Origin of the sequence: Pseudomonas migulae (genome assembly GCF_024169315.1) — a bacterium.
In the GTDB taxonomy this organism is placed as follows: domain Bacteria; phylum Pseudomonadota; class Gammaproteobacteria; order Pseudomonadales; family Pseudomonadaceae; genus Aquipseudomonas; species Aquipseudomonas migulae_B.
The window spans coordinates 1,181,300-1,238,668 of record NZ_JALJWR010000001.1 but is presented as its reverse complement, the minus strand read 5'-3'; the positions used below and the strand labels follow the sequence as shown (position 1 = coordinate 1,238,668).

Annotated in this window: 49 protein-coding genes, 1 tRNA gene and 2 pseudogenes (2 of these 52 only partly in view); 27 read left to right on the top strand and 25 right to left on the bottom strand. The window is 59.2% G+C overall.

The annotated features are described in order from the left end of the window. Both J2Y86_RS05630 and J2Y86_RS05625 read right to left on the bottom strand, forming a co-directional pair. Nucleotides 1–475: the 5' portion of a response regulator gene (locus tag J2Y86_RS05630; RefSeq protein WP_017339266.1), read on the bottom strand. 158 nt of this gene lie to the left of the window's left edge; the window shows 475 of its 633 coding nt (coding positions 1–475); it begins with the start codon at nt 473–475; its stop codon lies beyond the left edge, outside the window. Between the two features lie 26 nt (nt 476–501). Next, nucleotides 502–1,863, bottom strand: coding sequence for a cache domain-containing protein (locus tag J2Y86_RS05625; protein WP_253428739.1), 1,362 nt, complete (start codon nt 1,861–1,863; stop codon nt 502–504). A 397-nt stretch (nt 1,864–2,260) separates the two neighbouring features. Between J2Y86_RS05625 and J2Y86_RS05620 the strand changes: the two genes are divergently transcribed. Then, nucleotides 2,261–4,318 (top strand): carbon starvation CstA family protein, encoded by a 2,058-nt coding sequence (locus tag J2Y86_RS05620; protein WP_253428738.1) that lies wholly within the window; start codon nt 2,261–2,263, stop codon nt 4,316–4,318. A 14-nt stretch (nt 4,319–4,332) separates the two neighbouring features. Continuing rightward, complete coding sequence (locus J2Y86_RS05615) at nt 4,333–4,530, top strand: YbdD/YjiX family protein (RefSeq protein ID WP_017339263.1); 198 nt, start codon at nt 4,333–4,335, stop codon at nt 4,528–4,530. A 208-nt stretch (nt 4,531–4,738) separates the two neighbouring features. Here the strand turns inward: J2Y86_RS05615 and J2Y86_RS05610 are convergent, their stop codons facing one another. Then, nucleotides 4,739–5,287, bottom strand: coding sequence for a hypothetical protein (locus tag J2Y86_RS05610; RefSeq protein WP_253428737.1), 549 nt, complete (start codon nt 5,285–5,287; stop codon nt 4,739–4,741). A gap of 200 nt (nt 5,288–5,487) precedes the next feature. After that, nucleotides 5,488–5,715 carry a DUF6555 family protein gene (locus J2Y86_RS05605; protein ID WP_367399712.1) on the bottom strand — a complete coding sequence of 76 codons (228 nt, stop codon included), beginning with the start codon at nt 5,713–5,715 and terminating at the stop codon, nt 5,488–5,490. Nucleotides 5,716–5,897: 182 nt separating this feature from the next. Between J2Y86_RS05605 and J2Y86_RS05600 the strand changes: the two genes are divergently transcribed. Beyond that, nucleotides 5,898–6,293, top strand: a complete 396-nt coding sequence (locus tag J2Y86_RS05600; RefSeq protein ID WP_253428735.1) for a hypothetical protein — start codon at nt 5,898–5,900, stop codon at nt 6,291–6,293. Between the two features lie 18 nt (nt 6,294–6,311). On the opposite strand, the gene J2Y86_RS05595 is transcribed toward J2Y86_RS05600, so the two are convergent. Together J2Y86_RS05595 and J2Y86_RS05590 are read right to left on the bottom strand one after the other, a co-directional pair. Beyond that, entirely contained in the window at nt 6,312–7,199 is an 888-nt protein-coding gene (locus J2Y86_RS05595; RefSeq protein ID WP_253428734.1) for a DUF2950 domain-containing protein, read from the bottom strand. 26 nt (nt 7,200–7,225) lie between these two features. Beyond that, entirely contained in the window at nt 7,226–8,680 is a 1,455-nt protein-coding gene (locus J2Y86_RS05590; RefSeq protein ID WP_253428733.1) for a DUF3300 domain-containing protein, read from the bottom strand. A gap of 213 nt (nt 8,681–8,893) precedes the next feature. On the opposite strand from J2Y86_RS05590, the gene J2Y86_RS05585 reads away from it, so the two are divergent. Next, the gene (locus J2Y86_RS05585; RefSeq protein ID WP_253428732.1) at nt 8,894–10,894 is read left to right on the top strand and encodes a peptidase U32 family protein; all 2,001 of its coding nucleotides are present in this window, start codon (nt 8,894–8,896) and stop codon (nt 10,892–10,894) included. Nucleotides 10,895–10,961: 67 nt separating this feature from the next. Here J2Y86_RS05585 and J2Y86_RS30340 read toward each other — a convergent pair. Further along, nucleotides 10,962–11,477: pseudogene (locus J2Y86_RS30340) on the bottom strand (methyl-accepting chemotaxis protein); the annotation flags it as partial. A 342-nt stretch (nt 11,478–11,819) separates the two neighbouring features. Then, nucleotides 11,820–12,575 (bottom strand): annotated as a pseudogene (locus J2Y86_RS30335) (cache domain-containing protein); the annotation flags it as partial. A 484-nt stretch (nt 12,576–13,059) separates the two neighbouring features. Here J2Y86_RS30335 and J2Y86_RS05575 point away from each other — a divergent pair. The 8 genes from J2Y86_RS05575 (at nt 13,060) to J2Y86_RS05540 (ending at nt 21,524) form a co-directional block, all read left to right on the top strand. Then, on the top strand, nt 13,060–14,271 hold the full coding sequence (locus J2Y86_RS05575; RefSeq protein ID WP_253440142.1) for an MFS transporter: 1,212 nt from the start codon (nt 13,060–13,062) through the stop codon (nt 14,269–14,271). A gap of 25 nt (nt 14,272–14,296) precedes the next feature. Next, nucleotides 14,297–15,214 (top strand): LysR family transcriptional regulator, encoded by a 918-nt coding sequence (locus tag J2Y86_RS05570; RefSeq protein ID WP_253428730.1) that lies wholly within the window; start codon nt 14,297–14,299, stop codon nt 15,212–15,214. 80 nt (nt 15,215–15,294) lie between these two features. Next, on the top strand, nt 15,295–16,002 hold the full coding sequence (locus tag J2Y86_RS05565; RefSeq protein ID WP_253428729.1) for a TetR/AcrR family transcriptional regulator: 708 nt from the start codon (nt 15,295–15,297) through the stop codon (nt 16,000–16,002). Nucleotides 16,003–16,308: 306 nt separating this feature from the next. Beyond that, nucleotides 16,309–16,791 (top strand): VOC family protein, encoded by a 483-nt coding sequence (locus tag J2Y86_RS05560; protein ID WP_253428728.1) that lies wholly within the window; start codon nt 16,309–16,311, stop codon nt 16,789–16,791. Next, nucleotides 16,788–18,008 (top strand): FAD binding domain-containing protein, encoded by a 1,221-nt coding sequence (locus J2Y86_RS05555; protein WP_253428727.1) that lies wholly within the window; start codon nt 16,788–16,790, stop codon nt 18,006–18,008. The genes J2Y86_RS05560 and J2Y86_RS05555 overlap by 4 nt, the downstream gene beginning before the upstream one ends. Before the next feature lie 30 nt (nt 18,009–18,038). Beyond that, nucleotides 18,039–18,401, top strand: coding sequence for a DUF485 domain-containing protein (locus tag J2Y86_RS05550; protein ID WP_253428726.1), 363 nt, complete (start codon nt 18,039–18,041; stop codon nt 18,399–18,401). Beyond that, nucleotides 18,398–20,053 (top strand): cation acetate symporter, encoded by a 1,656-nt coding sequence (locus J2Y86_RS05545; protein ID WP_253428725.1) that lies wholly within the window; start codon nt 18,398–18,400, stop codon nt 20,051–20,053. The genes J2Y86_RS05550 and J2Y86_RS05545 overlap by 4 nt, the downstream gene beginning before the upstream one ends. Nucleotides 20,054–20,186: 133 nt before the next feature. Beyond that, nucleotides 20,187–21,524, top strand: coding sequence for an OprD family porin (locus tag J2Y86_RS05540; RefSeq protein WP_253428724.1), 1,338 nt, complete (start codon nt 20,187–20,189; stop codon nt 21,522–21,524). 233 nt (nt 21,525–21,757) lie between these two features. Here J2Y86_RS05540 and J2Y86_RS05535 read toward each other — a convergent pair whose 3' ends face one another. The 3 genes from J2Y86_RS05535 to J2Y86_RS05525 are packed head-to-tail and all read right to left on the bottom strand — an operon-like array spanning nt 21,758 to nt 25,745. Next, entirely contained in the window at nt 21,758–24,013 is a 2,256-nt protein-coding gene (locus tag J2Y86_RS05535; protein WP_253428723.1) for a xanthine dehydrogenase family protein molybdopterin-binding subunit, read from the bottom strand. Then, nucleotides 24,010–24,474: a (2Fe-2S)-binding protein gene (locus J2Y86_RS05530; protein WP_367399711.1), complete on the bottom strand. Its 465-nt coding sequence runs from the start codon at nt 24,472–24,474 to the stop codon at nt 24,010–24,012. Before J2Y86_RS05530 ends, J2Y86_RS05535 begins: the two co-directional genes overlap by 4 nt. After that, complete coding sequence (locus J2Y86_RS05525) at nt 24,471–25,745, bottom strand: c-type cytochrome (protein ID WP_253428722.1); 1,275 nt, start codon at nt 25,743–25,745, stop codon at nt 24,471–24,473. The genes J2Y86_RS05530 and J2Y86_RS05525 overlap by 4 nt, the downstream gene beginning before the upstream one ends. Before the next feature lie 239 nt (nt 25,746–25,984). Here J2Y86_RS05525 and J2Y86_RS05520 point away from each other — a divergent pair, with 239 nt between their 5' ends. From J2Y86_RS05520 to J2Y86_RS05500, 5 genes are all read left to right on the top strand, one after another. After that, nucleotides 25,985–26,902 carry a LysR family transcriptional regulator gene (locus J2Y86_RS05520; protein WP_253428721.1) on the top strand — a complete coding sequence of 306 codons (918 nt, stop codon included), beginning with the start codon at nt 25,985–25,987 and terminating at the stop codon, nt 26,900–26,902. Between the two features lie 113 nt (nt 26,903–27,015). Continuing rightward, a complete protein-coding gene (locus J2Y86_RS05515; protein WP_253428720.1) occupies nt 27,016–27,660 on the top strand; it encodes a DsbA family oxidoreductase in 645 nt (214 codons plus the stop codon). Nucleotides 27,661–27,695: 35 nt separating this feature from the next. Beyond that, a complete protein-coding gene (locus tag J2Y86_RS05510) occupies nt 27,696–28,808 on the top strand; it encodes an alkene reductase (RefSeq protein WP_253428719.1) in 1,113 nt (370 codons plus the stop codon). Between the two features lie 38 nt (nt 28,809–28,846). Next, nucleotides 28,847–29,983: an FAD binding domain-containing protein gene (locus J2Y86_RS05505; RefSeq protein ID WP_253428718.1), complete on the top strand. Its 1,137-nt coding sequence runs from the start codon at nt 28,847–28,849 to the stop codon at nt 29,981–29,983. 117 nt (nt 29,984–30,100) lie between these two features. Beyond that, nucleotides 30,101–31,000 carry a LysR family transcriptional regulator gene (locus J2Y86_RS05500; RefSeq protein WP_253428717.1) on the top strand — a complete coding sequence of 300 codons (900 nt, stop codon included), beginning with the start codon at nt 30,101–30,103 and terminating at the stop codon, nt 30,998–31,000. A gap of 21 nt (nt 31,001–31,021) precedes the next feature. Here J2Y86_RS05500 and J2Y86_RS05495 read toward each other — a convergent pair whose 3' ends face one another. The 11 genes from J2Y86_RS05495 to J2Y86_RS05445 all read right to left on the bottom strand — a co-directional run bounded on the left by J2Y86_RS05495 (nt 31,022) and on the right by J2Y86_RS05445 (nt 44,856). Then, entirely contained in the window at nt 31,022–32,068 is a 1,047-nt protein-coding gene (locus J2Y86_RS05495; RefSeq protein ID WP_253428716.1) for an ABC transporter substrate-binding protein, read from the bottom strand. Between the two features lie 40 nt (nt 32,069–32,108). Next, nucleotides 32,109–33,161: an ABC transporter substrate-binding protein gene (locus J2Y86_RS05490; protein WP_095129331.1), complete on the bottom strand. Its 1,053-nt coding sequence runs from the start codon at nt 33,159–33,161 to the stop codon at nt 32,109–32,111. Between the two features lie 217 nt (nt 33,162–33,378). Beyond that, a complete protein-coding gene (locus J2Y86_RS05485; protein WP_253428715.1) occupies nt 33,379–35,142 on the bottom strand; it encodes an ABC transporter ATP-binding protein in 1,764 nt (587 codons plus the stop codon). A gap of 76 nt (nt 35,143–35,218) precedes the next feature. Beyond that, a complete protein-coding gene (locus J2Y86_RS05480; protein ID WP_253428714.1) occupies nt 35,219–35,818 on the bottom strand; it encodes a nitroreductase family protein in 600 nt (199 codons plus the stop codon). A 25-nt stretch (nt 35,819–35,843) separates the two neighbouring features. Beyond that, on the bottom strand, nt 35,844–37,712 hold the full coding sequence (locus tag J2Y86_RS05475) for an extracellular solute-binding protein (protein WP_253428713.1): 1,869 nt from the start codon (nt 37,710–37,712) through the stop codon (nt 35,844–35,846). 23 nt (nt 37,713–37,735) lie between these two features. Further along, a complete protein-coding gene (locus J2Y86_RS05470; RefSeq protein ID WP_253428712.1) occupies nt 37,736–39,337 on the bottom strand; it encodes an ABC transporter ATP-binding protein in 1,602 nt (533 codons plus the stop codon). After that, nucleotides 39,337–40,479: an ABC transporter permease gene (locus tag J2Y86_RS05465; protein ID WP_253428711.1), complete on the bottom strand. Its 1,143-nt coding sequence runs from the start codon at nt 40,477–40,479 to the stop codon at nt 39,337–39,339. Before J2Y86_RS05465 ends, J2Y86_RS05470 begins: the two co-directional genes overlap by 1 nt. Next, complete coding sequence (locus tag J2Y86_RS05460) at nt 40,479–41,540, bottom strand: microcin C ABC transporter permease YejB (protein ID WP_253428710.1); 1,062 nt, start codon at nt 41,538–41,540, stop codon at nt 40,479–40,481. The genes J2Y86_RS05465 and J2Y86_RS05460 overlap by 1 nt, the downstream gene beginning before the upstream one ends. 80 nt (nt 41,541–41,620) lie before the next feature. Then, complete coding sequence (locus J2Y86_RS05455) at nt 41,621–42,964, bottom strand: LLM class flavin-dependent oxidoreductase (protein ID WP_253428709.1); 1,344 nt, start codon at nt 42,962–42,964, stop codon at nt 41,621–41,623. Nucleotides 42,965–43,093: 129 nt separating this feature from the next. Next, nucleotides 43,094–43,768 carry a class II aldolase/adducin family protein gene (locus tag J2Y86_RS05450; RefSeq protein ID WP_253428708.1) on the bottom strand — a complete coding sequence of 225 codons (675 nt, stop codon included), beginning with the start codon at nt 43,766–43,768 and terminating at the stop codon, nt 43,094–43,096. Nucleotides 43,769–43,806: 38 nt separating this feature from the next. Further along, nucleotides 43,807–44,856 carry an ABC transporter substrate-binding protein gene (locus tag J2Y86_RS05445; RefSeq protein ID WP_253428707.1) on the bottom strand — a complete coding sequence of 350 codons (1,050 nt, stop codon included), beginning with the start codon at nt 44,854–44,856 and terminating at the stop codon, nt 43,807–43,809. Between the two features lie 632 nt (nt 44,857–45,488). Here J2Y86_RS05445 and J2Y86_RS05440 point away from each other — a divergent pair. The 8 genes from J2Y86_RS05440 (at nt 45,489) to J2Y86_RS05405 (ending at nt 54,657) form a co-directional block, all read left to right on the top strand. Further along, on the top strand, nt 45,489–47,906 hold the full coding sequence (locus J2Y86_RS05440) for a TonB-dependent receptor (RefSeq protein WP_253428706.1): 2,418 nt from the start codon (nt 45,489–45,491) through the stop codon (nt 47,904–47,906). A 239-nt stretch (nt 47,907–48,145) separates the two neighbouring features. After that, nucleotides 48,146–49,231 (top strand): sigma-54 interaction domain-containing protein, encoded by a 1,086-nt coding sequence (locus tag J2Y86_RS05435; protein WP_253428705.1) that lies wholly within the window; start codon nt 48,146–48,148, stop codon nt 49,229–49,231. An 86-nt stretch (nt 49,232–49,317) separates the two neighbouring features. Next, a complete protein-coding gene (locus J2Y86_RS05430; protein ID WP_253428704.1) occupies nt 49,318–50,130 on the top strand; it encodes an energy transducer TonB in 813 nt (270 codons plus the stop codon). An 85-nt stretch (nt 50,131–50,215) separates the two neighbouring features. Next, nucleotides 50,216–50,941, top strand: a complete 726-nt coding sequence (locus J2Y86_RS05425; RefSeq protein WP_253428703.1) for a MotA/TolQ/ExbB proton channel family protein — start codon at nt 50,216–50,218, stop codon at nt 50,939–50,941. A 1-nt stretch (nt 50,942) separates the two neighbouring features. Beyond that, nucleotides 50,943–51,344, top strand: a complete 402-nt coding sequence (locus tag J2Y86_RS05420) for an ExbD/TolR family protein (protein ID WP_019578566.1) — start codon at nt 50,943–50,945, stop codon at nt 51,342–51,344. 362 nt (nt 51,345–51,706) lie between these two features. Further along, nucleotides 51,707–52,363 (top strand): hypothetical protein, encoded by a 657-nt coding sequence (locus J2Y86_RS05415; RefSeq protein ID WP_253428702.1) that lies wholly within the window; start codon nt 51,707–51,709, stop codon nt 52,361–52,363. Between the two features lie 272 nt (nt 52,364–52,635). Beyond that, nucleotides 52,636–54,210: a phospholipase D family protein gene (locus J2Y86_RS05410; protein ID WP_253428701.1), complete on the top strand. Its 1,575-nt coding sequence runs from the start codon at nt 52,636–52,638 to the stop codon at nt 54,208–54,210. Nucleotides 54,211–54,258: 48 nt separating this feature from the next. Next, on the top strand, nt 54,259–54,657 hold the full coding sequence (locus tag J2Y86_RS05405; protein WP_253428700.1) for a DUF5329 domain-containing protein: 399 nt from the start codon (nt 54,259–54,261) through the stop codon (nt 54,655–54,657). Between the two features lie 197 nt (nt 54,658–54,854). On the opposite strand, the gene J2Y86_RS05400 is transcribed toward J2Y86_RS05405, so the two are convergent. Next, nucleotides 54,855–54,942, bottom strand: a tRNA-Ser gene (locus J2Y86_RS05400). A gap of 123 nt (nt 54,943–55,065) precedes the next feature. Here J2Y86_RS05400 and J2Y86_RS05395 point away from each other — a divergent pair. After that, the gene (locus tag J2Y86_RS05395; protein WP_017339210.1) at nt 55,066–55,737 is read left to right on the top strand and encodes a Bax inhibitor-1/YccA family protein; all 672 of its coding nucleotides are present in this window, start codon (nt 55,066–55,068) and stop codon (nt 55,735–55,737) included. A 65-nt stretch (nt 55,738–55,802) separates the two neighbouring features. On the opposite strand, the gene J2Y86_RS05390 is transcribed toward J2Y86_RS05395, so the two are convergent. After that, nucleotides 55,803–56,240, bottom strand: coding sequence for an Lrp/AsnC family transcriptional regulator (locus tag J2Y86_RS05390; RefSeq protein ID WP_008028095.1), 438 nt, complete (start codon nt 56,238–56,240; stop codon nt 55,803–55,805). A gap of 135 nt (nt 56,241–56,375) precedes the next feature. Here J2Y86_RS05390 and J2Y86_RS05385 point away from each other — a divergent pair, with 135 nt between their 5' ends. Beyond that, on the top strand, nt 56,376–57,269 hold the full coding sequence (locus J2Y86_RS05385; RefSeq protein WP_253440134.1) for a DMT family transporter: 894 nt from the start codon (nt 56,376–56,378) through the stop codon (nt 57,267–57,269). Here J2Y86_RS05385 and J2Y86_RS05380 read toward each other — a convergent pair whose 3' ends face one another. Further along, nucleotides 57,270–57,369 carry the end of an FUSC family protein gene (locus tag J2Y86_RS05380; protein WP_253440131.1) on the bottom strand. The gene runs 944 nt beyond the window's last position, so the window shows 100 of its 1,044 coding nt (coding positions 945–1,044); its start codon lies off the right edge, out of view; the stop codon is at nt 57,270–57,272.

The window sequence follows — 57,369 nt, the reverse complement described above, 5'->3', positions numbered from 1 at the left end:
TTTTGTACAACACCTGACTTTCACGCGGTGTCAGCTCGTTGTCGGTACTTTTATCGGCGATGAGCCGCTGGGCGATTTCAGCGCTGTAGAACGTCCCGCCGCTGGCAATGGCTTCGATGGCCGCAATGATTTCCCGTGACGGCGCATTCTTCAGCACATAGCCGCTGGCACCTGAACGTACGGACTCACTCACGTATTCGTAATTGTCGTACATGCTCAGCACCAGCACTTTAAGCGACGGGTACTGGCTGCGCAGCAACCGGGTCAGCTCCAGGCCGTTCATGTCCTTGAGGCTGATATCGACCAGCAACAGATCCGGCTGGCAACGCCCGACCATCTCGATGGCGTCCGCACCGTTTTCCGCTTCGCCGACCACTTCCAGCGGGGCCATGACAGACAGCAGCGCCTTGATCCCGTCGCGGACCAAAGAGTGATCGTCGACCAGGGCGACGCGGATCGGGGAGGGCAGGTTCATCACGGGCATTCACTCTTATTGTCAGGTCAGCGTTTTGCGCCGGGCATTTTCATCGGCAGCAGCACGTCCAGCTCACTTCTTCCCGGCATCGAGATCAGGTCGAACCGACCCCCGAAATGCTCGACACGCTCACGGATATTGCGCAGGCCAATCCCGGCTTGACGCCGTTCGACCTGGGCGACGTTGAAGCCGACGCCGTCATCGACCACCGTCAGGCGTATGGATTCTTCAGACCCGTGCAGGTTGATTGAAACGTTTTTCGCCTGTGCATGGCGTTCGATATTGGTCAGGCCTTCCTGCACGATGCGGAACAGCGAGACCGCCGCGCCGTCGACCAGATGGCAGTCGAATTCGTTATCGTTGTAAGTCACGGTCAGCCCGCTGCGCTGCTCGAATTCCTCGGCGAGTTGACCGATGGCCGCCGACAGGCCCAGGGTGTCGAGCAAGGATGAGCGCAGGTCGTGGGAGAGGCTGCGAACCTCGCCAATCGCTTCTCCCAGCCGCTCGGTGGCCTCTCTTAAAATACTCAAGCCTTTGTCCTGTCCGTTTTCCAGGACATGGCTGGCCAGTTCGAACTGGAACTTGATCGAGACCAGGACCTGGCTGATACCGTCGTGCAGTTCACGGGAAACCCGGGATCGTTCTTCCTCTTGCAAACTGACGATACGCTGGGTCAGGCGTTGCAGTTTTTTGTCGGCCAGACGGTGTTCGCTGACATTCAGTGTCATGCCACTGGCAAACACGAACAGCACGGCCACGAGCGCTACGGCGGCAATCGCCAGCATGGTTTTGCGAATGCCCATCGCCACTTCGTCGCGGGCCTGCTGGGTGGCGCGTTCAACGTCCTCAAGGTAAATGCCGGTGCCGAGCATCCAGCCCCAGCGATCGAGCATCACCACGTAGGCGAGTTTGTCGGTCACCTGGCCTGAGGAGGGTTTGTTCCAGGCATAGCGCTGAAAGCCCTCGCCGGATTGCGCACTCTTGAGCAAGGCCTGGATCACCGGCAGGCCGTGCGGGTCCTTCATGTCCCACAGATACTGCCCCACCAGATCCGATTGCCGCGCGTGCATCAGGCTGCGACCCTCGCGGTCGTAGACGAAGAAGTAGCCATTGATGCCAAAGCTGAGTTTGCGCAATTCTTCCAGTACCTGCTGCTGGGCGCGCGCGTCACCATGGCCATCGTCGTACAGCGGCGCGATCAGGCTTTGGGCCATTTCCACGTAGTTTTTCAGCTCGGCGCGCTTGCTGGCCAGAATGCTGTCTTCGATCAGCTGCGCCTGTTGATCCCCCAGTTGGCGGTTCAGGGAAATCACCAGCGCACAGATCACGGCGATCGCCAGCACCAGCGGCAGGATCCCGAGCGCGACGATTTTGTGTTTGAGCTGCATCTGGGCTCCTGTCCGGAACGGCGGAAAGCGAAGGCGGGCATCATATGCCAAAGCGATGCGCGTCCAGTAGCGCTGCTGGACGGAATGACCTGTGGTTGGGATGTCAGCGAGTTGAAAGTACAACCCCCTGTGGGAGCGGGCTTGCCCGCGAAAGCGGACTGACATTCACCATCGATGCTGATTGTTCCACCGCCATCGCGGGCGAGCCCGCTCCCACAGGCTCTTGCGTTTCGGCTGATGGATCAGCGGTCTCTACGTAGAACTACGTAGAGACCGCGTACGTAGTAACGCGGATTTATTTGTGGACGGCATGCGCGGATATTGGGCCAGCTCCGCACAGCGGACACAATTATAAAAATTACCGCCGCAGTCACTGGCTGTCGGCAGGAGACACGCTATGCCCCGTCTGGCTAAACACCTCGCCTGGTTTGCCGTGGCTGTTCTGGGAGCGTTTGCGCTGAGTGTCGTGGCCCTGCGCCGCGGCGAAGCGATCAACGCCCTCTGGATCGTAGTCGCAGCCGTCGCCATCTACCTCGTTGCTTATCGCTACTACAGCCTGTTCATCGCCAACAAGGTGATGCAACTCGACCCCAATCGAGCCACCCCCGCTGTCCTCAATAATGATGGTCTGGACTACGTTCCGACCAACAAACACGTGCTGTTCGGTCACCACTTCGCGGCCATCGCCGGCGCAGGTCCGCTGGTCGGTCCGGTTCTGGCGGCGCAAATGGGCTACTTGCCCGGCACGCTGTGGCTGATTGCCGGCGTGGTGCTGGCCGGTGCGGTTCAGGATTTCATGGTCCTGTTCATGTCCACCCGCCGCAACGGCCGCTCCCTGGGCGACATGGTCCGTGAAGAAATGGGCCGCATCCCTGGCACCATTGCGCTGTTTGGCTGCTTCCTGATCATGATCATCATCCTCGCGGTGCTGGCGCTGATCGTCGTAAAAGCCCTGGCCGAAAGCCCGTGGGGTATTTTCACCGTAATGGCGACCATCCCGATCGCGATGTTCATGGGCATCTACATGCGCTACATCCGTCCGGGTCGCATTGGCGAAATCTCGGTGATCGGTGTATTGCTGCTGCTCGGTTCGATCTGGCTCGGCGGACAAATCGCTGCTGATCCGGTCTGGGCCAAAGCCTTCACCTTCACCGGCATTCAAATCACCTGGATGCTGATCGGCTACGGTTTCGTCGCGGCAGTGTTGCCGGTGTGGCTGATCCTGGCGCCGCGTGACTACCTCTCCACGTTCCTGAAAATCGGCACCATCATCGCGTTGGCGATCGGCATCCTGATCACCATGCCCGATCTGAAGATGCCGGCACTGACCCAGTTCATCGACGGCACCGGCCCGGTGTGGAAGGGCGGTCTGTTCCCGTTCCTGTTCATCACCATCGCCTGTGGCGCGGTTTCGGGTTTCCATGCGCTGATTGCTTCCGGCACCACGCCGAAGTTGCTGGCGAGTGAAGGTCATGCCCGCTACATCGGTTACGGCGGCATGCTGATGGAGTCGTTCGTGGCCATCATGGCAATGGTTGCCGCGTCGGTGATCGAGCCGGGTGTGTATTTCGCCATGAACAGTCCGGCGGCCATTGTCGGCGCTGACGCTGTGTCGGTTGCCCAGACGGTCAGCAGCTGGGGTTTCCTGATTACCCCGGAAGCGCTGCAAGCGGTGGCCAAGGACATCGGTGAAACCACCATCCTCGCCCGTGCCGGCGGTGCGCCGACCCTGGCAGTCGGTATCGCGCAGATCCTGCACAACATTCTGCCGGGTGAAAACACCATGGCATTCTGGTACCACTTCGCGATCCTGTTCGAAGCGTTGTTCATCCTGACCGCAGTGGACGCCGGCACCCGTGCCGGGCGTTTCATGCTCCAGGACTTGCTCGGCTCCTTCGTACCGGCGCTGAAACGCACCGAATCCTGGACCGCCAACCTGATCGCGACCGCTGGTTGCGTGGCGATGTGGGGTTACCTGCTCTATCAAGGCGTGATCGATCCGCTGGGTGGCATCAACACCTTGTGGCCGCTGTTCGGTATCTCCAACCAGATGCTGGCCGGTATCGCGCTGATGCTGGCGACGGTAGTACTGATCAAAATGAAGCGTCAACGCTACGTCTGGGTGACCATGCTGCCTGCGGTCTGGTTGCTGATCTGCACCACCACCGCCGGCTTCATCAAGCTGTTCGACGCCAACCCGGCCATCGGCTTCCTCGCACTGGCCAAGAAATACAGCGACGCCTTGGCCAACGGTCAGGTACTCGCACCGGCCAAGAGCATCGAGCAGATGCAGCACGTGATCTACAACGCCTACACCAACGCGACGCTGACGGCGCTGTTCCTGCTGGTGGTCTTCAGCATCCTGTTCTTTGCGCTCAAGGTCGGTATCGCCGCTTGGGGTACCAAGGAACGCACGGATAAAGAAGCGCCATTCCAGGCCATACCGGACGCTTGATCGAGGAATGCAGCATGTTCAATGACCTGAGTCGCCTCGGTAAATACCTCGGTCAGGCCGCGCGCCTGATGGTCGGCATGCCCGACTACGACAACTACGTCGAGCACATGCAGAGCAAACACCCGGACAAACCGGTGATGAGTTACGAGGTGTTCTTCCGGGAACGCCAGGAAGCTCGTTACGGCAGCAAGGCCGGGCCGAAGTGCTGTTGACCCGGTTGTCGGGTTAACAGCAATACCTGTGGGAGCGGGCTTGCTCGCGAAAGCGGTGTGTCATTCAACATTAATGTCGACTGACACGACCTCTTCGCGGGCAAGCCCGCTCCCACATTTGTTTTGTGTCGATACTCTAGTTTAGTGAGTCAGAGATTCGGTTTGTCCAGAGCTGGACTCTCACGGGGTGAAAAGGCCCGGGGCAGATTCAGACTTCGTCCGGATCGTCGAGATAAGAGGCATTGCGCTCGATGATGTTCAAGTGAAAATCCATGTTGCCCCCTCCGCTGGCAGTAACATAATGACCCTCGCTCCATTTTTTGAATGTTTGACCAGTCAGCAGGTCTCCATGGGTGGTCTGGATCTGTAAGGTCAACTTGTCGGAACTGATGTCATCCAATGTAATTACTTTGCCGTAGTTGTCGAGAAGGTTGAAGTTGGTAGCGTCTTTATCTCCTGTCGCAGTAATGGCGTCATCTTCGTTCATGCCGAGGATTCTTCCGTAGTAGGCGCCTGGGGTGCGTATGTAAATATGGTAGTGGTTGCCGGTGCACCTGAAGTAGAATTTCAAAGTGATTTTAGGCTTTTTCTTTTTTGCAAAAAGATAGTTGGAGATGTCTATAGTTTCCTGGGAGCCGGTCCAAGGGTTGATATAGGAGTAGGTAACTTTTTTGCCATGGGTCAGTCGGGGAAAATCCAGGTGATCGATATCGGTGGACATTTCGGCAATGAAGGATTTTTGACGATTAGTGCTCATTTTATCTTCCTTGATAAAGTTTAAACTGTTGGTTTGTGCGCTCAGGTTGAAGTGCATGTCCTGGAATATAGAGATTCTAATGGAGGGCGTGTTTTTTAAATTAAGGCATGGTTTTTCAAAGTTTTTGAAAGGGTTACATTTTTTGATGTTTTAGTTTGTTATTGATTTTTATGGCGTGCAGGGAAGGGCGCTCAACGCGTTCACGGCAACTCTTCCCATTTGACGTAAGTCAAACCAGACTTTTCAGCATGTTCAAGCAACTTCGCGTGATTGTCCTGAGCGTTGTCTTCCCCATACAAAAGGCCCACGCCCGCGTGCAGGCACGCGTAGTACCAGGCATCTTCATCGGTCATGTGAATGTCCGGCTGGACAAACATTCGACGAGAGTCATTCAAGCAGTAAGTGATTTCAAAATGCCGAGAGCGCATCAGCCAATTCTCCAGGTGATGCGGCTCCGACATTAGTGGCTTAGTGCCAGTTCCCTTTCTTTTTGGGTCTTCTTGTTTTCTCTGCAAATGCGAGGGTTTTTGAGCCCTGAAAAAAAACGTTCCCGCTGCCATTGCCTAAGCTTCATCTACCCCTCCAAACCCGAATCATCCTGAGGTGCAACATGAGCCGGAAGACGTTGTACTGCATAGTCATCACCATTGCCCTGGGCGGTTGTGCCTCTGCGCCACAACAGGTCATCAAGCCCGTCACCCCGACAGCCGTGGCACTTGACGATGCTCAGATCCACAGCACGCTGATCGGCCACAAACTGAACAATATCGGCAAGACCGGATTGCCCTATTCATTGAGCTTCAATGCGGACGGTACCGAAATCTATACTCTGCAGGGGTTTTCTCCAGAAACGGAACGCTGGACAACCAAGGACGGTGTGATTTGTTTCACGTCCCCCAAAATCCGCAAAGAGTGCTATCGACTGATGAAGGACAACGACGATTACTGGCTGGTGTATCCGGTTTCCGGAAAGGTGCACTATCACTACACATTGACGCCTCAGTAGTTGAGCCGTTCGAGGTGTTTACTCTTGACCGGCAGGCACCTCCTTCCAGCTGTCATCCGGGTCAAAACGCTTCATTGACCGCGCCAGTTTCTCACCCTCGGCTCCCAGGTCTTTCTCGAACACCTCGCCTTCATGGCTGATCATGAAACTCATGACCCCGGTGTCAGTGTATTTCGCCGGCCAGGCAATCAGTGCAAAGCCACGGCTCATCTTGTCACCGATGAGGTAGCTGTAGGCACCGCCAGGTGCCGAAGGACCCTGACCTTCAAGAATCCGGAAGTGGTAACCGTGCCAGTCTTCGCCGGCAATGGCTTTGCCGAACGAGGCCCCCAACGGGCTGATCTGATCGCTATCGTCATCGGGCCAATAGAGACCGTCGTGCTTGCCGGCGGTGCTGACGATCTTCTGCGCATACTCGAGTGCGCCGTCACCGTCACGGTCCACTGACGAATAGTCCATCTGGGCGTCGTGATAAGTCCGTACGGATTGCAACGCCGCGAGTTCGTTGCGGCCAATTCGACGTGCACGGACTTCGGCTTGACCGGCCTTGATGTCGAACCGCCAACCGTTCTCGACTTTGACCATGGGTATCGGCAGTGTCCAGTGGTCGCTGCCGACCGACAGCAGCGCCTTGCGGTCGCTGGTTTTTTCAATGGAATGTTGCTCGTGGTATTGCTTCAAAAACGCATCCACATCACCGCGCTGAACACCTTCGCGGGGTATGAAACTGTGCCATTCATTACCTAGCAATTCTGTCAGGCGCGTCTGGTCGGCGTGTTCCGTACCCAGTGCTTCGACGAACGCTTGAGCGGCCTTTTCGGGCGTCGGAAAGGTCTGCTGTGCCATGACAACACAGGACCACGCCACGCCGGCAGCCATCGCCAATACCTGGGGGAACACAGCCATGAGTGACTTTTTTCGCGGATTGTTTTTCAACGACGGCCCCCTCGTTGACGCGCGGGTGGATTTGACGGCCGACTGATCTGGTGGCCGGCGGGTCGCGCAGCACTGGCGCGCTGGGCGGATACCTGGCTGGCCCGGCCACGGCTGGCTTGTGCATTGGACTGGGCCGGTGATCGTGCGCCGGCGAATGCATTGTTGCGGGCACTCCCCGCATTGGCGGATGGCCTGTTTTGCGCCGTGCGCTGTTCGCGCGGGTTCACCTGAGCGGTCGGGTTCCTCGGTTGCTGGCCCTCCCGAGTATTTCTGGCATTGCCCTGGTTCCTGTCAGACAACGTCTGTCTGTCCGAGCCTTGCAACCGATTGTTGGCCGAATTTGCAGACTGGGCTTCGCGCACCCGATCCCGGGCTTCGCGGTTGCTGGTGGCAGGTTGTTCGATGCCGTGCCTGTCCATGGACCCACGGGCTCGTTCACGCGCCTTGGCTCGCTCGGCATTATCCCCTCGATACGCTTCACGCTGATTGGCACCGTCCAGTTGTCGGCCGTACTGCTCGCGGCTTCTTTGGTCTCGATAGGGAACACCATCGCGATGGAGGGTGTTGTGCTGCCACTTGTTCTGGTTATTGGTGATCCGGTTGTTCACATTGATGTTGTTGTAGCGGTTGACGTCGATGTCGATGTCGTTGTTACCCCAGTCACATTCACCCCACAGCGCGCCGACGATCGCCACCCCGGTACCAAACGCCAGTCCGGCCATCAATGCCGAACCGGGGTAATAGGCGGGCGGAGGCGGGTAGTAGACAGGGGGTGACGCGGGATAGGACCAAGTCCCGTAGGCAGTGGTCGGGTTGTAACTGGGGACGTACACCACCTGTGGATCGGCGGGCTGAATGATGATGGTGGACGTGCTGCTGGCAGGCGCCGGGGCTGGAGCTGGAGCCGGAGTGGCGGGAGCCAGTGCCGCGACGGTCTGGACCGTCACGTTCTGATATTGATTGCTCTGCAGATTGCCTGCCACTTGCGCCTGATGACGCAGGCGTTGCACGGCGTCCATGACATCGTCGGGCTGTGCCAGGAAGGCATCGCCCAGACGTTGTACCCAAACCGCGTCCTGCCCCAGCGTTGCCAGCACCTGCGGGAAGGCGACCAGCGCCTGCACGCTCGGGTCCCAGGTCTGGCTCGCCACTTGTTTGACCGCCTCGTCACCCTTGGCGTCCGGATGTGATTTGGACCAGGTCACCGCCTCGGTGACTTCGCCGGGGTACGTGGCGCCCATCAGGACCTGTGCCAGCAGTGGGTCCGGGTAGAGCGCAATGGGCGCCAGCATTTGATCCAGCTGTTCCTGATTGAACACGGCATCTTTGGCGGCCGCCGTGACTGGCGCGGTTTCGGCACCGTTCGCGGTCGCATCCAATGGCTGCGCCAGGCAGGAATATCCGTTGAAAAACAGTGCTGCGGAAAGCGCGAAAAACAAAGGAATGCGCATTGGCCCTCCATGTGCTCAGGCAGGCTTGAACCAAATGGATCACTGTCAGGAAGGTTAAAGCCGATTTCGCAAGCCAGGCCTCAGCCTCAACGCTGCTCTCTAATGGTAGCAAACATATTTTTTTTGCCATTACCACTCGGTAGGCCACGGGGTGCCGGTCAAGAGTTTCGCCGCTACAATGCGTGCCTCGACCGTGACAACCAGATAATAAATATGTCTCTACCTAAACATCACCTGGAGCTGCTCAGTCCCGCCCGTGACGTGAGCATTGCCCGCGAGGCCATCCTGCATGGTGCCGACGCCGTGTATATCGGTGGCCCAAGCTTTGGCGCCCGCCACAACGCCTGCAATGAAGTGAGTGAAATCGCCGGGCTGGTGGAATTCGCCCGTCGTTACCACGCGCGGGTGTTCACCACCATCAACACGATCCTGCATGACAACGAGCTGGAGCCGGCCCGCAAGCTGATCCACGAACTGTACGATGCCGGTGTCGATGCGTTGATCGTCCAGGACCTGGGCGTGATGGAGCTGGATATCCCGCCGATCGAACTGCACGCCAGCACCCAGACCGACATCCGCACCCTGGCACGAGCCAAGTTCCTGGACCAGGCTGGCTTCTCCCAACTGGTACTCGCCCGCGAGCTGAACCTGCAAGAAATTCGCGCCATCGCCGACGAGACCGATGCAGCGATCGAGTTCTTCATTCACGGCGCGCTGTGTGTGGCGTTCTCCGGCCAGTGCAATATTTCCCACGCACAGAACGGCCGTAGCGCCAACCGTGGCGACTGCTCCCAGGCCTGTCGTTTGCCGTACACGCTCAAGGACGACCAGGGCCGCGTCGTTGCCTACGAAAAACACCTGCTGTCGATGAAGGACAACAACCAGAGCGCCAACATCCGCGCATTGGTGGAAGCCGGCGTTCGCTCATTCAAGATCGAGGGGCGCTACAAGGACATGGGCTATGTGAAAAACATCACGGCCTACTACCGCCAGCGCCTGGACGATGTTCTCGAAGATCGCCCGGACCTGGCCCGCGCTTCCAGTGGCCGCACGGCGCACTTCTTTGTGCCCGACCCGGACAAGACGTTCCACCGTGGCAGCACCGACTACTTCGTCAGCGAGCGCAAGATCGACATCGGCGCCTTCGACTCACCGACCTTTACCGGCTTGCCGGTGGGCGTGGTGGAGAAGGTTGGCAAGCGCGATTTGCAAGTGGTGACCTTCGAACCGTTGTCCAACGGCGATGGCCTCAATGTGCAGATCAAACGTGAGGTGGTGGGATTCCGCGCCAATATCGCCGAGCCCAAAGGAGAGTTCGACGAAGAGGGTCAGAAGCGTTATCGCTACCGCGTCGAGCCCAACGAGATGCCGGAAGGCATGTACAAGCTGCGGCCCAACCATCCACTGAGCCGCAACCTTGACCACAACTGGCAGCAAGCCCTGCAGAAGACTTCCGCCGAGCGACGTATCGGCCTGACCTGGGTCGCGCAACTCGACGAGCAGCGCCTGCAACTCACCGCCACCAGCGAGGAGGGCGTCAGCGCCAGCGTGTCCCTGGACGGCCCGTTCGGTCTGGCCAACAAGCCGGAGCAGGCCCTGGAGCAACTGCGTGACCTGCTCGGTCAACTGGGCACCACCGACTACCACGCCAGCGCCATTAAACTGGATGCACCCCAGGCGTTCTTCATCCCCAATTCGCAACTCAAGGCCTTGCGCCGCGAAGTGATCGAAGCGTTGACCGCGGCCCGTCTGCTGGCGCATCCACGGGGAGGTCGCAAGGCCGAAACCAACCCGCCGCCGGTGTACCCGGAATCGCACCTGTCGTTCCTGGCCAACGTCTACAACCAGAAGGCCCGCGACTTTTATCACCGTCATGGCGTGAAGCTGATCGACGCGGCCTTCGAGGCCCACGAGGAGACCGGCGAGGTACCGGTGATGATCACCAAGCACTGCCTGCGCTTCTCCTTCAACCTTTGCCCCAAGCAAGCCAAAGGCGTCACCGGTGTGCGCACCAAGGTCGCGCCGATGCAACTGGTGCACGGTGACGAGGTGCTGACGCTGAAGTTCGACTGCAAGCCTTGTGAGATGCACGTCATCGGCAAGATCAAGGGACACATCCTGGATCTGCCGCAACCGGGTAGCGTCATGGAGCCGATCGTCGGTCACATCAGCCCCGAAGACCTGCTCAAGACGATCCCTCGCGCGCCGCACTGAGCGTGACAGGTGAGCGCGCAGTCGTCCTGTTGCGCTCGCCTGGTCGCGTGGATGCGCAGGCCAGACTCTAAATACGAAACTGGGCAACCAGACGGCCCAGCCGATTGCCCAGATCGGTGAGGCTTCTGGAGGTTTGCGCGCCATCCTTGGCGTCCTCGGCGACCACGTCGGCCGCCTGTGAGATGTGAGTCATGCTGCGGTTCACTTCCTCGGCCACGGCATTTTGCTCTTCGGATGCGCTGGCGATCTGGGCGTTCATGTCGTTGATGGTCTCAATCAGCTGACTGATGGCATCCAGCGACATGCCGGCCTGGTTCGCCAGTTCCCCCGTTGTCCGGCCTGTTTCACTGGAGCGACGCATCGTGGTCATGGCGTCCTGGGTGCCTTTTTGCAGCAGGCTGATCATCCCGTGGATTTCCTGGGTGCTCTTTTGCGTACGGCTGGCCAGGGCGCGAACTTCGTCAGCCACCACTGCAAATCCACGACCCGCATCACCGGCCCGAGCTGCTTCTATGGCCGCGTTCAAAGCCAACAGGTTGGTTTGCTCGGCGATAGAACGAATGACGTCAACGACACCGGCAATCAATTGCACATCCTTGTTCAGGCTGTCCAAAGACGAGCTGCTTTGGCCGATTTCCTCAATCAACGAATGAATGCTTTCGATGCTCTTGTTGACGACATCCCTTGCCTGGCCACCGACATCGCTGGTTTCTCTTGCCGCATGCGAAGCGCCTTGGGCACTGACGGAAACCTGATGCGCGGCCGTGGACATTTCATGAATGGCGGTCGCCACCTGGTCCGTCTCCTGGTGCTGACGATCCATGGCCTGCTCCGACCGTTGTGCCTGGGCCGACATGTCTTCGACCAATGCGGTCAATTGCCCGGTCATCTCGGCGATCTGACGCACGAGGCTATGGATTTTCTCCACGAACACGTTGAACGAGTGGGCCAGATCGCCCAACTCATCCTTGCTTGAAACGGGCAAGCGATGCGTGAGGTCGCCATCTCCAGCGGCGATGTTGTCGAGGTTCTGTTTGATGGCCAGTACCGGTTTGACAATGCTGTTGCCGAGCCAAATGCCGATCAAGGCGACGAGCAGCAGCAAGCAAATGGTGAGCGTAAGGACGTACTGGGTGTACTGGCCGATTCGCTCATAACGCTCACTGGCGATGGCCTGCACCTGAACTTCAAGGTCGTCCAGATTCACTTGGGTGCCCACGATCAGGTCCCACTTATCCAGGTAAACGGTGTAACCCAGCTTGGGTGTGGGTTTCGGGCTGCTGGGCGTTTGCCAGTGGTACTTGAAAAAATGCGTACCCGTCCTGGCCGCTTTCACTAGCCCGCGAATGACATACACGCCGTTGGCATCCTTGCTATCAACAAAGCTTTTGCCGATGTCGGTGTTCAGGTTGGCGGAGAACACTCGGACAGACGAAGAGTCGTAGCCGTAAAAGTAGTTTTGTTTATCGAAACTGAGCGTCCGCAGAATCTTCACAGCCTGATCCCGAGCGTTGGAATCGCCGGATTTTGAAGCGTCGTATATCGGCTGAATCGCTGCCTGGGCAATTTCCATGTAGTGCGTTAGCGAAGTTTTGCGCTCATTGATCAAGAGATCTCGCGTCTGCTCAACCGCTTCGGCTGCCAGCTTTTGCAAAACCCAATAGATGCTGCCACTGATCACGGCAGCCAGCAATAGGCCAGGGATGATCGCCAGGAAAATCACTTTGCTACGAAGACTTAGCGTCACTGGGTTTCGCCTCACTCAAGAGATTTTATTGTTAGCCACCCATTTTTTTATCTCGACCAAGGTTGGCTCGACGTTGCTTGAAAGGTGGGGTGTTTTTTAGGTTGGGTCGGTCAAGCCCGGGGAAACGGCAGCTTCCCATGGGTTAGAAAAATCTTTTAATGATCGATCGATCAATAGTAGTCTACGCTCATCTCGAACAGCTTGTCGATGCTCGGGAAAAGGCGGTGAAAGAGCCCATCGATAAGCAGGGGCGATAGAGAAGTCGCCTGGTGTCCTTTGCGCCTGACGCAACATGACGTTGCGTCCCGCCCATATTCTCTCGAGGGGGAGCGCCGCCTATTTTGTGGGCCTGACAAACATCAATGCGGGTGACCTTTTCCTGGAGAGGCACCGCTGTCGAAACTCAGGAGTTTATGGAATGGGCGTTTCTACAAGCAGTACAGCAGCGACGATACAAAAAGCTTCAATGACCAGAGGGCTGGTGCTTCTGTTTGCGTTTTGTTGCGGAGCCATCGTGGCCAACATCTATTACGCACAACCGATCATCAGCTTGATCGCCCCGGATATCGGCATGTCGAATGGCAGCGCGAGCTTTATTGTTTCGCTGACTCAGATTGGTTATGCCTTCGGATTGTTTTTCCTGGTGCCCTTGGCGGACCTGGTAGAAAACCGCCGGCTGATGATCGCGACGATCGTGGTTACGATCTTCAGCCTGGTCGCCGCCGGTCTGGCCAAGCAGCCGAGCGTGTTTCTCGTCGTCTCGGCACTCATCGGTTTCAGCTCGGTCTCCGTGCAAATGCTGATCCCGTTGGCCGCGCACCTGGCACCGGAAGAGTCTCGCGGCCGGGTGGTGGGCGGGATCATGGGGGGCTTGCTGCTGGGGATTCTGCTTGCGCGGCCGCTGTCGAGCCTGGTGGCTGATCATTTCGGCTGGCGGGCAGTGTTCATCGGGGCGGCGGCCTTGATGCTCATCATCTCCATCGTGATCGCCATGACCATGCCCAAATGGCAGCCGGCCCATCGCGCTTCGTATGGCCAACTGCTGATGTCTCTTGGGCAACTGTTTTGCCGCGAGCCCGTACTGCGTCAGCGTGCGCTTTATCAAGGGCTGATGTTTGCAGCGTTCAGTCTGTTCTGGACCGCGGTGCCGCTGGTATTGAGCCGTGAGTTTGGCCTCACGCAAAGTCAGATTGCGATGTTCTCTCTGGTGGGCGCCATCGGTGCAGTCGCCGCACCTATCAGCGGTCGACTCGCTGATGCAGGGCACACTCGACGTGCCTCGCAGTTGGCCATGGTGCTGGGCGTAGTGAGCTTCCTTCCGGCCTTCATCAATCCCTTTTACGGTGTGATCGGGTTAGCGGTGACCGGTATAGCGCTGGATTTTGCCGTGCAGATGAACATGGTGCTGGGCCAACGAGCCGTCTACGCCTTGGGTGCCGCCAACAGAGGTCGTCTGAATGCGTTGTACATGATCAGTATCTTCATTGGCGGTGCATTCGGTTCCTCGGTGGCCAGTTCGCTTTATGAACACGCCAGCTGGTTGGCGATTGCGGCGGTGGGTAGCGCATTGTCACTGGTCGCTCTGATTGCCTTCTCGGTGGTTTCTCGTCGAGCCGGACAGGCTCAATGAGACTCCGGACCAGTCAAGGAGTGTCATGGACAAGCTGCTCGCATTGAAGATGTTCGTCCAGGCGGTGGATTCGAAAGGCTTTTCTTCTGCCGCTCGACAACTAGGCCTGGCGACGTCTTCCGTGACCCGGATGATCGATGGGCTTGAAGCGGAACTGGGGGCAGTTCTGCTTAACCGCTCCACGCGTCAAATCTCATTGTCAGATGCCGGGGCCGCCTACTACTTGAAAGCGCGGGAGGTATTGAGCGCTGTAGCCGAAGCGGATGCTTCGGTGACTGACCGTGGGGAAGTCCCCGCAGGGCATCTGCGTATTTCTGTCCCGGTGGCGTTTGGACGCCGTCTGATTGCGCCTCATATCGCTTCGCTGTTGAAGCGTTACCCGCAACTCGTATTGGACATGACGCTTTCTGACGACATTGTCGAGTTGCTGGGCGAGCGCGTCGATTTGTCGATCCGGTTGGGCTCGGCCGCCGCAATGGATGGTGTCGTCAGTCGTCCCATTGGCCATTTCAGGCGTCGGGTGGTTGCCAGTGCCGAGTACCTGAAAACCCGTGGCTACCCTGAACACCCAATGGATCTCTTGCAGCACGAATGCCTGCGCTTCAGTTACGGAACAAAGCAGCAGGTCTGGACTTTCATGAAGGGCGGTGAAGAGAGCCGAGTACCCGTTGAGGGACGCTTTAAAAGCAACAATGCGGAGGTTCTGCGTGAAGTCGCGCTGGCGGGCGGTGGGGTGGCGTTGTTACCTGACTGGCTTGTCAACGATGATATCGAGGGCGGCCAATTGACGTCGTTGTTCGAGTCGTTTGTTGTCAATCCGAACGATGCGAGTTCGGCCATCTCTGCGCTGTATCTTCCCAATCATCGTGGCTCTCGACGCGTCAATGCGTTTATCGATTTCATCAGCGAATTGCTGGGGCCTGAAGGCTTGCCCCAGAGCTGATCCCTCCATGTAGGCGGGGTTCATAGCCAGCGCATTCTTTTGTTTTGTATGATGCCTCGATGAAGCTCTAGTGAGGCGTTATGCAAGACTCAAAAAATGTAGACGAGAACGAGCCTGGACATTCAGCGGACTCAGCCAGCCTCGTCAAATCGACGACTCGACGCCTTTCGCCAGAGGTCAGGGAAAAGCAGATTGTGCAGAAAGCCATTGAGCATTTTGCGACGTGCGGATTCTCGGGGAGTACCCGTGAGCTGGCGCGACAACTCGATATTACCCAACCCTTGCTCTATCGATATTTTCCTAGCAAAGAGGCATTGATAGACCGTGTCTACGACGAGGTCTATCAGTGGGATACCGAGTGGGAGGCGATAATCAAGGATCGTTCGGAACCCCTTCAGCCTCGCCTGGTTCGTTTCTATACCTCATACGCAGGCGTGATTCTGCGGCGAGAATGGATTCGTATCTTCGTGTTTGCCGGGCTGACACGTGAAGGCATCAACGATCGGTATCTGGCTAAATTGCGTGAGCGAGTCTTCATTCCTGTCATTGCAGAAATTCGCCATGCTCATGGATTGGCGCCGTCCTCAGGTGAAACGATCAATGAAAAAGAGCTTGAGCTGATCTGGAGTTTGCATGCCAGCATTTTCTATATCGGCGTGCGCAAATGGATTTACGATCTTCCAGTGACTGAGGACATTGATGCGCAGATCGAGCAGATGGTCGATGCGTTCCTTAACGGCAGTCCCCATGTCCTGCAGCAACTCGATAACGACCTCGGCGAGAATTGATCGGCTTCGATTCGAACGAGTTATGCTCCCTTTGCCTATCTCCTGACTGCTGCATTGCCCCTCTTTTTTGTCGACCACTCATCACCTGTTTCAGCCTTCAGCTGAGCGGGTGGAGAGGGCGTACGCGCGCCTGACTGCCCCGCAAAGTCCCATTCCAAACGCTTGAAGCGGGTCCTCTTTCCGGGACGTCACGACGTGATTCAAACCAACTCTCAAAAATTTGAGCTTCCAGCTATTGCCTTCAATTTCGTCAGGTCGTATTGTTTATCAAGTGATAAATAAATACAAAAAACAGTTGGAGGCACCATGCACGTCCTGAAGCTCGCTCATTACTCGATCCGGTCGTTTGACCTGGAGAAGTCCAGTCGATTTTATGAAAGGGTGCTCGGTTTTAAGCCTGGCTATCGGCCGCCGTTCGATTTTCCTGGCGTCTGGTTGTACATGGGAGGGGATGAGGAGGACTTTGGCACCGTCCACATTATCGGGATAGATCCCTCCAACCCCGAAGGTCTGAAGAAGTACCTCGGTGACAAGGACATCCCGCTGACCGGCACTGGAACCGTCGACCACATCGCGTTTCTGGTAACGGGCCTTGTCGAGTTCTGGAGCGTCTTCAAAGCCGAAGGGATTGCGTGGCGCGATCGCACCGTTCCGAGCCTCGGCTTGCATCAGGTCTTCATCGAAGATCCGTCTGGCGTCACCATCGAGCTCAACTTCCCGGCCTCCGAAATTGAAGCCGTCGGTTCTTACGCCGCCCATGCGGCTGCGACTGCGGGAGTACGTTCATGAGCAATTCATTGAACAAACGCCGCGCCATTGTCGTGGGCGGCTCGCTCGGTGGCCTGTTTGCAGCCAATATGCTGTTGCGCAAAGGTTGGGATGTTGAAGTTTTCGAGCGTGTTCCGGAGGAACTCGCTGGACGAGGCGCGGGCATCGTCACCCACCCTGAATTGTTCGAAGCGATGGCCGCCGCGGGAATTCCCCTCGATGCGTCGGTAGGCATCGATGTGCTTTCGCGCGTCACGCTGGCCCAGGACGGTGATGTCGTCCTTGAGAACGCACTCCCACAAACGTTGACCGCGTGGGGGAAGATGTATCAGGTGCTTCGTTCCGCATTTCCAGATTCGCTGTATCGCTGCGGTGGCAGTGTCGTATCGGTCGAAAGCACTGAAACCCATGCCACTGTCACGTTGGCCGATGGCACCACTCATCAAGCCGACGTCATTATTGCGGCTGACGGATTTCGGTCGACGATTCGCCAGCATTTTCTACCTGACGTACACCTGCAATATGCCGGGTATATCGCCTGGCGCGGGTTAGTGGATGAAAGTGCCCTGTCTGATTCTGCCCACGCGGCACTTTTCGACAAGTTTGCGTTTTGCTTACCTCCGCACGAACAGATCCTGGGGTATCCCGTTGCCGGGCATTCCAACAGCACCCGTGTCGGGGAGCGCCGTTATAACTTTGTGTGGTACCGCACCAGCGACGATGACGATTTGCGCGATTTGCTGAGGGATGAAAGCGGCAAGCAATTTGAAGGCGGAATTCCTCCGGCGCTGATACGCCGTGACGTGCTCGACACTATGTACAAATCCGCAGACTCCTTACTTGCCCCGCAGTTTGCCGAAGTCGTAAAGAAAGCGGCCCAGCCGTTATTCCAGCCGATTTACGACCTGGAAGTACCGAAGATGAATTTCGGACGTGTCGCTTTGCTTGGCGACGCGGCATTCGTGGCGCGGCCTCATTGCGGGATGGGAGTTACCAAGGCAGCCGGTGATGCCTTGGCAATCGTCGAAGCACTTGAGCGACATGCATCCGTTGAAGAGGCATTGGCGGACTATAGCGAGCAACGCTGTCGTTTCGGGGCGTCGATTGTTCAGCATGCCAGGCATCTGGGTGCCTATATGCAATCTCAACTGAAAAGTGCGGAAGAGCGCGAAATGGCTGAGTTGTACCGAACGCCAGAAGCCGTGATGCGTGAGACGGCAGTGCCCGTGAAGTTCTAATCCAGCCACACGCCTTTGCAGGAGATCACCATGGAACATGCATATCCGCGAGACGGTGGCCCGGCCATGTCCGCTGAACAGGTTGATGACACGCTTCAAAACCCGATTCTCGACAATCCGCAGTTTCGTGCGTTGGTAAAACAGCGACGAATATTTTCGTGGAGCATGACCGCTCTTATGCTGGCGGTCTATTTCGGCTTCATTCTTTCTCTGGCCTTTATACCCGCCCGTTTGGGTACACCCATCGTCGAAGGGCAGCCGATGACGTGGGGCGTGCCGATTGGCTTTGGAATGCTCGCTTTCACGATTCTCCTCGTTGCTGTCTATGTATGGCGCACTAATACCTGCTACGACCCAAAAATAAAAACAATCATCAGGAGCTTCAACAAATGAAGCGTCTACTCATTGCTATCTCCGCCGTCCTTGCTTCGGTAGCGGCATACGCGGCCGATGTCCCGGTCGCAGCACAAAAATATAACCCCATCGCCATCGGCATGTTTTTAGCGTTCGTTATTTTCACTCTGTTTGTCACGCGATGGGCCGCACGTAAAAACAATAGCGTTGCCGATCACTATGCAGCAGGAGGAAAAATCACCGGTTTCCAAAATGGTTGGGCCATCGCCGGTGACTATATGTCTGCCGCGTCTTTGCTGGGCATCTCCGCATTGGTGTTTACCAGCGGATTTGATGGGCTGATCTACTCGATCGGCTTCCTTGCCAGCTGGCCGATCATTCTGTTTCTGATTGCGGAACCATTGCGAAACCTGGGGCGCTATACCCTGGCGGACGTACTGTCCTATCGGCTGAAACAACGACCCATACGTGCTTTTGCGGCGTCCAGTTCGATCGTGATCGTTCTGCTTTACCTGGTTTCTCAACTGGTAGGCGCAGGAAAACTGGTGGAGTTGCTGTTTGGCTTCGATTACACCGCGGCAGTACTTCTTGTGGGTACGCTGATGGTTATCTATGTTTTCTTTGGCGGCATGCTGGCGACGACCTGGATTCAGATCATCAAGGCCGTCTTACTGCTGACCGGCTGTGTCTTCATGGCTTTTATGGTGTTATCCGAATTCGGATTCAGCCTGAACCAGTTGTTCACGCAAGCGACCGAGGTTCATCCCTCCCATGTAGCAATCATGAGCCCCGGCGGTCTGATTACCGACCCGGTGTCTGCCATTTCCCTGGGATTGGCCTTGGTCTTCGGCACGGCAGGTCTTCCACACATCCTCATGCGGTTCTTCACCGTCGGTAACGTCAAGGCCGCGCGCCAAAGTATTCTTTATGCCACGGGTCTTGTCGGCATAGGGTACGCACTGATCGTCATTATCGGCTTCGGCACCATTGCTCTGGTTGCCAGTAATCCCGCCTATCACGATGCATCAGGTGGAATTCTGGGCGGCGTCAACATGGTTGCGATTCACCTCGCACACAATGTCGGCGGTAATGTCTTCCTCGGGTTTATGTGTGCAGTTTCGTTCTCGACGATATTGGCCGTCGTGGCAGGGCTGACCCTGGCCGGCTCGTCTGCTGTTTCTCATGATCTTTATGCACATGCCATACGCCGTGGTACCGCCAGCGACGGCGAAGAAATGCGCGTCTCTCGCGTCACAACTATCGTTTTGGGTGTGTTGTCGATTCTCCTGGCGATTGCTTTTGAAAAACAGAACATCGCCTTTATCGTGAGCTTAACGTTCTCCATCGCCGCCAGTTCCAATTTTCCAGTGCTGTTGTTGTCGATCTACTGGAAAGGCCTCACGACACGCGGCGCCGTGATTGGCGGATCGCTGGGGCTGATATCGGCCATCACCCTTTGCATTCTCAGCCCCACGGTATGGGTGAAAATCCTGCATCACCAGCAAGCCTGGTTTCCGTATGAATATCCGGCGCTGTTTTCAATGGCCGTAGCCTTTATCGGTATTTTCTGGTTCTCCATTACTGATCGTTCCGCCAGTGCAGTAGCTGAGCGCAATCGCTTCGACAATCAGTTGGTGGATTCTGAGCTGGGTACACCGGCAACATGGAAGGCGCAGCTGAAAGCTGATTGATTCAAGTAGTTACTGTCTAGTTTAAATAGTTACAAGTTTGCTGCATGCAGGTGCAGCTCTTGTGAATGCCTATGCCTGAAAAGTCGTTGATTAGTTTATACAAAAATAAAAATCTCAACTAAGGTGCGAAACAATGAAGTGTACTTTTACTGTTGCGGCAGCCCTGTGTGTGTTGGCGCAGCAAGCCCATGCGGCGGGTTTCATCGATGATAGTAAGGCTGCGCTTAAACTGCGTAACTTCTATATCAATAGCGACTACCGAGACTCGGCAACACCCGCTCAGAAGGCAGCCAACCAGAGTTATCAAGCTGAATGGGGCCAAGCCTTTCAGCTCGAATTCATCTCCGGTTACACCCCGGGGCCCGTCGGTTTCGGTGTTGATGCGTTGGGCATGTTGGGCGTGAAGCTGGATTCAAGCGCCGGCAAACATGGCAATCCAACGGGCACCAACTACGGTGGCATCGTGTTTCCAAGCGATGGCGACCACGCAGTTGACGATGTCTCCAACCTGGGGCTGACCGGGAAAATGAAAATATCCAAGACCGAGCTGAAGCTTGGAACCTTGGTCCCGAAACTGCCGGTCATCTTCAGCAATGACGGACGTTTGTTGCCGCAAACCTGGCAGGGGACCCAGGTGACTTCGGCCGATATCAAGGACCTGACCTTGGTAGGCGGGCAAATTGATGAGGTGAAGGGCCGTAACTCCAGCAACAATGAAAACATGTCCATCGCGGGTGCAAATAATGCGGTCACTGGCCGCTTCAGTAATAAATTCATCTACGCCGGCGGTGATTACAAGCTGACTAAAGATCTGACCGTTCAATATTATTACGGCAATCTCAAGGATTTTTATAAGCAAAACTTTCTCGGTCTGATTCACAACTGGGCCATTGGTCCTGGCGTACTGACCAGTGATCTTCGCTACTTCAATAGTAAAAATGACGGCGCAAACGGCCATGACCCTGCGTATTTCACGACGGGCTTCTACGGCGGCAATACGCTAAAGGGTGAGGTCGACAATAATCTGTACAGCGGATTATTTACCTACGCGGTTGCGGGGCACACGTTTGGCGCAGGCTATGAAGTCAGCGATGGGAAAAGTGACTTCCCGTATTTGAACCAGGGGGACGGCCCGACCACCTACACGATCACGGAGATGCAGGTTCAGAAGTTCGTTCGTGCCGGCGAGAAATCATGGCAAGCCCGTTACGCTTATGACTTTGCCAAACTGGGCTTGCCCGGTGCGACGGCGGGTGTTGTGTATGTCAAAGGGGAGGGTATCGATACTGGCGCCTCCAGCAATTCCAGCGAGTGGGAGCGTGACATTACGTTGGCCTATGTCGTGCAATCGGGCCCCTTGAAAGGTTTGGGTGTCATGTGGAAAAACGCCATGGTGCGAAACAATATCCCCAACGCCCGCCAGCAAGATGAGAACCGCGTGATTATCAATTACCAATTGGCATTGTTTTAATTTATCAGGCTGCTCACTTCAGCGCACTGATAACGAGAACTTGAAAAATTCGGAGGGCCAGTGCTGTTTACGGCTGGCTACCCTCACTGACAGGTAGCGCTCTCACGAGTGCTGCGTTTACATGTCGTTCTCTTCCAACGGCGTGTTTTATAGAAGAGCAACATTTCCCTTGATTGGGGTAGGGCGGTGAAGTGATCCTTCACCGCCCTTTTTTTATTCTGAACAGGGACCGTTTATGATCCCAGCGCATCCTGCCAGCCACGTCGCGCCAGCGGCAGATCCAGCAAGCGCTTGCCGGTGGCATCGCTGATGGCGTTGCCCAACGCTGCTGCCATGGGGCCCTGGACGATTTCCGCGGCACCGAGAAAAGGCTGATCCGGCTGATCAAGCATGTGCACCTCGACCTGTTGCGGCAAATCGGGAAAACGCATGATCGGATAGCCGCTCCAGTCGAAGCTGTGCATGCCATTGGCGTCATAGAGGATGCGTTCATAGAGCGTCCAGCTGGCGGACTGCACGATGCCGCCCTGGATCTGATTGAGCAGCCCATCGGGACTGACGATTTGCCCCACATCGACGGCGGTGACTACGCGATCAATCGTCACCTGCCCCGTCTGGCGCTGCACATGCAGCTGCACGGCAATCGCACAGTAGCCCATGATGTTTTTATAACGCGCAAAGCCGAAGCCAATTCCGCTGCCGGGGCCCGTTGCCTTTTGCGGCCAACCGAAGGCGCTGGCCACTCGTTCCACCACCGCCCGCGCTCGCGGATCGGTCAAGTGATTCAGGCGAAATTGCACCGGGTCCACGCCGGCCTGCGCCGCCAGTTCATCCACGGTGCTCTCGATGGCGAACACGTTGATGTGGGCGCCGAGCGAACGCATGGCCGAGGTCCTGAATGGCATGGTCAGAACGAAATTCAGGTCGACCTTCAGGTTGGGTATTTCATACAACGGCACCGCGTTACGGTCGCCGTCGCCCTCGGGTTGGGCGATCGGGATCGAAGGGGCAGGGGTGAAGGGGCTTGCCAGGAGCCAGGCCGGTAACAGGCGTCCGGCATTGACGATGCGTTCGTTGTGCGGCGTACTCCAGAGCTCGTATTTCCAGTCACGCAGGCGCCCGCTGCTGTCCAGTCCCGCTTCCACTGTCGTCAGCATCGCCGAGCTGTAGGGTTCCCAGAGGTTTTCCTGTTCGCGCATCCATTGCACCCGAATCGGTTTGCCGGGTATGGCCATGGCGATCAGCGCGGCATCGGCGGCGGCATCATCCGCGCCGTTGTGGCCATAGCAACCGGAGCCTTCGGTGTGGATGCAACGCACCTGAGCCACTGGCAAGCCGACCATTTCGGCGATCCCCGCGCGCAAAGGATAGACACCTTGAGTGTGGGTCCAGACGGTCAGCGTTCCATCCTTGAACCAGGCCACAGCGCAGGACGGTCCGATGGAACCGTGCATCAGGTACTGCTTGGTCACCCGTGCCTTGTAGGCGCGTGGTGCAGGTTGCGCGAGGTTTCCTTTGGCAATCACCGGGTAGCGTCGCGCTGGCAACTCGGTGAGGAGTTGATGGATGTGTGTCGAATCGGGAAGTGGACGACCTTCTGTCCAGCGGGCAGTGGCATAACCTTCGCGCATTGCTTTGACCGCCAGCCATTCATCGGTGGCGACCACGGCGAGGTAACTGCCGTTGCGGACCAGTTTCACCACGCCTGGGAGTCGCTTGAGGGCGGCCTCGTCGATGTCCAGCAACTGGCTGCCGCGCCGGGGTGGACGTATTACACGGGCATGCAGCATATCGGGCAGGCGCATGTCCTGCACGTAAGCCGCACCGCCGCTGACCTTGGCGGGAATGTCCAGGCGAGGCAGTGATGTGCCGATCAGGGTGAAGCTGCTGGCTGGCTTGAACGGGGAATGGGCCGATGCGAAGCGATGCATCTGCACCCCGACAGCCGCTTGGGCGTAGGTCATGCTGCGGCCTTGCGCATCGTAGATTACGGCGTCCCGCGTGCTCAGGCTGTCGATGTTGCGCTGCCATTGCCGTGCGGCGGACTCGAGCAACAGCTGACGCACCTGGGCCGCGGCATTGAAAAGTGCGGTGCCGCTGTCGACGAGCGTGTGGCTGCCAGCGGTGTAACCTTCATTGGGTGTCAGCGCGGTGTCGGCGGTGAGAAAGCGGATGAGCTTGGGCGACACTTCGAGGCGTTCGGCGGCTATCTGTAAAAGCGCGGTTTTGACGCCGGTGCCCAGTTCAACTTTGCCGGTGTAGACGGTGATGCCATCCTTCGCGTCAATGCGGATCCAGGCGTCCAGATAGGGCGTGGCCCGCAGGCTGCCCGGCAGATCAGGCGCCAGGATTTCCGTGCCCAAGGTGTCCACTTCGGTGTCAGCGAAGGCCCGCGGAATGCCGGGAAGCATCGCGAAGCCCATCACCAATGCGCCGTTTATCACGAAGGCGCGGCGGCTCAAATCGACAGGTTGCTTTGAGGTTTTCACACCTTGTCTCCCTGCGCGATGACTGACTTGATAGCGGCGAGGATCCGCACGTGAGTGCCGCAGCGGCACAAGTTGGGCGCCATGTGGCGACGGATCGTTTCATCGTCCGGATGAGGGTTGGCCTCCAACAAAGCCTGGGCCCGTACGATCATTCCCGCGATGCAATAACCGCACTGGGCGGCCTGGACGTCGATAAAGGCTTTTTGCAACGGCCCCGGTTGGTCGGCGCTGCCCAGACTCTCCACGGTACGCACTGATTTGCCCGCCAACGCACCACAGGGTGTCAGGCATGAAAAAACCGGTTTGTCGTTCACTAATACCGTGCAGGCGCCGCACTGACCCAAACCGCAGCCGTACTTGGCGCCATTGAGTCCCACCTGGTTACGCAAGGCATACAGCAGCGGCATGTCCTCCGGGATGTCCAGTTCATGAGTCTTGCCGTTGATGTCGAGTGTGATCACGGTTGCTGCTCCTGAGCCCGAATGCTCTTGATGGTCTTGTCCAGATCCGTCCACGGTCGGGTCGCGCAGCTCTCGTTGCGCAGATACTCGGCAATGGCCGCCACGTCGGCATCGTCCAGGTTATGGGCGAAGGCCGGCATGTAGTGGCTCGCAGCGGCGGTGGACATCGGGATGCCCTGCAGGATGGTCTGGATCAAATTGCGTGGTGAGTCCGCCGTCACTGCCGAGGTGTGGGCCAGCGCGGGTCTTGACTCAATGACGCGCATTGGTGCGGCATTGCCGTGGCAGCTCGCGCAGGCCCCTTCGAACAACGAGGCGCCCTCAAGCGCCTTGGCACTGGGCTTGGCCGCAGAGGTGCAGGGCGGCAAGGTCGCCTCCGAAGAGGTTTTCTTCAGGTCAAGAATGTACTGCGCGATCGCATGGGCATCTTCCGCCGGCATCTGCGCGATGCTCAGGCTGACCGGCAACATCGGGCCCGCCGCTGCGCCGTGTCCTTCGGCGACTTCGCCGGTCAGGTAGGCGACCAACTGGGCTTCATTCCAGGGATGTTCCGCCGTGGCCATGCCTCGCAGGGCGGGGGCGGTCCAGCCGTCGACGACACCACCGTTGAACAGCTCGCTGCTTTTCTCCCCGCCAATCAGATTCAGCGGCGAATGGCAGGACGAGCAGTGCCCGGCGCCTTCGACCAGATAGCGTCCGCGGTTCCACAGTGCTGACCGGTCGGGAAGCGGTTCCAGCGGATCCCCATGCAGGAACAGCAGGTTCCAGAAAGACACCAGCGGGCGGAAATTCATCGGGAAAATCATGTGGTTTTCCGGTGCGGTGTAGTTGACCGGGTCCACGCTCATCAGAAAGGCATAGGCGTCGGCGATGTCTGCATCGCTCATCTTTCGGTAATGCACGTAGGGGAACGCCGGGTAGAGAAAATGGCCATCACGCGCGATGCCTTCACGCATGGCCCGCTCAAAGGCGTCCAGCGACCACTCGCCGATTCCGGTTTTCCGGTCCGGGGTGATGTTGGTGGTGAAGAGTGTTCCGAAGGGCGTTACCAGCGGCAATCCGCCCGCCATGTAAGCGCCCCCTGGCCGTGTGTGGCAGACCGCGCAGTCTCCCGCTTCGACAACGCGTCGGCCCCTGTCCAGGGTTTCGCGACCGGCATTCTGATGCTGGCCGGCGACGGGAATGGCCGGCCTCCACATCATCCAGAATGCGAACCCCATCCCCACGATGCCGATTGCCAGAACGGCACCGATGATCGTCTTGCGCTTCATCGCCTCACCTCTCCTGAGTTAACGACAGATTTTTCAATCCACCGCTTGCGATTGGCGTACGGCGACTTCTGGGAGGGAGCTTAGAGAGGGCGGTTGTGATGGAGTACCCCATCAAGGCGCAACGCTACATTGCGCCCGGCGCAACGGTGGCAGAATTAACAACCGTTAACTCGCGCCGCCTCGGCCGACGTCCAAAAATAGATCTTCAAGGAGCGTTCCGATGACATTGAAGGAGTTTCATGGACAAGCTGCTCGCGCTGAAAATGTTCGTCCAGTCGGTCGATTCGAAGGGCTTTTCGTCTGCCGCCAGACAACTCAATCTGGCCACTTCTTCAGTGACGAGAATGATCGACAGGCTTGAGGATGACCTCGGTGCCGTGCTGCTTCATCGTTCTACCCGGCAAGTCACGTTGACGGCTGCCGGTGGCGTTTACTACCTGAAAACCCGGGACATCCTGAGCGCCATGGCGGACGCAGACGAGTCGGTATCGGATCGGGGTGAAGTCCCCGCAGGACAGCTGCGCATTTCAGTGCCTGTGGCGTTTGGGCACCGCCTCATTGCCCCCCATATCTGCGCGCTGCTAGCGCGTTACCCACTGCTCATCCTCGACATGACACTGTCCGACGACATCGTCGATTTGCTCGGCGAACGCATCGATCTCTCGATCCGGCTGGGGTCGCCAGCGGCCATGGAAGCGGTGGTCAGCCGCCGCATCGGCAGCTTTCGACGCCGGGTCGTCGCCAGCGCTGAGTACCTGAATGCGCGAGGATTTCCCGACCAGCCCATGGACCTCATGCAACACGACTGCATGTGCTTCAGCTACGGCACATCGCAACAGGTCTGGACATTTACCGACAAGGGACAAGAGACCCGTGTACCCGTCGATGGGCAATTCAAGAGCAACAATGCCGAGGTCTTGCGTGACGTCGTGCTGGCCGGCAGCGGCGTGGCGCTGTTGCCCGACTGGCTGGTCGACGATGACATTGACAGCGGTCGCCTGACCGCCTTGTTCGACGCTTTTGTCGTCAATCCGAACAGCTCGAGTTCGGCGATCTCGGCCCTGTACCTGCCCAATCATCGCGGATCGAAACGTATCAATACGTTCATTGATTTCCTGACCGAATTACTCGGTTCGGACAGCCATCCCGTGGGGTGATCTCCCCACCTTTGCGTTTTACGAAACGCTGCGTTGTGCAGCCGATGGATTCTCTGACGGGGCCCGGGCCCCTACCTTGGGGGGGTGAAAACATTCAACCCATGGAGATCCTCATGAGTTTGCACGCAGCCACTGTTCACGTGATTTACGACTTCATTTGCCCTTGGTGCTGGATCGGTGAAGAGCACCTGGAACGCGCACTTGCCGCCTCGAATTTTGCAACTGACCGCCAGGTTGTTTTCCTGCCGTATCAGTTGAATCCGGACATGCCTGTTCAGGGCATGGATCGTAAAACCTATCGCTCCGGCAAATTCGGCAGCTGGGCGCGTAGCCAGGCCATGGACGCACAGGTTACCCACGCCGGTAAGGCCATCGGTCTTCAGTTCGCTTATGAGCGAGTCGAAAAAACCCCCAACACCCTGGCGGCCCATCGCCTGGTCTGGCGAGAACAACAGGCGGGCAGCGACGCTGCTTTTCTGGTCAAGGCCATTTTCAAGGCGTACTTCGGCGAAGGGCGGGACATCGGCGACCTCAAAGTGCTGGCGGACATCGCTGCCGAAGCGGGGCTGGACCGCGAGGCCATTGTCGACTTTCTCAACACCGATGAAGGCACTGCTGAAGTGTTGAAACTTGAAGCCATGACCAAGGCGTCCGGTGTGCGCTCGGTTCCGAGTATCCAGATCGCAGACGACGTGATCAGTGGCGCTCAGCCCGTCGAAGTCATGACCCGGATACTCAGACGAAACCAGGCGGCTTGAGCCGTTTTCAATCCTTATCCATTCAGGAATTCATCATGCCCCATCACTTGTTCAGCCCTATCAAACTCGGCCTGCTTTCCCTTGATCACCGCGTCGCCATGGCGCCGCTGACTCGTTCCCGGGCGGGCCAGCCGGGCAACGTCCCGACCGCGATGAACGTCGAGTACTACCGTCAGCGGGCCAGTGCCGCGTTGATCATTACCGAAGCGACGCAGATTTCGCAGCAGGGCCAGGGTTACGCCTGGACGCCCGGCATTCATAGCGCGGAGCAGATTCAGGGCTGGAAAGCGGTCAGCGAAGCCGTGCATGCAGAGGGCGGGCGCATTTTCCTGCAGCTCTGGCATGTGGGGAGGGTGTCACACCCGGTGTTCCAACCCAACGGCGGTTTGCCGGTGGCACCGACTGCGCAGCCGGTCCCCGGCAAGACGTTCATCCTGAATGAAAAGGGTGAGGGGGTCTGGGGCGATGTGCCTGTTCCCCAGGAGCTGGACATTGCGGGGATCGAAGCGATCGTCACCGACTTCCGCAAGGCCGCTCGCAATGCGCTGCTGGCCGGTATGGACGGTGTGGAGATTCATGCGGGTAACGGCTACCTGCTCGACCAGTTCATCAACAGCGCCAGCAATCAGCGCAGTGATCGCTACGGTGGAAGCATCGAAAACCGCGCGCGTCTATTGCTTGAAGTCGTGGAGGCCGTGACCGAAGAAGTCGGTGCCGAACGCGTCGCCGTTCGCCTGACACCGATGGGGCGTTTCATGGGGATGGACGATGACACCCCGGAACAGACCTTTGGCTACATCGCATCCCGACTCAATCACTGGAATCTCGCTTACCTGCACCTGGTGGAGCCGATGATGGTCGGCACCGTACTCGACGAGAGTAACGATCCACGCTGGGATGCCATCATCAAACAGCTGCGCGCGGACTTCCACGGCGTACTGATGCTGGCGGGCGGTTACACCGGCGAAACGGCCGAACAGGCCATCGCGCAGGGGCGTGCCGACCTGATCGCTTTTGGTCGCCCGTTCATTGCCAACCCCGACTTGCCGGCGCGCTTGCGTGGCCGTAACGAACTCAACCTGGCGGACGGCAGCAGCTTTTTTGGCGGCGACGCCAAGGGCTACATCGACTATCCGGTGTTGGCATAACGCAACGTGGGAATCACCCGGCTACGAGGAGAAAGCTAATGACGCGTGCAGACATTCCGAAGGCCTTGGTCATTGGTGGTTCCCTGGGCGGGCTGTTCGCCGCCACGGCGTTGCGTGCGATCGGCTGGCACGTCGATGTTTTCGAGCGATCCCCGGCTGCGATGGACAGTCGCGGCGGAGGCATCGTCCTGCAAGCGGACGTCTTGCAGCATTTTCGCTACGCGGACATCAAACATACCCATGCGCTCGGGGTCCGGTCCCATGATCGCCTGTATCTGGATCGGGCCGGCACCGTCGTGCACAAGGAGTCGATGCCGCAAACCCAGACGTCCTGGAACACTCTGTACAACTCATTGTTTTCTGCATTCCCTGCCGAGCACTATCACCGGGGTAAAACGCTGGTTGACCTAGTTCAAAATGAGCAACGCGTGACGGCGATGTTTGAAGATGGCAGCAGCGCCGAGGGCGACCTGTTGATCGGCGCCGATGGGGCAGGGTCGACCGTGCGAAGCCTGGTGTTGCCAGGGGCCGGGTATTCCTATTCAGGCTATGTGGTCTGGCGTGGTTTGGTCGATGAGCACGAACTTCCAGACTTCGCCAAGGCACAACTCTACGAGGACTTTGTGTTTCAGCAGGACCCCGAATCGCTGATGCTGGAATACATGGTGCCGGGCCTGAACGGCTCGGTTGATCCCGGCGAGCGACGGTTCAACTGGCTCTGGTATTTGAAAGCTGCGCAAGGCGCAGAACTGGACGCTGTGCTCACCGATAACAAGGGGCATCGGCGTAGCCACTCCATTCCCCCGGGCGCCTTGGCAAGGGAGCAGGAGGCTTACATCAGGAAAATGGGTGAGCAGCAGGCCAACCCGGCGTTTCGTGAACTGATTCGCCAGACCAAGGATGTTTTCGTACAGGCGATCCTTGATCTCAACGTCCCTCGAATGGTGTTTGGCCGCGTGTTGTTGACGGGGGACGCTGCCTTTGTGCCGCGCCCTCACACGGCCGGAAGCACGGCCAAGGCGGCCCGCAATGCACTGGCCCTGGCTCAAGCGATCGACGACATGGGCGACATCGATAAAGCCCTGCTGGCCTGGCAGCAACTGCAACTGGCAGAAGGCAAGCACATGGGGGATTGGGGTGTGAGCATGGGCAACCGGATCATGGGCATCACTTGATCCTGACTGGAGGTTGAGTTTTTACTCCGGTGAGTCGGGTTAAGCACAGCCATGCAAGACACCCAATGCCGGGTCATGCATAGTCATCACCATTACTTTCGATCCTGGACTTCGCTCATGGACAAGTTACTGGCGCTGAAAATGTTTGTCGAAACGGTACGCTGCGGTGGTTACTCGGCCGCCGCGCGCAAGCTCGGCATTTCTACTTCGTCAGTGACGCGACAGGTCGCGGGGCTGGAAAGTGAGCTGGGCGCCAGCCTGCTTAACCGCACCACGCGCAACACCAGTGTCACGGTGGCGGGGCAGCACTATTTCGAGAAAGCAGTGGCGATACTCGAGGCCATCGACGAGGCCGATGCCGTCGTTGCCGACCGTGGCAGCGAAGCCCAGGGACGATTACGCGCCAGCGTCCCGGTGGAATTCGGCCGGCGTATCATCGCCCCTCATCTGGGGCGACTGCTTGAGCGCCATCCTGGCCTGGAGATCAGCCTGTCGTTGAGCGACGAGGTCAGTGACCTGCTCAGCGAGCAAATCGATGTGTCCGTGCGTCTCGGTTCTTCGGTCGTCAGTGATGACATCGTCAGCAAGAAAGTGGGTGATTTCCAGCGTTGGGTGGTGGCGAGTCCCGAGTACCTGATGCGGACCGGATTACCCCGACACCCCCGTGATCTGTTGGAGCATCAATGCTTGCGCTTTGATTACCGCATGGGCCACCACAACTGGACATTCCAGGGCGTCGAAGAAATCATCCGCTTGAATGTGCAGGGGCGGCTGCAAAGCAACAACGCCGACATCCTGCGGGAGGCCGCGTTGGCGGGTGGCGGGGTGACGCTGCTGGCCGATTGGCTGGTGCGTGACGATGTTGGCGCCGGTCGGTTGACCCGCGTGCTGGAGCAGTATGAAGTCAACCCAGGCAGTGCGAGCACCTGCATCAACGCGCTGTATCTGCCCAACCATCGCGGCTCCAGTCGCATCAATGTGTTCATAGAATTTCTCCAGGAAATACTCGCCCCCTGAGCACGTCGTGTGCAACGGGAGTCAAATCCCCCGACAAACCTCCTCCAGTGGACGCGGATCAATCCAGTCGCGGACGTCGAAACGTTGGGGGATGAAGTCCCAGCGCTGGAGGAAGTCCGTCAGGTGTTGCAGGGCGGTGATCGAGGTTTCGTCGAGGGCGGTTCGCAAGCGGCGATGGGCATCCTCGCCGTACGCAGCCGCGACCCAATATTCGCTGGTGTTCAGTTCACGAGCGAGGAATCGCCGGGTCTCTTCAGGGTGGGCCCAAGCCCAGCGTTCGGCATGCAGCACGCTGTCGACGATGCACCGCGCGGCGTCGAAATGCTCATCCAGCAACTGCTGGTCCACCGTCAGGGTGCGCGGCGTGCCGATGTTGGCGCGGATCAGCGGGTCGGGGTGGGAGCCGGTGTCGACCACCACGTGCAGGCCGAACTCGTCCGCCAGTTGCAGGCCATGGGCGCCTTTGAGGAAGATAGCATCGACATCGCCATGCAACAGGCCGATCAGCTCCTGGTTGCGCCGACGCACGCGGTTGCCGTGCAGCCGGATCTGGGCGCCGAACACGTGGCGAACCGGGGTGTCGCTGTGAGTGCCGCCGTAGGGGTAGTCGACCAGATCGACGTCGGCGACTTCAAGGCCTTCCAGGCTCAGCGCATTTTCCAGGCCACGCAAGGCGCTGGCGCGGTTGAAATCGATTTTCACGTTGGCCCATTTGGGCAGGCCGAAACGCCGGTCTTTCAAGTCGCGGATGGTTTTCACCGGACTGTCCGGGTTGCTCACGATCAGTTGGACTTCGTCGCTCCAGGACAAACCGATGACCCGGGTCTGCACACCGGTTGAACGCGCCCAGATGGCGGGCGTGTTGCCGCCATGCCGGACGGAATTGGGCAAGTGGTGATCAAAGTGCGCTTCGCGAATTTCCCGGTCATTGGATTCGCGCAACGCCTGGATGTTGGTCCCGAAAGGACGAAACGCCGCGGCCAGTCGGCCGGATTCGACGGCAATCCCCAGCCCGGTGGGAACCGGGCTGTGGGTATACCAGAGGGTATCAAGGAAGTGGGTGCTCATGAGGCCTGCTTGTGGGAAAGGTCTTGTCGAGCCCGGGGCATCAGCCGGCCAGTGCGGTGGCTGAGCGCAAGGATTCCAGTGGACGCGGGTCGATCCAGTCGCGGACCGAAAAGCTCTGCGGGATGAAATTCCAGCGCTGCAGGAAGTCGGTGAAGTCCTGCAGGCCGAGGATCGAGTTTTCATGCAGGTTGGTGCGCAGGCGCTGGTGGGCATCCTCACCATAGGCCGCGGTGACCCAGAACTCGCTGCTGTTGGTTTCCCTGGCCAGGTAGCGCCGGGTGTCCTCGGGGTTGTTCCAGGCCCAGGTCTCGGCACGCAGCACCGAGTCGAGAATGCCGACGGCGGCATCGTAATGGTGATCGAGCAAATGCAGGTCGACACTCAAGGTGCGCGGTGTGCCGTTGTTGGCGCGGATCAGCGGCTCCGGGTGCGAGCCGGTGTCGATCACCGTGTGCAGGCCGAACTGATGGGCGACGTGTGCAGCGGAGGCGCCCTTGAGGAAGATCGCATCCACTTCACCGCGTAGCAGGCCGACCAGTTCCGCGTTCTGCCCGCCGTTGCGTCGACCGCCGAAGGTGCTGATGCCGGCCACGGTTTGCGCGGCTTCATCGCTGTGGGTGCCACCGCGCAGGTAGTCCACCAGTTCGACATCGCTGACTTCCAGGCCTTCGAGCTTCAGCGCGTTTTCCAGACCGCGAATGGCCTGGGCACGGGAGAAATCGATCTGCGCGTTGGCCCACAGCGGCAGGCCGAATTTGCGTCCCTTGAGGTCCTTGGCGGTCTTGATCCCGCTGTCCGGCAGGGTCAGGATCAATTGCACCTCATCCTGCCAGGACAGGCCGATCACTCGGGTTTCGCGGCCGCTGGCACGGGCCCAGATGGCCGGAATGTTGCCGCCGTGGCGCACCGAATTCTGCAGGGTATGGTCGAAGTGCGACTCGCGCACGGCCTGGTTTTCCGATTCGCGCAGGGACTTGATCGCGGTGCCCTGGGCATTCAGGGTCTGCTCCAGCCAGCCTTTCTGCACGGCAATACCAAGACCGGTGGGCACCGGGCAGCGGGTGTACCAGAGGGTATCCAAAGCTTGACTCATGTGTTCGTTTCCTTTGCGTTGACGAAGGGCCCAAACGCGATTGCGTCCGGTGGTTACAGCAATAATTGCAACCCCTGTGCCAGTCTCTTGTGTCGGGTTGGAAGCCCCGTGATTCGGGGCTTTCAGTGCCGAGGACTGGTGTTCGGGGCGGGCGGTTGCGTTGCCAGCAACACAGCAACAGCAGCAGTTGTCTGGGGGCCAGCAAGGTTGCACCCGCTCAGTTGGCTACAGCCGGTCGGCCCTGACTCTGCAGGGCAAACAACCGGGAATAGAAACCACCTTCCAATGCCGCCAGATCGCTGTGGCGACCGCGCTCCAGCACTTCGCCATTGCGCATCACCAGAATCAGATCGGCATTCATCACGGTGCTCAAACGGTGGGCGATGATCACCGAGCTGCGGCCGCTGATCAGTTGTTCCAGGCCCCTTTGCACCAGGTGCTCGGACTCGGAATCGAGGGCGCTGGTGGCTTCGTCGAGGATGATCAGTTGCGGGTCCTTGAGGATCGCCCGGGCAATGGCGACCCGTTGCTTTTCACCACCGGAGAGCTTGATGCCGCGCTCGCCGACCAGGGTCTCGTATTGGTTTTCCATGCGCTGGATAAACTCGTCGGCATGGGCCGCGCGCGCCGCTTCACGGACCTTCTCGATGGTCGCTCCGGGGCGGGCGAACGCGATGTTTTCGCCGATGCTGTCGTTGAACAACGCCACGTCCTGCAACACCACGCCCATCATTGCGCGCACGCTGCGTTGCTGATAGTCGCGCAGGTCGATGCCATTGATCAGGATCCGGCCTTCGCTGACATCGTAGAAACGCATCAGCAGTTTGACGATGGTGGTTTTTCCGCTGCCACTGGTGCCCACCAGGGCCAGGGTACGGCCGGCTTCCAAGTGGAAGGACACGTGCTTGAGTGCGTACTCTTCTTTGCCCGGGTAACGGAAACCGACGTCGTCGAAGATGATGCTGTCCAGCCGGGTCAGGGGAATCGCATCCGGCCGGTCGGCATGCTCGGCGGCAATGTCCAGCAACTCGATCAGGCGCTCGGCATTGCTCTCGATCTCCCCGGCCTGGTTGATCTGCCGGGCGATGGGCGCGATGTTGTTGATCAGGTTTTGGGTCAGGGTCAGGATCAGCAGGATATCGCCGGTTGTGAAGCGCCCTTGCAAGGCGCCATGCACCGTCAACGCCACGGCGATGAACACGCCGAAGGTGTTGATCAGGTTCAGCACCTGTTCCGAGCGCCACTCGGTGGTGTGCAGCTTGCCGCGGGTGATCAGCCATTCGGCCTGGGTGTCGTCATAGCGCTGCTTGACCGCCGGCTCGCCACCGAAACTGCGCACGGTGGAAATGTTCCCGACCATCTCCGCCAGCAGTCCGGTCATGCGTCCGGCCAGGGCCTGCCAGCCGCGCCGATAGGGGCGAGTCCAACCGACGGTGCGGTAGGAGATCCAGAAGTTGAGCAGCAACACGCCGGTCATGATCGCGCCCACCAGCGGTGCCTTGACCAGCAGCACCGTGATGATGAAAAGCATTTGCAGGATGTTCGCCAGGGTGCCTTCGGTCAGCGACGACAGCCACATGGTGATGCTGGTGATGTTGCCGAAGCGGTCCATGATTTCACCGACCCGGGTCTTCTCGAAGTAGTCGATGGACTTCTGCGTCATGTTGTCGAAGACGCGCTGGCGAAAGGTACTGACGGTATCCAGCCAGAGATCGTCGGCCTGTTTGTTTTGCAGGGCGCCGAACACCACGACCCCCAGGCGCAGGGCAAAGAAGATGCTCAGCAGTACGGTCACGCTCCAGGTCGCCTCCTCCTTGCTGATGGTGCCGGCGAGCAGTTGCGCGATGGCGTCGACGATGAACTTGTAGAGATAGGGCGTGGCCGTGCCGATGAACCCGAGGATGGTGCCGACGGCGATGACGCCGATCACCCGTCCACGGTATTCGGGGATGAACTGAATGGTGCGCCAGAGGTTTTTCATAGGGTTTCTTGTCGATCAAAGGCTGATAGGGGGCATCGCGACGTCAGTCGTGCCTGCGCTTGTACGGTGCTGTCGGTCAGGTCGCTTCGAAAGCAAAACGTCCTTCGGCGACGACGTTCGGCAGCGGATGGCGCGGGGTTGGCTGTTCCCGTGCCTGCAGTTCAATGGACAGGGTTTCCCGGGCGGCCTGTCTGCCGATGGCGATGGCGATTTCCACCTGATAACCCTCCGGCACACCGAGCACTTCGCGGGCCTTGTCACGATCAAAGCCGCCGATGGCATGGCTGCGCCAACCGGCGTGCTCGGCTTGCAGGGCCAGGCTGGCCCAGGCTGCACCGGCGTCCAGCGAATGGCTGCGCAGGTGGGTGGCTTCACTCGCACCGGGACGCCAATGGCTGGTTTTCGACACCAGCACGATCAGCGCCGAGGCCTTGGCCGCCCAGCGCCGATTGTTCTCGTTGAGCAACTCGAGCAACGAGCCCCAATGTGCGGAGTCGTTGCGCGCATAGATAAAGCGCCAGGGCTGCGAATTGTTCGCCGAAGGTGCCCAGCGCGCCGCCTCGAACAGGCTGTCGAGCGTGCCTTGGTCGATTGGCTCGCCGGTGAAGGCACGGGGCGACCAGCGATTGATGAACAGCGGATGAATCGCGTGGGTGGACTGTCGGGTCTGGGACATGGCAAGGCCTCGAAAATGGGATGGGTCAGCGTTTGGCGGTCAGGGGATTGGCGGTCTTGTCCCACCAGGTGGCGATCACCCACTCGTTGGCGCCGTAATACAGCGGCAGGGTTTGCGGCTGTTGCAGGCGCTGGTTGTAGATGAAGTAGTGCTTGTCCAGGTAGCGCCAGGGGATCACGTAGTGGCTGTGCATCAGCACCCGGTCGAGGGCATGGGCGGCGGTCTGTTGCGCTGGCAGGCTGTCGGCTTCGAGCAGGTTCTTGATCAGGCCGTCGACTGCCGCGGACTTCACTCCGGTGATATTTTCCGACCCCGGCCGATCGGCATCCCGGCTGTTGAAGTTGCGCCACAGTTCGTCACCGGGCATGCGCGCCTCACGCAAGGCGAGGGTGGTGTAGTCGTATTCGAAATGGGTCATCTGTTTGCGGCTGGTGGCGGCGTCGGTCAGGCGCTTCTTCACCACCACGCCGATCTTGCTCAGGTTGAGGTAGATCGGATCGGTAAAGGGGCTTTGCGCGCGGGTGCCGGCCACTTCGAGAATGAACGGCTCGCCCTTGGCGTTGCGCAACACGCCGTCGCGGTTATGCCAACCGGCGGCGGCAAACAGGTCCAGGGCCTTGGTCAGGTTCTGCCGGACGCTGGCCGGCGCCTTGGTCGACGGCTGCACCAGCATCGGGCCGAACACCTCCGGCGGTATCTGCCCACGGTAAGGCTCCAGCAGCTTCAGCTCGTCGGCACTGGGCAAACCCGTGGCGGCCAACGGGCTGTTGGCGAAAAAGCTGTCGACCCGCTTGAACTCGTTATCGAAAATCTTCTGGTTGATCCATTCGAAGTCCAGGGCGTAGTTCAGCGCCTCGCGCACTCGCGGGTCCTGGAAGCGCTCCTTGCGCAGGTTGACCACCCAGCCATTCATGGCCGGCGGGTTGCGATGGGGGAACTCACGCTTGATCAACTCGCCTTTATCGAAGCGCTTGCCGATGTATTGGCAGCACCAGTAGCGCATTTGGGTTTCGCTGATGAAGTCATAATCGCCGGCACGCAGGGCTGCAACCTGGGTGTCGCGGTCCTTGTAGAGTTTGTAGTCGATGCTGTCGAAGTTGAACGAACCGCGGCGCACCGGCAGGTCGCTGGCCCAATAGTCGGGATTGCGTCGATAGACGATGCTGCGTCCGCTGATGGCCTTGTCGATCCGGTAGGGACCGCTGGCGATCGGCTGTTCGAAGCGCAGTTCGTCGAACGCCACGGTCTGGCCGTCGGCCTGCAACCCCCACTTGGGCGAGAACACCGGCAGGCTGCCGGCGATGAACGACAGGTCACGGCCCTTGCGCTTGAACTCGAAACGCACCCGCAGTGGGTCCAGGATCACCACCCGCTCGATTTCGCCGAAGTAGGCTTTGAAGCGCGGGCTGGCCTTGCCACCGGTGAGCGTCTGGAACGAATACAGCACGTCGGCGGCGGTCACCGGATCGCCATTGGAGAAACGCGCCTTGGGGTTGAGGTGAAACTCCACCGCGCCGAAGTCCGGGGCCACCTGGATATCGTCGGCGAGCAAGCCGTATTGGGTATTCATTTCGTCGAGGCCGTTGATGGTCAGGGTTTCGAACACCAATTCCAGCAACCCCGGCGGCGGCGTGCCGCGCAGGCTGTAAGGGTTGTATTTGTCGAAGCTGCTGTTGGTGGCGACCAGCGACATGGACAGGCTGCCACCCTTGGGTGCCTGGGGATTCACATAATCGAAGTACTGGAAATCCGCCGGGTATTTAGGCGTGCCGAATTGCGCGACCGCATGGGCCGCCGAAGCCGGTGACGCGGTACCCAGCAGCACAGCGGCGAACGTCATGCCCTGGGCCAGGCGATTCAGGGGCTGCAACAACGGGAGTCTGAACACTTTCATAAGCACTGCTTCCATGAACCGGATTACAACGAGGCCTGAACCAGACGTTGGGTATAGGGGTGCCGGGGATTGGCGATCAGGCTGGCAGTGTCCCCGGACTCGACGATCACCCCGTCCTTCATGACATACAGGCGGTGCGCCAGGGCATTGACCACCGCCAGGTCATGGCTGATCAGCACATAACTCAGGGCGTGTTTTTTCTGCAGGCTGACCAGAAGTTGCAGCACCTGGTTCTGGATCGAGACGTCGAGGGCCGAAGTCGGCTCGTCCAGCACCACCACCCGCGGCTTGAGCACCAACGCCCGGGCAATGGCGATGCGCTGGCGCTGACCGCCGGAAAACTCGTGGGGGTAACGGGTCAGGGCGCTGGTGGGCAGGCCGACTTCGCCCAGCACTTCGACGATGCGCTGCAAGCGTTGCGCGGCATTCAGTTCGGGGAAGTGCAGGGCCAGTCCTTCGCCGACGATCTGCGCCACCGTCTGCCGCGGCGAAAGCGAGCCGTACGGGTCCTGGAACACCACCTGCAACCGGGCGCGCAAGGCACGCTTCTGTTGTCGGGTACGCTGGCTGATAGGGATGCCGTCGAATGCCAGTTCACCACCCTGCACCGGGATCAGGCTGAGAATGGCCTGGGCCAGGGTCGATTTTCCCGAGCCGGATTCACCGACCACGCCTATGGTTTCACCAGCCTTCAACGAGACTTCGGCACCTTCCAGGGCGATGTAGCGCTCATGGCCGAACCAGCCGCGCCAACCCGGGCGTTTCTTCGGATACTCCACGCGCAGCCCCGAGGTTTGCAGCAAGGTCGCGGCGTCGTTGGCGATCGCTTCGATCTGCCGTTGCGGGCGGCTGTTGAGCAGCTTGATGGTGTAGGGATGTTGCGGATTGGCGAACAGTGCAGCGGTTTCGTTGCTCTCCACCAGCTTGCCGTGTTCCATCACGGCCACGCGCTGGGCAAAGCGCCGCACCAGGTTGAGGTCGTGGGTGATCAGCAAAATCGCCATGCCCTGGCCATCGCCGCGGGCGAGTTCTTCGTCCTGCAGATCCAGCAGCAGTTGCACGATGCGTGCACGCACAGTCATGTCCAGCGCGGTGGTCGGCTCGTCGGCGATCAGCAGTTTCGGCCGGCAGGCCAGCGCCATGGCGATCACGGCCCGCTGCAACTGGCCACCGGACAACTGATGCGGATAGCTGTCGACCCGTCGTTCCGGCTCGCGAATGCCGGTGCGGGCGAGCAGGGCGATGGTTCTTTCCCGGGCCTCGCGCGGGGTCAGGCCTTCGTGCAGTTGCAGGGTCTCGATGATCTGTTCACCGATGCTGAACAGGGGGTTCAGCGCCGACATCGGCTCCTGGAAAATCATCGCCACGTCGCGCCCGCGAATCTGCCGGATCTGCGTTTCGGATTTTTCCAGCAACTCCTGGCCTTCCAGGCGAATGCTGCCTTGAATCCGCGCCTGGGCGAGCAGGCGCAGGATCGACAGCGCCGTCACGGTTTTCCCCGAGCCGGATTCGCCGACCAGCGCCAGGCGTTCGCCGGGCTGGATCTGCAGGTTGAGGTCATCGACCACCCGGCGGTTGCCGAGGCTGATCGTCAGGTGTTCCAGGCTCAGCAAGGGCGTGCTCATCAGAGGTTCTCCGCCAGCGGTTTGTCGGCGATGCGGGTATCAAGGGCGTTGCGCAGGGCTTCACCCATGAAGGTCAGGAGCAACAGGGTCAGCATCAGCACGCCGAAGGCCGACACGGCGATCCACCAGGCATCGAGGTTCTCCTTGCCCTGCAGCAGCAACTGGCCAAGGCTCGGCGCCGGTGCCTCGACGCCCAGGCCGAGAAAGTCCAGGCTGGCCAGCGCCATGATCGCCGCGCTCATGCGAAACGGCAGGAAGGTGATCACCGGCGTCAGGCTGTTGGGCAGGATGTGCCGCCAGATGATCTGGGCATGGGACAGGCCCATGGCCCGCGCGGCCTTGACGTATTCCAGCTGACGATTACGCAGGAACTCGGCACGCACGAAATCCGACAGATAAATCCAGCCGAACAGCGACAGCAGTACGCAGAGCAGAATCAGGCTCGGCTCGAAGATCGAGGCGAAGATGATCAGCAGGTACAGCTCCGGCAGGGATCCCCAGACCTCGATCAGGCGCTGGGTGAACAGGTCAATCTTGCCGGCGAAGTAACCCTGCACGGCGCCGATCAACACCCCGAGCACCGTGCCGATGAAGGTCAGCGCCAGGCCGAAGGTTACCGAGACCCGGAAGCCATAGAGCAGCCGGGCAATGATGTCGTAGCCGGCGATATCGGTGCCCAGCAGATTTTCTGCGGTGGGTGAGCCGGGGTAATGCACGGCGTTGGAGAAGTAGTTGAGGGTGTCGTAGTAATAGGGGTTGAGCGGGTACAGCGCGAAGTTCCCCGGCTGTGCCAGTTGCTCGCGGATAAACGGGTCGTTGTAGTCGGCGTGAATCGGCAACTGGCCGCCGAAGACCGCTTCCGGGTAGTCCTCGAACAACGGGAAATACCAGTGCTGCTGGAAATAGATCAGCAGCGGCTTGTCGTTGCTGATCAGCTCGCCCCCCAGGCTCAACAGGTACAACGAGGTGAAAATGATCAGGCTCCAGTAACCCAGGCGGTGCTGCTTGAAACGCAACCATACGCGCCGGCCAGGTGTGAGGGCGGGGGCCAGGTCGGTATCCGCGACCGGGGCCCGAAGGTAGGGTGGGCGCTGCCAGAAGCGGCGCCAGATCGAGGGTGGTGCAACAGTTTGCGAAGTCATCAGGCCACCTGGGCGTCGAATTTGATCCGTGGGTCCACCAGCACATAGGCGATGTCGCCCACCAGCTTGGTCAGCAGGCCGATCAGCGTGAGCAGGTAGAGGCTGCCCAGGACAACCGGGTAGTCACGGCTGTTGATCGACTCGTAGGACAGCAGGCCCAGCCCGTCCAGGGAGAACAGGGTTTCGATCAGCAGGCTGCCGGTGAAAAAGGCCGCGATGAAGGCGCCGGGAAAACCGGTCACCAGCGGCAGCAAGGCATTGCGAAAAACGTGCTTCCACAACACCCGGCGTTCCGAGAGACCTTTGGCCCGGGCGGTGAGCACGTACTGCCGACTGATTTCCTCGAGGAAGGTGTTTTTCGTCAGCAGGGTTTTCAGGGCGAAGGTGCTGATCACCGAGGCCGCGACCGGCAAGGTGATGTGCCACAGGTAGTCGGTGAATTTGCCGATGCTGCTCAGTTCGTCCCAGTTGTCCGAAGTCAGGCCGCGCAGCGGGAACACGTCCCAGAACGAACCGCCGCCGAACAGCACGATCAACAGCACGCCGAGGACGAAACCGGGGATCGAATAGCCGGCGAGAATCAGCAGGCTGCTGATCAGGTCGAAGCGGCTGCCGGCGCGCACCGCCTTGGCCACGCCCAGCGGCACCGAGATCAGGTAGGTCAGGACAAAGGTCCAGATCCCCAAAGACACCGAGACCCCGAGCTTGGACTTGATCAGCTCCCAGACGCTCTCGTTGCGAAAGTAACTTTGCCCCAGGTCGAACTGCAGGAAGTTCTTCAGCATCATCACGTAGCGCTCGCCGACCGGTTGATCGAAACCGTACTGGCGCGTCAGGTGCACCACCTGTTGTTCGTCGATGCCCTGGCGCCCGCTGTAGCTCCAGCCGCTGCTGGCCACGCCACCTTCGGCACCGGAGCGGGCGCTCTGCTGGTCGAGGTTGCTCAGCACTTGCTCGACCGGACCGCCCGGGACGAATTGCGTGACCAGGAACGTCAGGGTCAGGACCCCGAACAGCGTGGGGATCATCGCCAGCAGGCGAGTCAACAGGTAATACAGCATGGCGTCGGTTCCAGCGTCGGTGAGAAAAACGACTTGCGCCGCAGCCGGCGGCAGAAGTCGGTACGGCTTCCATGACTAGCTCAAGCGCTGCGGGTATCGCGAGGATTGCCCGGGCGTTTCAGGCCGAGGTTTTCGCGGAAGGTCTTGCCTTCGTATTCGGTACGGAAGATCCCGCGTCGCTGCAGTTCCGGGACGACCAGCCGGGTGAAGTCCTCGAAGCCCTGGGGCAAGTAGGGCGGCACCACGTTGAAGCCGTCAGCGCCGCGTTCGACGAACCACTGTTCGATGATGTCGGCCACGGTCTTGACCGAACCGATGGCCTGGAGATGGCCGCGCGAGACGCGGAAACGCAGGACCAGCTCACGGATCGACAGGTTCTCCCGGCGAGCCAGGTCCAGTTGTTGCTGGAATCGCCCCTTGCCGTTGGCTTCTGCCTGGTAGGGCAGGTCGGGCAGGGGACCGTCCACCGGGTAGCCGGACAGATCGAAGCCGCCAAAGCTGATGTTGCTCACGTCCACCAGCTGCTGCAGTTCGTTGAAACGGTCCTGGGCTTCCTGATCGGACTCGGCGACCACCACCGATAGGCCCGGGGTGATTTTCAGCTGGTCTTCGTCGCGTCCGTATTTCGCCATGCGGCCTTTCAGGTTGGCGTAATAGGCTTTGGCCACGTCCAGCGACTGGGCCGAGGCGTAGGTCATCTCCGCTTCGCGAGCGGCGAATTCGAGCCCGGTTTCCGAGTTGCCAGCCTGCACGATGACCGGGTAACCCTGGAGCGGGCGGGGGAAATCCAGCAGTCCTTCGGCGTCGAAGTACTTGCCCTTGTGGTTGACCGGATGTGCCGAACGGGTTTCGTAGAACACCCCGGCCTGGCGATCCGGATTGTCGAAAGCGTCGTCATCCCAGGTGTCCCACAGGGCCTTGGTGACGGCGATGAATTCGGCGGCGCGCTCGTATCGTTCTTCGTGGGAGCGCGGCTCGTCGATGCCGAAATTCTTCGCGGTGTGCTCGGAAAACGACGAGACCACGTTCCAGCCTGCGCGACCGCCGCTCAGGTGGTCCAGGGAGGTGAACTTGCGCGCCACATGGTAGGGCGAGTCGTAGTTCGTATTGACGGTCGCCACCAGGCCGATGTGCTCGGTCACGGCGGCGATGGCGGATAACAGGGTAAAGGGTTCGAACTGATAGTTTTGCCCGCTGCGTCCAGTCTGCGGGGTGATGTCACCGGAACGGCCGATGAAGTCGGCGACGAAAAAGGTGTCGAACTTTGCGGCTTCGGCCAGCTTGGCGGCGTTGATCCACCAGGCCAGGTCCAGGCGACCGTTGCCCTGTGAACTGGGGTGGCGCCAGGCCTCGGGATGATGGCCGAAACGGTGGAGGAATACGTTCAGGGCCAGTTGGCGTTTTTTGCTGTTGTCGTGGCTCACGGGTGCGTCTCTCTGAATACGGGGCCCGAAGGTGTGCCAGGCACACCCCATGGTTTGGGTACGCAGCGCGTACCCAGGCTCTACAGCCTCTCGCCGGTCAGGGGCGCACGGCGCCCCGGATCCGCCGATTCAGCCGGTGAAGGCTTTGGATTTCTCCAGCAGGCCGGTGCGTTTCCATTGCAGTTCCAGTGCGCCCGGGGTGTATACCTGGGCGCCGCCGAGCTGCTCGGCAATCGCCTGGAAGCGCGCGGCCTCTTCGACGAAGAGGATGGTCTCGGCGGTTTTCAGGATGCCCGTGCCCCAGAAGTTGGCACCGCCATTGGATTCCAGCAGGGCCGGCGGTGGTGCCAGTTCCGGGTGCTTGTCGAGACGCTCGCGGATGACTTCCAGCGGGCTGCGGGTGCGCTCCAGATGGTTGGGGATTTCCCGTGCCAGCAGGTGTCGTGCGGCGGCCACATAAAGGATCGGGAACGGCTTGTGGGCCAGCGACCAGGCGGACAGCCACGCGGTGTGCACATGGATCACGGTGTCGGCTTCCAGGCGCGGTTCGTTGATCAGTGAACCGGGGTTTTCCGAGAAGGCCGAGACGCTGACTTTCGGTGCCTGGTCGCGCGCCAGGCCACCGGGGAAACGGATTCCCAGCAACTGGTCGGTACCGGGAATACGGTGGGAGATGTGGAAGGTCAGGCTGGCGGACAGGGTGCCGTTCTCGCGCAGGGTTTCAAAGGCGTGGACGGCATCGGCCCGGGCTTGATCGATGTAGGCGACCAGGTCGATGTCATTGGTGGTTTCGAAAGCGGACATGGTGGATCTCCAGAATAGGCTGATGCGTGGTTAAGGTTTCAGGCGGCCGCGTCGGTTCTTTCCTGCTCGACGAGTTTCTGTGCCTGCTCCAACGGGCCGCTGACGATCCAGTCGCTGACCTCGAAATCGGCTTTGAGGTAGCCCCAGTCGCGCAGGAAATTTTTCTGCACGGTCAGCCCTTCGATGTACTCGGGGGTCAATTTGGGGGTGAACGACCGGTGCACGTCCGGGCCGTGGGAGCCGATGACTTCGGCCGCCGTGGCGTTGCGGTCTTCCGGGATCAGCAGTTGCACCACTTCTTCGTGATGGGCGGCGGCCCATTCGGCGGTCCGCAGCAGTACGGCGAGGTAACGCACCACCAGTTCCGGGTGTTGCTCGAGGAACAGTCGGTCGACGGTGATCGGGCGTGGCGTGCCGTTGTTGACCCGCAGCAGCGGATCCTGCAGTTCATTGATGTTGATCACTTGATGGAAACGCGGGTCCCGGGACAGGCGATAACCGCGGGCAAAGCGCAGGAAGATCGCGTCCACAGTGCCGTTTTCCAGGGCCTCTATCGCCACGTCCGGACGCTCGTCGCGAATTTTTCGCGGGCCGTCTTCGCTGTCGTAGCTGGGGGCTTCGAGGTCGACGAAGGTGGCGTCTTCAGGGCTCAGGCCGGCCAGCGTCAGCGCCGTGGCAAAACCGTGTTGGGCAGCACCGCGCTGGAAATCGATCACGGCGTTGCTGTGCAGTGGCACACCAAGGCGCTTGCCCTTGAGGTCGGCGATTTCGCGGATGCCGCTGTCGGCGCGGGTGAGGATGCCCTGGTATTCATCGAGCCAGGTGATACCGACGACGACGGTGTCCTGGCCACTGCCTTTGGCCCAGATCGGCGGGATGTTGCCGCCTTCGCGAAACAGGCCGCTCTGCTGGTGATGGTAGTGGGCATTGCGCACGGCCAGGCTGTCCGAATCGCGCAGGGAGTGCAGCTCGGTTCCCGGAGCGGCGAACTCTTCCTGCAGCCAGTTTTTGCGGATCGCCAGCGCCGAGGCAGTGGCAGCACCGCACCGGGTATAGAACAACTTTACAGGGTTAGTGGAAGTGCTCATGGAACGTCCTCGAGTGGGATGGTGAAGATTGACATTAATCAATAGAGCACACTCCATGCCAAACTTTTAAAGGTGGGTTGTTTGAGGGTTGTGAGTATTGTTTTTGTTGTTGTTGGAAGTCGGCGAGAGGCCCGTGAAATAAGGCTTTGTGGGTTTTTTTAGAAGGTGGAATGGCGGGATTTGTTTTTGCGTGGATGAATAAGTAAATAGCGGGTAATTGCCAGGCGTTTCCAGACGCTGCTGCATAGGCAGCACTTTCCCGAAGCGATTGCTGCCAGGCAGGCAACGCACAAGCAGAAGGCGTAAAGTCCAGCAGATACGGGGTTGTGGCGACCTTGTGGTTTGGTTATTAGCTTATCTTTAAATGTCGCAGTTCATCGGCTTCAGAATTTAACTGTTTATATGGAAGAAAAACTCCAGGCCGAAGGGTGCTGGAGAATCAGCAGTCAAACAGCAGTGGGTTGTCTGGCTTGCAACATAAGTGCAACGAACTTGTTGGGGCTTTAACTTGTTTCTTTCAAGCGCTGAGTGGGTTTCAGGTGGCTAATAGCAGATGGCACAGTTTCTGCTATTTCAAGTTTGATTTTAGTTGTCAGACCCTCCACTGCCTGTGCCTGCAAAGGAAATACTTAATGTCGCGCCTGAATATACAAAGAGGCAAAGCCAGCGTTGCTTTGCTCGTTCCGGATACTTCGCGTTATTTCAAGAAAACTCTGGCTCAGGCCGTCTCCCATGCATGCATCGGTGGCCTGACGGCCAGTCTGCTGGCGGGTTCGGCCTTCGCCGCACAACCCGCCGCGAAGGCCGGCACCGAGCAGAATCCGCAGGTTGGCGAACAGGACGATCAACTGGATACGGTGGTGGTCACCGCGCAGAAGCGCTCGGAAAAACTCAAGGACGTACCGATCCCGATCACCGCGATTTCCGGTGAGGCCATCCGCGACAAGGACATCACCACCTCGACCGACGTCGAGCGTCTCGCGCCTAATCTGTCGGCCCAGTCCAGCAGCAACACCGGGGGGCGCACCGGCAAACCCCGCTGGTTCCTGCGCGGGATCGGCACCAACGATCCCAACGCCAACCAGGAAGGGCCGCTGTCGATCTACGTCGACGAAGTGGTGATCGGCCTGCAGGGCGACCAGAACTTTCCGCTGTTCGACCTGGAACGGGTCGAGGTCCTGCGTGGTCCGCAAGGCACCTTGTGGGGCAAGAACAACACCGGCGGCGCGATCCATTTCATCTCGAAAAAACCGACTTTCGAAAATAGCGGCTACACCAAGCTGGGCATCGGCAGCTACGGAAAACGAACCCTCGAAGCCGCCAGTGGCGGTGCATTGGTCGACGACAAGCTGGCGGGCCGCGCAGCCATTTATTACGAGAAAGGCGATGGCTGGGCGGACAACATCGTCACCGATGAAACCGGCCCCCAGCTGGAAGACTTCAACGGTCGCTTCCAGCTGCTGGGCAACTTCGGCGACAACCTCGATGCGCTGCTGAGCCTCAACGTGCGGGAACTGCACACCGGCAACCCGCCGAACTTTCTGGTCGGCGCCACCAGCGTCAACAACGTCACCACGCCCAACCCCGGTGGAGCCATCCGGCAGGGCGGGGGTTCCTATATCCCGCCCTATGGCGACGATCCGGACAACCGCAGTGATTTCTGGGGCGGCAAAAGTACCGGCGAGAACACCCAGGTCGGCCTCAGCCTCAAGTTGAACTGGTACCTGGAAGAAAACACCCTGACGTCGATCACCGCCTTCAGCCACGGTGATGGCGACACCGACGTGCGTGCCGGCGTGCCACCGGGAACCTTGCTCGACCAGACCAGCACCCTGGGCGATACCTCGTCCCGGCAGTTCACCCAGGAGCTGCGCTTGAGTTCTCCAGCAGATCAGCGCCTGACCTGGATGCTCGGTGCCTATTACTACGACTTGCAGGCCGACAGTGACACCAGCTCGATCCGCTTCAAGAGCGGCACCACCCAAGAACAGTACAGCAGCAGTTCCTGGGACCAGGACGCCAAGAGCTTCGCCCTGTTCGGCAACACCAAGTTCCGCTTCACTGACCGTGCGGCGCTGACCCTGGGCCTGCGCCAGACCTGGGAATCCAAGGAGATTACCGAAACCACCCTGACGGTCCAGGACACCCCTGCCAACCAGAACGTGGTGATCGTCACCCAGCCTGGGGGTACGCCGGATTCGGTCAGGGGTTCCGGACTGGTCGCGCCGCTGTCATTGAGCAAGGATGCCGACTGGAGCCAGACCACTTGGGACATCACCCCGGAGTATCGTTTCACCGATGACATTCTCGGTTATGCGCGGATCGCCACCGGTTTTCGTTCCGGCGGTTTCAACCAGGCAATCGTCAATCGGGGCATCATTGAAACCGATCCGGAAACCCTCACCGATTACGAACTGGGGCTGAAAACCAGTTGGCTCGGCGGGCGCCTGAATGCCAACGTGTCGCTGTTCTATTACGACATCAAGAACCTGCAACTCAACATCCAGCAACAGGTGCCGGGCACCACCATCACCAGCACCGCCGGCAGCTCCGACGGCCAGGTCAAGGGTGTCGAGTTCGAGATCGAAGCGTTGCCCACCGAATTCTGGCGGGTCACCACCAGTCTCGGGCTGCTGCGTGCCGAGTACACCAACTTCGAGTACACCATCGGCGGCGTGAGCCTGGATGCCAGCGGCAACAAGTTCTACCGGACACCGGAAACCTCTTTCCGATTCGATACCGACTACCGGATACCAGTTGCCATCGGCGGGCAAGTCATCCTGGGGACTGACTGGGCCTATAGAAGCCACATCTATCACAACGCCACGGTGCAGGAAGATCCGGTTCAGGAAACCCCCGACTACTGGACCGGCAACGCTCGCGTGACGTATCAGGCCGCCAGTAAAAAATGGCAGGTCACGGGCTTCGTCAACAACCTGACCGACCAATCCAACAAGGTGCTGTCGCAAATCGTCAACCAGCGCGGGGTCTATCCGACCTCCTATGTGGCGCCTCGGACATTTGGCCTGCAAACCACGATCAATTTCTGAAAAAGCAGCTTTTTGGCCGGGTGCTCACTGCTGCTCCAGCAGCCATTTGTGCGGATGGACTGTTGCTGTAGCAGCAGTCTGTCTGGATTGCTCCGGACCAGAGCCAGCGGGGGTTTCAGCCAAAACGTGGTCAAAAATTGATATTCGTTTAAGGAATATATAAATGAATTTATATGATTATTTGTATATAAAAATATACGTCACTATGAGTTCATTCTCTCGGTCCGGATAAGCCGCTCATGTCTCTCATCACTCATCCACATGCCCGTCAACTGACCAAGTCAGTGCGTGCCACGGTGCTGGTCTTCGAGGACCCGCGCTCCCAGGAATTGCTGACACGCATCGAGCGTCTGGCGCCGAGTGAGGCCAATGCATTGATCTTCGGCGAGACCGGCACTGGCAAGGAATTGGTGGCGCGGCACATCCATCGATTGAGTCGTCGTGGCGACGCGCCTTTCGTGGCGGTCAACTGCGGCGCCTTTGCCGAAACCCTGGTGGAAAGCGAACTGTTCGGCCATGAGAAGGGCGCCTTCACCGGCGCCACCACCAGCAAGGCCGGCTGGTTCGAAGCGGCGGAAGGCGGCACGTTGTTCCTCGACGAAATCGGCGACTTGCCGTTGAACATGCAGGTCAAGCTATTGCGGGTACTGCAGGAGCGCGAAGTGGTGCGCCTGGGCTCGCGGACGCCGATCCCGATCGATGTGCGGCTGGTGGCGGCGACCAACGTCAACCTGGCGGACGCGGTGGTCGCCGGGCATTTTCGCGAAGACCTGTTCTATCGCCTGCACGTGGCGACCATCCGGTTGCCGGCGCTGCGAGAGCGTCCGGGAGACATCCTGCCGCTGGCGGAATTTTTCATGGAAGAGCATTGCCAACGCCTGGGCTACAACCGCGCGACGTTGAGTGCCGACGCCGCACGCAAGCTCTTGGGCCATAGCTGGCCGGGCAACATCCGCGAGTTGGAAAACGCCATCCATCACGCCTTGCTGGTATGCCGTCATCAATTGGTGCAACCCAATGACCTGCACCTGGTGGATATGCGCAGTTCGGGCATTCGTAACGAGAGCGCTGTTCAACCCGGCCACAGCCTGCAGGGGCCGATCGATCTCGAATCAGCGTTGACGGCGCTGTTCGAAAGCAACCAGGCCAACCTCTATGAGCATATCGAGGAAACCGTGTTTCGCACGGCCTACCGCTTTTGCCACGGCAACCAATTGCAGACCGGCAGGTTGCTCGGCATCAGCCGGAATATCGTGCGCGCCCGGCTGGAGAAAATCGGTGAAATCACCCCGTCGGCTGCGAAGCCGGACGTGGATCACGTGTAGGGATCAAGGCGTCAGGACCGCGCAGGGGCGAGTCCCCGGGCACCCAGGCCTCGATATCAATTTTGAAGATCTACAGGAGTCAATCAATGGGCAATGTCCAGAGCGCCACCCGTGCCTTCGAGGTGTTCCGGCACCCGGCACCCGCTGGCGAACTGCTCGACCTTGGCCGGGTCTTCCGGCAACCCCTGGCACTGTCGCGGCTGCACAGCACGCCCAAGCGGGTGCTGAGTCGCCGCGAAGGCGTCCTGCTCGGGGTGTTCGCGCTGGTGCTGCATGGCGCGGTGATCGCCTGGGTCAACCAGAACCCACCGCCGGCACTGCCGGTGGTGCCGCCGGAGATCCCGCCGATGACCATCGAGTTCTCGCAGCCGGCACCCCCGTTGGTGGAGCCGCCACCGCCCGAGCCGATTGCGCAGCCCGTGGTCGAACCTCCGCCACCGGTTGAAGATGAGTTGGCGGTCAAGCCACCGCCACCCAAACCCGTTCCCAAACCCAAGCCCGTGGTCAAACCGGCGCCCAAACCCGTTGCCAAACCAGCGGAGCAGCCACCGGTACCGTCCGCGCCACCACAACCGGTCGCCGCGCCAGCTCCTCCGGCACCGCCCGCACCCAAACCGGTGACCCCGGCGTCGGCCAGCGCCGGTTACCTGAAAAACCCGGCGCCGGAATACCCATCGCTGGCGTTGCGTCGCGGTTGGGAAGGTACGGTGCTGCTGCGGGTGCATGTCCTGGCCAGCGGCAAACCCGGCGAGATCCAGATTCAGAAAAGCAGCGGCCGCGATCAACTCGACGACGCCGCGCTGGCAGCAGTGAAACGCTGGAGCTTCGTCCCGGCCAAGCAGGGCGATATCGCCCAGGACGGCTGGGTCAACGTGCCCATCGACTTCAAAATCAAGTAACGCAACCTGTCGACATACACCGCGGGCCACCTGACAAAAGGCGCATCGCTACAACCGATTCAATGCCTTGTTGGAGAGCCTGACCATGAACCTGATTGCATCCCCCTTCGAATCCGTCGAACACACCGTCATCTGGCTGTTGATCCTGTTTTCCGTAGCCACCTGGGGTCTCGCCCTGCTCAAAGGCGTGCAGTTCACCCGCCTGAAGACCCAGGATCGCAAATTCCACAAACACTTCTGGGCCGCGTCCAGTCTCGATTCCGCCGCTGAACTGGCCCATAGCCAACCGGGCGCAGCCGCGCGCGTCGCCCTGGCCGGTTACGCCGCGATCCAGGTACCGGAAGACGCGCAAGCCGCCGACCTGAGCCAGGCAATCAACCACCAGGACCGCCTCGAACGTGCCCTGCGCCAGCAGATCGTGCGCGAACGACGCTCGCTGGAAAGCGGCCTGGCCATCCTCGCCAGTATCGGCAGCACCTCGCCCTTCATCGGCCTGTTCGGCACCGTCTGGGGCATCATGTCCGCCTTGAAAGGTATTAGTGCCGCGGGCTCGGCGAGCCTGGAAACCGTGGCCGGGCCGATCGGCGCCGCCCTCGTAGCCACCGGCGTTGGCATCGCCGTCGCCGTGCCGGCGGTGCTGGTCTACAACTACTTCCTGCGTCGCCTGAAACTGACCGCCGCCGACCTCGATGACTTCGCCCACGACTTCTATAGCCTCGCGCAGAAAAACGCGTTCCGCGTGCTCCTGCATCCGGCATTGAGCAAGTCCGGCGCAACCGTCGCCGGGCAGAAAGTCAAGGAGGCGTCCTGATATGGCGTTCTCTACACAAGACAGCGATGAAGTGCTCAGCGAGATCAACGTCACGCCCTTGGTGGACGTCATGTTGGTGCTTTTGGTGGTGTTCATCGTCACCGCGCCACTGCTGACCAACGCAATCCCGATCAACCTGCCGAAGACCGAATCGGTGGCACCGGTGGAACAGAAAGACCCGCTGGTGGTGAGCATCGACGACAAGGGCAAGGTGTTCATCAACAAGGACGAAATCCAGGCGGATCTGCTCGAGTTCAACCTCCAGGCCGCCAAGGCGAAAAACCCCGACGTGCGTGTGCAGCTGCAAGCGGACAATGGCGTGAATTATGGCGAAGTGGCTCGGGCGATGGCCTCGATTGAACGGGCGGGGATTACTAAATTGTCGGTGATTACGGCGAAGTAGGAAAGGGCGGGGTTGGGCTTCAGAAGTGCAGGGGCATGAGATCATTCGAACAGCCAGCCTCTGGATCTGCAGCCAACCCCGGTCAGTCATGACAGGCAAAAAACGGCCAGAAACGACCCCCCAAAAGCCTCCGACTTTCTCTTGGCGATTCAGATTTTTCTAAGCTGGCCTGCGAGCTGCTGGAAAGTGTCGGCATAAGGCTGCGGCTGGACTGGCACGGCCAGGAGGCGCTCGACATTCTGGCCTAGGATGGCAACTTCGACGGCGTGCTGATGGATCGCCAAATACCGGAAATGGAAGGCTACACCGCCACCCAGCGGATTCGCCAATAGCCGCGCTTTAATGCTTTGCCGGTGATTGCCATGACCGCCAACGCCATGGACGGTGATCGCGAGCGAGCCCTGAGCAGTGGCATGAACGACCATATCTCCAAGCCACTCAATGTCGATGACATGTTCGCCACATTGGCGAAATGGATCACGCCACGGGGCACTCCAGCATCGCTAAATGCAGGCCTTCCGGATGGGCTGCCAGATCGTCTTGAGGGCATTGATATGGTTGCCGGCCTGGCTACCTGCATGGGCCGGCGAGAACTCTATCTGCGCCTTCTCTGCAAGTTTCGCGACACACAGATCGATTTTGCCGAGCAATTCCAGACCGCGCAGGCCGCCGCTGTGCTGGAGCAGGCCTGCCAGAACGGCGAGCCCGCTCAGGTGGTGCATGGCCTGGCGTCGGAGGTCGAGCGTTACCTGCTGCCGACCTTGGCCGCGCTGGACGCCCTGACGGGAAACGCCCCGGCATCGATGGGCAAGAGCCTTCAGGATGGCTCGGAGTTGAGCGAGCCGTTGAACAGGCTCAAAGGTCTGTTGGCCGAAAGCGACACGGCCGCCATGGACGCGCTTACCGAACTGCGCAATCTGTCACTCGATCGGGCCTTGGCCAGGCATCTGGCTCTGGTCGCGGAACAGATAGAGTTGTTCGACTTTGATCGGGCCCTGGAACTGTTGCAGGACTGGTGAGTTTTGCCAGGTATGAAGGGTGGTGGATACGAAAATGAGTCGCGGAGTCATTTTCATAAGCTTTGGCAGTTGTTTTTTTTCTTGCCGATTGCTGTCGGCAACATCTTTGCGTCTTGGGGCAGATACCTCAATTGCGAGCGGATGAACTACGCTCCAAAAACAACCCCGCAGATCGAAGAAACAGTGCGCAAGGTCGATACGACCAGGTGAAAACCAACTGGCTATTCTTCGGGAACCGGCATCCCTGATCGCCACCACCCGGAGTACGCTCCGTGAGAATCAAACAGCCCCTGCTTGCTCTTCTGTTGCTCGCCTTGCTCTTGGGTGGCTGTACGACACTCAATGTCCCTCACGAACCCAGTCAGGCCTTGCCCGCGAGCGATTCGGCGTTCGGTCGTTCTATCCAGGCCCAGGTAGCTCCCCATCAGGGCCAATCGGGCTTTCGCTTGTTATCCGATAGTGCCGAGGCTTTCACCGCCCGCGCCGAGCTGATTCGCAACGCCCAAAGCAGCCTCGACTTGCAGTATTACATCGTCCACGACGGCATCAGTACGCGGATACTGGTGAGCGAGCTGCTCGACGCCGCCGACCGCGGAGTCCGCGTGAGGATTCTGCTCGATGACACCGCCAGCGATGACCTGGACCGAATGATCGCGACGCTGGCTGCGCACCCGCAGATTCAGATCCGCGTGTTCAACCCGCTACACCTGGGCCGCAGCACCGTCATGACGCGAACGATGGGCCGGCTGTTCAATCTGTCGCAGCAACACCGACGCATGCACAACAAATTGTGGGTGGCGGACAACTGCGTGGCAATCGTCGGAGGGCGCAATTTGGGGGACGAGTATTTCGATGCGCAGCCCGACAAGAATTTCAAAGACATCGACATGCTCAGTGTCGGTCCGGTCGCAGAACAGTTGGGACATGGTTTCGATCAATACTGGAACAGTGCCCTGAGCAAGCCGATCGAGCAATTTCTCTCGACCCAGTCGACGACCAGGGACCTGAAAAACCTCCGGACCCGGCTGGACGAATCCCTGGAGGAAACGCGCAAACAGAATCATGCGCTCTACCAGCAATTGATGAGCTACACCACTCTCCCACGCCTGCATGTCTGGCGCCGGGAGTTGATCTGGGCCTGGAATAAAGCGATGTGGGATGCACCGAGCAAGGTCTTGTCGAAGGGCGAACCCGCCCCGCACTTGCTGTTGACCACCCAGTTGGCACCCGAGCTTGAAGGCGTCCGCAAGGAGCTGATCATGGTTTCGGCCTACATGGTGCCCGGCCAACCGGGGGTGGTGTACTTGACCAATCGTGCCGACGCCGGCGTGTCGATCAGCTTGCTGACCAACTCACTGGAAGCCACCGATGTGCCCGCCGCGCACGGTGCGTACGCCCCTTATCGCCAAACCTTGCTGGAGCATGGTGTGCAGTTGTTCGAATTACGCCGCCAGTCCGGCGACAATGGTGACAGCGACAGCGGACCGCGCCTGTTTCACAGCGGATCCTCCAATAGTTCCGACTCCAGCCTGCATAGCAAGGCGATGATTTTCGACCAGCAGAAAGCTTTTATCGGCTCGTTCAATTTCGACTCGCGCTCATTATTGTGGAACACCGAAGTCGGGGTGTTGGTGGATAATCCGGAACTCGCCGGACGCGTGCGCGAACTGGCCCTGGAGGGTATGGCACCCACTCTCAGTTATCATGCCGTGCTGGAAAAGAATCAGCTGGTCTGGGTCACCGAGGATGACGGCAAACAGCATACGTTGACCAAGGAGCCGGGGAGTTGGTGGCGACGCTTCAATTCGTGGCTTAGCAGCACGATCGGGCTGGAGAGAATGTTGTAGCTGTTGGAGGTAACTCCATTCATTTCACCTTCAGGACCGGGATGAATCATGCGGATGTGGATGGGGGGCAAGGCGCGGCTTATCAACCAATTGACGATGGCTGCAGGTATCAGCTTTATCGCAATCGTCACTAATGGGCAGGTTCAAGCCACCCCTCAAGCCACTCAAGAGATAAAGGGCTTGCTGGACTTTGTCGAGCACAGTGAGTGTCAGTTTGTGCGCAACGGAAGCGAGTACCCAGGTCCCCGTGCTCGGGCGCATCTGGAGAAGAAGCTGAATTATCTCGAAGGCAAGAACATGGTGAACAGCGCAGAAGACTTCATCGATCTTGCTGCCACTAAAAGCAGTATGAGTGGCCGCACCTATGAGGTGCGATGTCCAGTAGGCGTAGAACCGGCAAGCACCTGGTTGAAGAGGGAGCTACAGAGGCAACGGCAATCTCATTGATCTATCGGATCATCTCCAGATGCATTTTTCACATATTGATGGCGCTGATGGATTTGGCTGAATAGGCGCCTTCGCAGGGTAGGGGGCGCGGAAATGACCGAAAAGATCCGGAAAACGATCCAGAGAGACTGAAGCAGAAACCGCAAACCCCAGAAACGACAAAGCCCTGAATAATCAGGGCTTTGTCATACATAAGATGGCGGAGGCGATGGGATTCGAACTCATGGACCTGTTACAGTCGACGGTTTTCAAGACCGTTGCCTTAAACCACTCGGCCACACCTCCGTTTGCGTTGCGGGCGCCATAATACCTGAATGAAACACACTGTCAAACTCTCTGCATGGCATGTTACAGAGCGTCTGTTATGATCTTTGCGACTGAACGTTTCAAACCAACAGGAGTGTCGCCATGCGCGAACAGGATTACGCAGTTAATAACAGCGTGCAGGCTGAGCAGCTAGAGGTTAGCCGCGTCCTGCGCAACACTTACGGCTTACTCGCACTCACCCTCGCATTCAGCGGCGTGATGGCGTTCGTTGCCCAGCAGATGCGTGTCGGCTACCCGAATATCTTCGTGGTGCTGATCGGTTTCTACGGCCTTTTCTTCCTGACCAACAAACTCCGTGATTCCGCGTGGGGCCTGGTGTCGGCGTTTGCCCTGACCGGTTTCATGGGTTTCCTGCTCGGCCCGATCCTCAACCGTTACCTGGGTATGCAGGGCGGCGCGGAAGTGGTCAGCTCGGCGTTCGCGATGACGGCACTGGTGTTCGGCGGTCTGTCGGCCTACGTGCTGATCACCCGCAAGGACATGAGCTTCCTCGGTGGTTTCATCACCGCCGGTTTCTTCGTCCTGCTGGGTGCGACGCTGGCGAGCCTGTTCTTCCAGATCAGCGGTCTGCAACTGGCGATCAGCGCAGGTTTCGTGCTGTTCTCGTCGGTCTGCATTCTGTTCCAGACCAGCGCCATCATTCACGGCGGCGAGCGTAACTACATCATGGCGACCATCAGCCTGTATGTATCGATCTACAACCTGTTCATCAGCTTGTTGCAGATCTTCGGCATCATGAGCCGCGATGATTAATCGCCAGGCTTGAAGTAAAAAACCCGCGAAAGCGGGTTTTTTTTGCCTGCGATTTGCCTGAAGGCTCACGCCATCGGCGGCAAACGTCGTTTGACCGGGGTTTTCTTGACGATCGCGGTGTTGGTTTCGGCGTGGGTGTTGAGGCGGTCGAGGAGGGTGTCCAGCTGTTCCATCGAGCGCACATGCAGACGCGCGATGAAGCAGTCGTCGCCGGTCACCTTATCGCACTCGGTGAATTCGGGGATGGCCTGGATCTGCCGTTCCACCTCCTGCAACTGGCCCGGCAGCGGGCGGATACGCACGATGGCCTGGAGTTGATAGCCGAAGCATTTGGGATCAATCTCGACGGTGTACCCCTTGAGCACGCCGCGTTCTTCGAGGCGGCGCAAACGCTCGGCGACGCTGGGCGAGGACAGGCCGCTGAGGTTCGCCAGGGCCTTGAGCGAACGCCGTGAGTCCTCCATCAACGCCGTGATCAGCACTTGATCGATATCGTCAGTCATGGCGCAACCCCTGTAAGGCAATTAATCGAAACCGCCTTGATAAAAAAGGCAGATACCGAGTTTAGCCTGTTTTTTGCGCTGGAGAAGCCCCCAGGCGGATTGGCATACTTTGGGCTCAAACACAGGAGTCTGATGATGGACAAAACAATTCGTCACGGGTCATTTGAAATGACCGCCGCCATGCTGATCTCCGGGACCATCGGCTGGTTCGTGCTGGTGTCCGGGCAACCGGTGCTGGACGTGGTGTTCTGGCGTTGCGTGTTCGGCGCCGGCACATTATTGCTGATCTGCGCGGCATTCGGCTTCCTGCGCCCCGGCATTCTGACCCGCACCACGTTCCTGCTGGCCGTACTCAGCGGCGTGGCGATCGTTGGTAACTGGGTGCTGTTGTTTGCCTCATACTCCCGCGCCTCGATTGCTATCGGCACGGCGGTCTATAACGTTCAACCGTTCATGCTGGTAGGATTGGCCGCACTGTTCCTCAACGAAAAAATCACCCTGCAGAAACTCTTCTGGCTGGGTGTTTCGTTTCTGGGGATGCTGGCGATTGTCAGCGCGCACGGTGAACAGGGCGAGAGTGGCAATGATTACCTGATGGGCATCGCGCTGGCGCTGGGCGCTGCGTTCCTTTACGCGATTGCGGCGTTGATCATCAAACGCCTGACCGGCACACCACCGCACCTGATTGCGCTGATTCAGGTCAGCACCGGCGTGTTGTTGCTCGCACCGTTCGCGCACTTTTCCGCGTTGCCGCAGGCACCGAGCGCGTGGGCCAGCCTGGTGACCCTCGGCATTGTTCACACCGGCGTGATGTACGTGTTGCTGTACGGCGCGATCCAGAAATTGCCAACGGCACTGACTGGCGCGTTGTCGTTCATCTACCCGATTGCGGCGATTTTCGTTGACTGGTTTGCCTTCGGCCATCGCCTGGAAACGCTGCAATGGATCGGTGTCGCCGCCATTTTGCTGGCCGCTGCCGGCATGCAGCAGGGCTGGAGCCTGAAGTTTCGGCGGACTGTAACGCAATAATCAGATGTTCCAGCGCGGCGCGGTCTTGGCCAGGCGCTGGCGCATCTCGCCAATGTTGCTGGCCAGCTGCCGGATCAACAACCGGTAGCCGTCCAGCGGG

What these genes read in the sequence shown, in the direction of transcription:
- J2Y86_RS05425 (WP_253428703.1), top strand. Translation starts at nt 50,216, where the DNA reads ATGAACCTGATTGCATCCCCCTTCGAATCCGTCGAACACACCGTCATC.
- J2Y86_RS05460 (WP_253428710.1), bottom strand. Translation starts at nt 41,540, where the DNA reads ATGCTGTATTACCTGTTGACTCGCCTGCTGGCGATGATCCCCACGCTG.
- J2Y86_RS05500 (WP_253428717.1), top strand. Translation starts at nt 30,101, where the DNA reads ATGGACAAGTTACTGGCGCTGAAAATGTTTGTCGAAACGGTACGCTGC.
- J2Y86_RS05405 (WP_253428700.1), top strand. Translation starts at nt 54,259, where the DNA reads ATGCGGATGTGGATGGGGGGCAAGGCGCGGCTTATCAACCAATTGACG.
- J2Y86_RS05560 (WP_253428728.1), top strand. Translation starts at nt 16,309, where the DNA reads ATGCACGTCCTGAAGCTCGCTCATTACTCGATCCGGTCGTTTGACCTG.
- J2Y86_RS05570 (WP_253428730.1), top strand. Translation starts at nt 14,297, where the DNA reads ATGGACAAGCTGCTCGCATTGAAGATGTTCGTCCAGGCGGTGGATTCG.
- J2Y86_RS05390 (WP_008028095.1), bottom strand. Translation starts at nt 56,240, where the DNA reads ATGACTGACGATATCGATCAAGTGCTGATCACGGCGTTGATGGAGGAC.
- J2Y86_RS05510 (WP_253428719.1), top strand. Translation starts at nt 27,696, where the DNA reads ATGCCCCATCACTTGTTCAGCCCTATCAAACTCGGCCTGCTTTCCCTT.
- J2Y86_RS05595 (WP_253428734.1), bottom strand. Translation starts at nt 7,199, where the DNA reads ATGGCTGTGTTCCCCCAGGTATTGGCGATGGCTGCCGGCGTGGCGTGG.
- J2Y86_RS05440 (WP_253428706.1), top strand. Translation starts at nt 45,489, where the DNA reads ATGTCGCGCCTGAATATACAAAGAGGCAAAGCCAGCGTTGCTTTGCTC.
- J2Y86_RS05525 (WP_253428722.1), bottom strand. Translation starts at nt 25,745, where the DNA reads ATGAAGCGCAAGACGATCATCGGTGCCGTTCTGGCAATCGGCATCGTG.
- J2Y86_RS05545 (WP_253428725.1), top strand. Translation starts at nt 18,398, where the DNA reads ATGAAGCGTCTACTCATTGCTATCTCCGCCGTCCTTGCTTCGGTAGCG.
- J2Y86_RS05585 (WP_253428732.1), top strand. Translation starts at nt 8,894, where the DNA reads ATGTCTCTACCTAAACATCACCTGGAGCTGCTCAGTCCCGCCCGTGAC.
- J2Y86_RS05420 (WP_019578566.1), top strand. Translation starts at nt 50,943, where the DNA reads ATGGCGTTCTCTACACAAGACAGCGATGAAGTGCTCAGCGAGATCAAC.
- J2Y86_RS05395 (WP_017339210.1), top strand. Translation starts at nt 55,066, where the DNA reads ATGCGCGAACAGGATTACGCAGTTAATAACAGCGTGCAGGCTGAGCAG.
- J2Y86_RS05435 (WP_253428705.1), top strand. Translation starts at nt 48,146, where the DNA reads ATGTCTCTCATCACTCATCCACATGCCCGTCAACTGACCAAGTCAGTG.
- J2Y86_RS05515 (WP_253428720.1), top strand. Translation starts at nt 27,016, where the DNA reads ATGAGTTTGCACGCAGCCACTGTTCACGTGATTTACGACTTCATTTGC.
- J2Y86_RS05590 (WP_253428733.1), bottom strand. Translation starts at nt 8,680, where the DNA reads ATGCGCATTCCTTTGTTTTTCGCGCTTTCCGCAGCACTGTTTTTCAAC.
- J2Y86_RS05620 (WP_253428738.1), top strand. Translation starts at nt 2,261, where the DNA reads ATGCCCCGTCTGGCTAAACACCTCGCCTGGTTTGCCGTGGCTGTTCTG.
- J2Y86_RS05490 (WP_095129331.1), bottom strand. Translation starts at nt 33,161, where the DNA reads ATGAGTCAAGCTTTGGATACCCTCTGGTACACCCGCTGCCCGGTGCCC.
- J2Y86_RS05430 (WP_253428704.1), top strand. Translation starts at nt 49,318, where the DNA reads ATGGGCAATGTCCAGAGCGCCACCCGTGCCTTCGAGGTGTTCCGGCAC.
- J2Y86_RS05605 (WP_367399712.1), bottom strand. Translation starts at nt 5,715, where the DNA reads ATGCGCTCTCGGCATTTTGAAATCACTTACTGCTTGAATGACTCTCGT.
- J2Y86_RS05470 (WP_253428712.1), bottom strand. Translation starts at nt 39,337, where the DNA reads ATGAGCACGCCCTTGCTGAGCCTGGAACACCTGACGATCAGCCTCGGC.
- J2Y86_RS05555 (WP_253428727.1), top strand. Translation starts at nt 16,788, where the DNA reads ATGAGCAATTCATTGAACAAACGCCGCGCCATTGTCGTGGGCGGCTCG.
- J2Y86_RS05575 (WP_253440142.1), top strand. Translation starts at nt 13,060, where the DNA reads ATGGGCGTTTCTACAAGCAGTACAGCAGCGACGATACAAAAAGCTTCA.
- J2Y86_RS05465 (WP_253428711.1), bottom strand. Translation starts at nt 40,479, where the DNA reads ATGACTTCGCAAACTGTTGCACCACCCTCGATCTGGCGCCGCTTCTGG.
- J2Y86_RS05385 (WP_253440134.1), top strand. Translation starts at nt 56,376, where the DNA reads ATGGACAAAACAATTCGTCACGGGTCATTTGAAATGACCGCCGCCATG.
- J2Y86_RS05415 (WP_253428702.1), top strand. Translation starts at nt 51,707, where the DNA reads ATGACCGCCAACGCCATGGACGGTGATCGCGAGCGAGCCCTGAGCAGT.
- J2Y86_RS05540 (WP_253428724.1), top strand. Translation starts at nt 20,187, where the DNA reads ATGAAGTGTACTTTTACTGTTGCGGCAGCCCTGTGTGTGTTGGCGCAG.
- J2Y86_RS05475 (WP_253428713.1), bottom strand. Translation starts at nt 37,712, where the DNA reads ATGAAAGTGTTCAGACTCCCGTTGTTGCAGCCCCTGAATCGCCTGGCC.
- J2Y86_RS05550 (WP_253428726.1), top strand. Translation starts at nt 18,039, where the DNA reads ATGGAACATGCATATCCGCGAGACGGTGGCCCGGCCATGTCCGCTGAA.
- J2Y86_RS05445 (WP_253428707.1), bottom strand. Translation starts at nt 44,856, where the DNA reads ATGAGCACTTCCACTAACCCTGTAAAGTTGTTCTATACCCGGTGCGGT.
- J2Y86_RS05520 (WP_253428721.1), top strand. Translation starts at nt 25,985, where the DNA reads ATGGACAAGCTGCTCGCGCTGAAAATGTTCGTCCAGTCGGTCGATTCG.
- J2Y86_RS05485 (WP_253428715.1), bottom strand. Translation starts at nt 35,142, where the DNA reads ATGAAAAACCTCTGGCGCACCATTCAGTTCATCCCCGAATACCGTGGA.
- J2Y86_RS05565 (WP_253428729.1), top strand. Translation starts at nt 15,295, where the DNA reads ATGCAAGACTCAAAAAATGTAGACGAGAACGAGCCTGGACATTCAGCG.
- J2Y86_RS05450 (WP_253428708.1), bottom strand. Translation starts at nt 43,768, where the DNA reads ATGTCCGCTTTCGAAACCACCAATGACATCGACCTGGTCGCCTACATC.
- J2Y86_RS05610 (WP_253428737.1), bottom strand. Translation starts at nt 5,287, where the DNA reads ATGAGCACTAATCGTCAAAAATCCTTCATTGCCGAAATGTCCACCGAT.
- J2Y86_RS05505 (WP_253428718.1), top strand. Translation starts at nt 28,847, where the DNA reads ATGACGCGTGCAGACATTCCGAAGGCCTTGGTCATTGGTGGTTCCCTG.
- J2Y86_RS05600 (WP_253428735.1), top strand. Translation starts at nt 5,898, where the DNA reads ATGAGCCGGAAGACGTTGTACTGCATAGTCATCACCATTGCCCTGGGC.
- J2Y86_RS05495 (WP_253428716.1), bottom strand. Translation starts at nt 32,068, where the DNA reads ATGAGCACCCACTTCCTTGATACCCTCTGGTATACCCACAGCCCGGTT.
- J2Y86_RS05625 (WP_253428739.1), bottom strand. Translation starts at nt 1,863, where the DNA reads ATGCAGCTCAAACACAAAATCGTCGCGCTCGGGATCCTGCCGCTGGTG.
- J2Y86_RS05615 (WP_017339263.1), top strand. Translation starts at nt 4,333, where the DNA reads ATGTTCAATGACCTGAGTCGCCTCGGTAAATACCTCGGTCAGGCCGCG.
- J2Y86_RS05480 (WP_253428714.1), bottom strand. Translation starts at nt 35,818, where the DNA reads ATGTCCCAGACCCGACAGTCCACCCACGCGATTCATCCGCTGTTCATC.